This window comes from Microbispora amethystogenes (assembly GCF_016863015.1).
In the GTDB taxonomy this organism is placed as follows: domain Bacteria; phylum Actinomycetota; class Actinomycetes; order Streptosporangiales; family Streptosporangiaceae; genus Microbispora; species Microbispora amethystogenes.
The window spans coordinates 56507-114177 of record NZ_BOOB01000016.1; the positions used below are offsets into that span (position 1 = coordinate 56507).

At 72.2% G+C, this 57671-nt stretch carries 50 protein-coding genes (1 of these 50 cut by a window edge); 30 read left to right on the forward strand and 20 right to left on the reverse strand.

The window, feature by feature from the left end; all coding sequences use genetic code 11:
- Positions 1-97: 97 nt before the first annotated feature.
- From Mam01_RS11815 to rsgA, 4 genes are all read left to right on the forward strand, one after another.
- Positions 98-1066, forward strand: a complete 969-nt coding sequence (locus Mam01_RS11815; RefSeq protein WP_191909962.1) for a YihY/virulence factor BrkB family protein — start codon at positions 98-100, stop codon at positions 1064-1066.
- Between the two features lie 34 nt (positions 1067-1100).
- Complete coding sequence (locus Mam01_RS11820; protein ID WP_204285411.1) at positions 1101-2546, forward strand: serine/threonine-protein kinase; 1446 nt, start codon at positions 1101-1103, stop codon at positions 2544-2546.
- A 136-nt stretch (positions 2547-2682) separates the two neighbouring features.
- A complete protein-coding gene (gene glyA, locus Mam01_RS11825; protein WP_425563119.1) occupies positions 2683-3960 on the forward strand; it encodes a serine hydroxymethyltransferase in 1278 nt (425 codons plus the stop codon).
- Positions 3961-4182: 222 nt separating this feature from the next.
- Positions 4183-5295, forward strand: coding sequence for a ribosome small subunit-dependent GTPase A (gene rsgA / locus Mam01_RS11830; protein ID WP_204285412.1), 1113 nt, complete (start codon positions 4183-4185; stop codon positions 5293-5295).
- A 160-nt stretch (positions 5296-5455) separates the two neighbouring features.
- Here the strand turns inward: rsgA and Mam01_RS11835 are convergent, their stop codons facing one another.
- The 3 genes from Mam01_RS11835 to Mam01_RS11845 all read right to left on the reverse strand — a co-directional run bounded on the left by Mam01_RS11835 (position 5456) and on the right by Mam01_RS11845 (position 8400).
- Positions 5456-5770: a WhiB family transcriptional regulator gene (locus Mam01_RS11835; protein WP_076434697.1), complete on the reverse strand. Its 315-nt coding sequence runs from the start codon at positions 5768-5770 to the stop codon at positions 5456-5458.
- Between the two features lie 115 nt (positions 5771-5885).
- Complete coding sequence (locus Mam01_RS11840; protein ID WP_150931753.1) at positions 5886-6791, reverse strand: sucrase ferredoxin; 906 nt, start codon at positions 6789-6791, stop codon at positions 5886-5888.
- 109 nt (positions 6792-6900) lie between these two features.
- Positions 6901-8400, reverse strand: a complete 1500-nt coding sequence (locus Mam01_RS11845; protein WP_204285413.1) for a glycerol-3-phosphate dehydrogenase/oxidase — start codon at positions 8398-8400, stop codon at positions 6901-6903.
- A gap of 57 nt (positions 8401-8457) precedes the next feature.
- Between Mam01_RS11845 and Mam01_RS11850 the strand changes: the two genes are divergently transcribed.
- The 4 genes from Mam01_RS11850 to Mam01_RS11865 all read left to right on the forward strand — a co-directional run bounded on the left by Mam01_RS11850 (position 8458) and on the right by Mam01_RS11865 (position 14992).
- Complete coding sequence (locus tag Mam01_RS11850) at positions 8458-10080, forward strand: FAD-binding oxidoreductase (RefSeq protein WP_373868691.1); 1623 nt, start codon at positions 8458-8460, stop codon at positions 10078-10080.
- A 217-nt stretch (positions 10081-10297) separates the two neighbouring features.
- Positions 10298-11632 carry a lipase/acyltransferase domain-containing protein gene (locus Mam01_RS11855; protein ID WP_204285414.1) on the forward strand — a complete coding sequence of 445 codons (1335 nt, stop codon included), beginning with the start codon at positions 10298-10300 and terminating at the stop codon, positions 11630-11632.
- A 200-nt stretch (positions 11633-11832) separates the two neighbouring features.
- Positions 11833-13332 (forward strand): metallophosphoesterase family protein, encoded by a 1500-nt coding sequence (locus Mam01_RS11860; RefSeq protein ID WP_204285415.1) that lies wholly within the window; start codon positions 11833-11835, stop codon positions 13330-13332.
- Between the two features lie 34 nt (positions 13333-13366).
- Positions 13367-14992, forward strand: coding sequence for a bifunctional 3'-5' exonuclease/DNA polymerase (locus Mam01_RS11865; protein WP_204285416.1), 1626 nt, complete (start codon positions 13367-13369; stop codon positions 14990-14992).
- A 37-nt stretch (positions 14993-15029) separates the two neighbouring features.
- Here Mam01_RS11865 and Mam01_RS11870 read toward each other — a convergent pair whose 3' ends face one another.
- From Mam01_RS11870 to Mam01_RS11885, 4 genes are all read right to left on the reverse strand, one after another.
- Positions 15030-17108: a serine/threonine protein kinase gene (locus Mam01_RS11870; protein ID WP_204285417.1), complete on the reverse strand. Its 2079-nt coding sequence runs from the start codon at positions 17106-17108 to the stop codon at positions 15030-15032.
- Between the two features lie 152 nt (positions 17109-17260).
- Positions 17261-18646 carry a YlbE family protein gene (locus Mam01_RS11875; protein WP_204285418.1) on the reverse strand — a complete coding sequence of 462 codons (1386 nt, stop codon included), beginning with the start codon at positions 18644-18646 and terminating at the stop codon, positions 17261-17263.
- Positions 18647-18693: 47 nt separating this feature from the next.
- Complete coding sequence (locus tag Mam01_RS11880) at positions 18694-20076, reverse strand: AllF/FdrA family protein (protein WP_239101235.1); 1383 nt, start codon at positions 20074-20076, stop codon at positions 18694-18696.
- Positions 20073-21020 (reverse strand): oxamate carbamoyltransferase subunit AllH family protein, encoded by a 948-nt coding sequence (locus Mam01_RS11885; RefSeq protein WP_239101236.1) that lies wholly within the window; start codon positions 21018-21020, stop codon positions 20073-20075. Before Mam01_RS11885 ends, Mam01_RS11880 begins: the two co-directional genes overlap by 4 nt.
- A gap of 168 nt (positions 21021-21188) precedes the next feature.
- Here Mam01_RS11885 and Mam01_RS11890 point away from each other — a divergent pair, with 168 nt between their 5' ends.
- From Mam01_RS11890 to cutA, 6 genes are all read left to right on the forward strand, one after another.
- Positions 21189-22784, forward strand: coding sequence for a PucR family transcriptional regulator (locus Mam01_RS11890; RefSeq protein ID WP_373868692.1), 1596 nt, complete (start codon positions 21189-21191; stop codon positions 22782-22784).
- Positions 22785-22813: 29 nt separating this feature from the next.
- Positions 22814-23029: an RNA-binding S4 domain-containing protein gene (locus Mam01_RS11895; protein WP_117409520.1), complete on the forward strand. Its 216-nt coding sequence runs from the start codon at positions 22814-22816 to the stop codon at positions 23027-23029.
- A gap of 154 nt (positions 23030-23183) precedes the next feature.
- Positions 23184-24566 carry a uracil-xanthine permease family protein gene (locus tag Mam01_RS11900; protein ID WP_204285419.1) on the forward strand — a complete coding sequence of 461 codons (1383 nt, stop codon included), beginning with the start codon at positions 23184-23186 and terminating at the stop codon, positions 24564-24566.
- Between the two features lie 24 nt (positions 24567-24590).
- Positions 24591-25466 (forward strand): FAD binding domain-containing protein, encoded by an 876-nt coding sequence (locus Mam01_RS11905; RefSeq protein WP_204285420.1) that lies wholly within the window; start codon positions 24591-24593, stop codon positions 25464-25466.
- Positions 25463-25984, forward strand: a complete 522-nt coding sequence (locus tag Mam01_RS11910; RefSeq protein ID WP_239101237.1) for a (2Fe-2S)-binding protein — start codon at positions 25463-25465, stop codon at positions 25982-25984. Before Mam01_RS11905 ends, Mam01_RS11910 begins: the two co-directional genes overlap by 4 nt.
- Complete coding sequence (gene cutA / locus Mam01_RS11915) at positions 25981-28365, forward strand: aerobic carbon-monoxide dehydrogenase large subunit (RefSeq protein WP_204285421.1); 2385 nt, start codon at positions 25981-25983, stop codon at positions 28363-28365. The genes Mam01_RS11910 and cutA overlap by 4 nt, the downstream gene beginning before the upstream one ends.
- A 6-nt stretch (positions 28366-28371) precedes the next feature.
- Here cutA and Mam01_RS11920 read toward each other — a convergent pair whose 3' ends face one another.
- The 5 genes from Mam01_RS11920 to Mam01_RS11940 all read right to left on the reverse strand — a co-directional run bounded on the left by Mam01_RS11920 (position 28372) and on the right by Mam01_RS11940 (position 33008).
- Positions 28372-28764, reverse strand: a complete 393-nt coding sequence (locus Mam01_RS11920) for a type II toxin-antitoxin system VapC family toxin (RefSeq protein WP_204285422.1) — start codon at positions 28762-28764, stop codon at positions 28372-28374.
- Positions 28761-29021: a type II toxin-antitoxin system VapB family antitoxin gene (locus Mam01_RS11925; RefSeq protein ID WP_204285423.1), complete on the reverse strand. Its 261-nt coding sequence runs from the start codon at positions 29019-29021 to the stop codon at positions 28761-28763. Before Mam01_RS11925 ends, Mam01_RS11920 begins: the two co-directional genes overlap by 4 nt.
- Positions 29022-29079: 58 nt before the next feature.
- A complete protein-coding gene (gene cydB / locus Mam01_RS11930) occupies positions 29080-29991 on the reverse strand; it encodes a cytochrome d ubiquinol oxidase subunit II (protein ID WP_204285424.1) in 912 nt (303 codons plus the stop codon).
- A gap of 11 nt (positions 29992-30002) precedes the next feature.
- The gene (locus Mam01_RS11935) at positions 30003-31502 is read right to left on the reverse strand and encodes a cytochrome ubiquinol oxidase subunit I (protein ID WP_204285425.1); all 1500 of its coding nucleotides are present in this window, start codon (positions 31500-31502) and stop codon (positions 30003-30005) included.
- A gap of 444 nt (positions 31503-31946) precedes the next feature.
- Positions 31947-33008: an alkene reductase gene (locus Mam01_RS11940; RefSeq protein WP_204285426.1), complete on the reverse strand. Its 1062-nt coding sequence runs from the start codon at positions 33006-33008 to the stop codon at positions 31947-31949.
- A gap of 113 nt (positions 33009-33121) precedes the next feature.
- On the opposite strand from Mam01_RS11940, the gene Mam01_RS11945 reads away from it, so the two are divergent.
- From Mam01_RS11945 to Mam01_RS11965, 5 genes are all read left to right on the forward strand, one after another.
- Entirely contained in the window at positions 33122-33688 is a 567-nt protein-coding gene (locus tag Mam01_RS11945) for a MarR family winged helix-turn-helix transcriptional regulator (protein WP_204285427.1), read from the forward strand.
- Positions 33689-33767: 79 nt separating this feature from the next.
- Positions 33768-34493 carry an SRPBCC family protein gene (locus tag Mam01_RS11950; protein WP_239101238.1) on the forward strand — a complete coding sequence of 242 codons (726 nt, stop codon included), beginning with the start codon at positions 33768-33770 and terminating at the stop codon, positions 34491-34493.
- Between the two features lie 52 nt (positions 34494-34545).
- Entirely contained in the window at positions 34546-35205 is a 660-nt protein-coding gene (locus Mam01_RS11955; protein ID WP_204285428.1) for a DsbA family oxidoreductase, read from the forward strand.
- A 129-nt stretch (positions 35206-35334) separates the two neighbouring features.
- On the forward strand, positions 35335-37377 hold the full coding sequence (locus Mam01_RS11960; protein ID WP_204285429.1) for a hydantoinase/oxoprolinase family protein: 2043 nt from the start codon (positions 35335-35337) through the stop codon (positions 37375-37377).
- The gene (locus Mam01_RS11965) at positions 37367-39199 is read left to right on the forward strand and encodes a hydantoinase B/oxoprolinase family protein (RefSeq protein ID WP_204285430.1); all 1833 of its coding nucleotides are present in this window, start codon (positions 37367-37369) and stop codon (positions 39197-39199) included. The genes Mam01_RS11960 and Mam01_RS11965 overlap by 11 nt, the downstream gene beginning before the upstream one ends.
- 4 nt (positions 39200-39203) lie before the next feature.
- Here the strand turns inward: Mam01_RS11965 and Mam01_RS11970 are convergent, their stop codons facing one another.
- Both Mam01_RS11970 and Mam01_RS11975 read right to left on the reverse strand, forming a co-directional pair.
- Positions 39204-39485, reverse strand: a complete 282-nt coding sequence (locus Mam01_RS11970) for a hypothetical protein (protein ID WP_204285431.1) — start codon at positions 39483-39485, stop codon at positions 39204-39206.
- Between the two features lie 665 nt (positions 39486-40150).
- Entirely contained in the window at positions 40151-40486 is a 336-nt protein-coding gene (locus Mam01_RS11975) for a hypothetical protein (RefSeq protein ID WP_204285432.1), read from the reverse strand.
- A 275-nt stretch (positions 40487-40761) separates the two neighbouring features.
- Here Mam01_RS11975 and Mam01_RS11980 point away from each other — a divergent pair, with 275 nt between their 5' ends.
- The 3 genes from Mam01_RS11980 (at position 40762) to Mam01_RS11990 (ending at position 43347) form a co-directional block, all read left to right on the forward strand.
- Entirely contained in the window at positions 40762-41496 is a 735-nt protein-coding gene (locus Mam01_RS11980) for a hypothetical protein (protein ID WP_204285433.1), read from the forward strand.
- 27 nt (positions 41497-41523) lie between these two features.
- On the forward strand, positions 41524-41679 hold the full coding sequence (locus Mam01_RS11985) for a hypothetical protein (RefSeq protein WP_191909961.1): 156 nt from the start codon (positions 41524-41526) through the stop codon (positions 41677-41679).
- Positions 41680-41862: 183 nt separating this feature from the next.
- On the forward strand, positions 41863-43347 hold the full coding sequence (locus tag Mam01_RS11990; protein ID WP_204285434.1) for a carboxyl transferase domain-containing protein: 1485 nt from the start codon (positions 41863-41865) through the stop codon (positions 43345-43347).
- A gap of 24 nt (positions 43348-43371) precedes the next feature.
- Here Mam01_RS11990 and Mam01_RS11995 read toward each other — a convergent pair whose 3' ends face one another.
- From Mam01_RS11995 to Mam01_RS12015, 5 genes are all read right to left on the reverse strand, one after another.
- Positions 43372-43848 carry a hypothetical protein gene (locus Mam01_RS11995; RefSeq protein ID WP_239101239.1) on the reverse strand — a complete coding sequence of 159 codons (477 nt, stop codon included), beginning with the start codon at positions 43846-43848 and terminating at the stop codon, positions 43372-43374.
- Between the two features lie 8 nt (positions 43849-43856).
- The gene (locus Mam01_RS12000) at positions 43857-44315 is read right to left on the reverse strand and encodes a hypothetical protein (RefSeq protein ID WP_225311188.1); all 459 of its coding nucleotides are present in this window, start codon (positions 44313-44315) and stop codon (positions 43857-43859) included.
- Between the two features lie 10 nt (positions 44316-44325).
- Positions 44326-45117: a carbon-nitrogen hydrolase family protein gene (locus Mam01_RS12005; protein ID WP_204285436.1), complete on the reverse strand. Its 792-nt coding sequence runs from the start codon at positions 45115-45117 to the stop codon at positions 44326-44328.
- Positions 45047-46036 carry a DUF418 domain-containing protein gene (locus tag Mam01_RS12010; RefSeq protein WP_204285437.1) on the reverse strand — a complete coding sequence of 330 codons (990 nt, stop codon included), beginning with the start codon at positions 46034-46036 and terminating at the stop codon, positions 45047-45049. Before Mam01_RS12010 ends, Mam01_RS12005 begins: the two co-directional genes overlap by 71 nt.
- Positions 46037-46119: 83 nt before the next feature.
- Entirely contained in the window at positions 46120-48417 is a 2298-nt protein-coding gene (locus tag Mam01_RS12015; RefSeq protein ID WP_204285438.1) for a tetratricopeptide repeat protein, read from the reverse strand.
- Positions 48418-48890: 473 nt separating this feature from the next.
- Here Mam01_RS12015 and Mam01_RS12020 point away from each other — a divergent pair, with 473 nt between their 5' ends.
- From Mam01_RS12020 to Mam01_RS12040, 5 genes are all read left to right on the forward strand, one after another.
- Positions 48891-50054, forward strand: a complete 1164-nt coding sequence (locus Mam01_RS12020; protein ID WP_204285439.1) for a pyridoxal phosphate-dependent aminotransferase — start codon at positions 48891-48893, stop codon at positions 50052-50054.
- Between the two features lie 607 nt (positions 50055-50661).
- The gene (locus Mam01_RS12025) at positions 50662-52101 is read left to right on the forward strand and encodes a class I SAM-dependent methyltransferase (RefSeq protein WP_204285440.1); all 1440 of its coding nucleotides are present in this window, start codon (positions 50662-50664) and stop codon (positions 52099-52101) included.
- A gap of 170 nt (positions 52102-52271) precedes the next feature.
- A complete protein-coding gene (locus Mam01_RS12030) occupies positions 52272-53207 on the forward strand; it encodes a carbamate kinase (RefSeq protein WP_239101240.1) in 936 nt (311 codons plus the stop codon).
- The gene (bar, locus tag Mam01_RS12035) at positions 53207-54313 is read left to right on the forward strand and encodes a barbiturase (RefSeq protein ID WP_204285441.1); all 1107 of its coding nucleotides are present in this window, start codon (positions 53207-53209) and stop codon (positions 54311-54313) included. The genes Mam01_RS12030 and bar overlap by 1 nt, the downstream gene beginning before the upstream one ends.
- A 37-nt stretch (positions 54314-54350) precedes the next feature.
- Positions 54351-54932 (forward strand): SseB family protein, encoded by a 582-nt coding sequence (locus Mam01_RS12040; RefSeq protein ID WP_204285442.1) that lies wholly within the window; start codon positions 54351-54353, stop codon positions 54930-54932.
- 4 nt (positions 54933-54936) lie between these two features.
- Here the strand turns inward: Mam01_RS12040 and Mam01_RS12045 are convergent, their stop codons facing one another.
- Positions 54937-55176 (reverse strand): hypothetical protein, encoded by a 240-nt coding sequence (locus Mam01_RS12045; RefSeq protein WP_204285443.1) that lies wholly within the window; start codon positions 55174-55176, stop codon positions 54937-54939.
- 163 nt (positions 55177-55339) lie between these two features.
- Between Mam01_RS12045 and Mam01_RS12050 the strand changes: the two genes are divergently transcribed.
- The 3 genes from Mam01_RS12050 to Mam01_RS12060 form a co-directional block, all read left to right on the forward strand.
- Complete coding sequence (locus tag Mam01_RS12050) at positions 55340-56146, forward strand: prepilin peptidase (RefSeq protein WP_204285444.1); 807 nt, start codon at positions 55340-55342, stop codon at positions 56144-56146.
- Between the two features lie 139 nt (positions 56147-56285).
- Positions 56286-57464 carry a chorismate synthase gene (gene aroC, locus Mam01_RS12055; RefSeq protein ID WP_204285505.1) on the forward strand — a complete coding sequence of 393 codons (1179 nt, stop codon included), beginning with the start codon at positions 56286-56288 and terminating at the stop codon, positions 57462-57464.
- A gap of 14 nt (positions 57465-57478) precedes the next feature.
- On the forward strand, positions 57479-57671 hold the 5' end (the start) of the coding sequence (locus Mam01_RS12060) for a shikimate kinase (RefSeq protein WP_150931682.1). 320 nt of this gene lie beyond the right edge of the window; 193 of the gene's 513 nt are visible here — the first part of the coding sequence; it begins with the start codon at positions 57479-57481; its stop codon lies beyond the right edge, outside the window.

Below are 57671 nucleotides of genomic sequence, written 5' to 3' on the forward strand. Positions count from 1 at the left end.
GGGACCCCTATTCTGGGCGGCGACGATCCGCTCGCAGGTCACGTGATAAGAGCCGCGCCGGCGGGTAGAGCCCAGTTCTCATGACCGGTTGGGTGCCATGACCTCCACGGACGCGCGGACGCGCAGGCCGCGGCGCATCACGCGCAAAGGCATGGCGCTCGCCCGCGCGCGCCTGAGCTGGGTGCGCGAGACGAACATCTGGGAGCTGGTCAAGGCGACCACGATGGCGGGCGTCAACTACCGGGTGACCGGCCTGGCGGGGGAGGCGGCGTTCTTCGCCCTGCTGTCGCTGCCGCCGTTCGTGCTGGGGCTGCTCGGGGTCATGGGCCACCTGAGCGGGCTGCTGGGCGCGGCCGCCGTCGCCGAGATCAGGCGCTGGGTCGTGGACCAGTCCGAGCTGCTGTTCACGCACAACACGGTGGAGCGGGTCGTGCAGCCGCTGCTGTCCGACGTGCTGAGCGGCGGCCAGGTCTCGCTGATCTCCGTCGGGTTCCTGCTGTCGCTGTGGTCGGGCTCGCGGGCCCTGTTCGTGTACGTCGACCTCATATCCATCGCGTACGGACTGGGGGAGACCCGGGGGATCATCCGCACCCGCGTCCTGTCGTTCGGCCTCTATGTCGCCGCGCTGCTGATGGGCCTGGTCGTCATGCCGATCCTGGTGATCGGGCCCACGCTGATGTCCAACGCCCTGCCCAGGTACGCCTCGCTGGTGACGGTTCTCTACTGGCCCGTGCTCGTCGTCGGCTCGGTGCTGATGCTCACGCTGCTCTACCACGTGAGCGTGCCGCACCGCACGCGCTGGTGGCGCGAGACGCCGGGGGCCGTGCTCGCGCTGGTGATCTGGATCGTGTGCGCGGCGTTCCTGCGCGAGGTGCTGGCCGCCTGGTTCACCCCGCTGTCGATCTACGGCTCGCTCGCGGCGCCGATCGCCGTGCTGCTGTGGCTCTACATCACCGCGCTCGCCGTGCTCATCGGGGCGACCCTGAACGCGGAGATCGACCGGCTGTGGCCGCTGGGCGGCGCCTCCCGGCAGGAGCACCATCACCGCAAGTCCGGCAAGGCATGATCTGTCCGTCCAATCGGTGCCAGTATGGCCACCGATGGACGCGCAGCCTTCCCCCGACCTCACCACCCCCCACGGGCGCACGATCGGCCCCTACGTCCCCGTACGCCGCCTGGGAGAGGGCGGCATGGGCATCGTGTACCTCGCCCGGGACCCGGACGGCCGCGAGGTGGCGCTCAAGGTGATGCGGCCGGAGCTCGCCTCCCTGGAGGAGTTCCGGGCGCGGTTCCGCAAGGAGGCCGAGGCCGCCAAGCGGGTGGCCAGGTTCTGCACCGCGCCGCTCCTGGACGCCGGGCTCGACGGCGACCGGCACTATCTGGTCACCGAGTACGTCGACGGGCCGGACCTGTCGGCGGTGGTCGACGCCCGGGGGCCGCTCACCGGGTCGAACCTGGACGCCCTCGCCGTCGGCGTCGCCACCGCCCTGGCGGCCATCCACGAGGCCGAGGTGGTGCACCGCGACCTCAAGCCGTCGAACATCCTGCTGTCGCCGCTCGGCCCGCGCGTGATCGACTTCGGCGTCGCCCAGCTCGCCGACACGCTCGCCGAGCGGACCGGGACCGTGATCGGCACCCCCGCGTACATGTCCCCGGAGCAGGCGCGCGGGGACCAGGTGACCTCCGCGGCCGACGTCTTCGCCTGGGGCTGCGTGGTCGCCTACGCCGCCACCGGCAGGCCGCCGTTCGGCGGCGGCGCGGCGCCCGAGGTGCTCTACCGGGTCGCGCACCACGTGCCGAACCTCGCGGGCCTCGACGAGCGCCTGCGGCCCCTGGTCGAGCGGGCCCTGGACAAGGACCCGGCGCGGCGGCCGACGGCGCAGCGGCTCCTGGAGCGGCTGCTGGGCCGGGAGGAGGTGGCGGTCGAGGCGGCGACCCGGATCGTGAGCGACATCTGGGCGACCTCCGAGGCCCCCGCCCGGACGACCCGCCGCTCGGCCCGCCGTCCGGATCGCCGTCCGGATCGCCTCGCCGGCGCGGCGGACCCGTCCGGCACCCGGCGCTGGGCACCGGTCGCGGCGGCCGGCGGGGCGCTCGCCGTCATCGCGGCGGTCCTGCTCGTGGTGCTGCGGCCCTTCGGCGGCGGGGGGACGGAGCCCAAGGGCCCGCTCGGGGTCCGGGACGCCAAGATCAGCGGGTCCTCGCTGCGCGCGACCGTCGACGCCGTACGGCGGCGCGGGACGTCGGTGAGCGTGCAGCTGACGGTCACCCTGACCGGCAAGGGAAGCCGGTGGTGGCCGAGGGACCTGTTCGGCGACCAGATGTCGGGCGCCGCCCTCGTCGATCCACCCGGCGGCGCCAAGTTCACGCCCGCGCAGAAGGACGGTGGCTGCCTGTGCAGCACCGTTCCGGCGCAGTGGCTCGGCGAGGGGGACGTGCTTCCTCTCTACGCGACATACACGGGCCTGCCGGAGGGTCTGGAGCAGATCGGCGTCGACGTCCCGGGGTTCGGCCTGTTTTCCGACGTGCCGATCGCGACGGAGTGAGGCACCGCCGCATCCCGATAAAGTGGGGAGGGTCGCGACTGGCGCTGACGTGCCCGGCAGGGAGCGTCGCTAGGTGGGGCACCACCGGGGAGCGAATCAGCGGAGGCCGTGCGCCTGGGTCGCCGCCGCTGTCGACGTGGAGAAGGAAGGCGCCATGGCTGAGCACTCGCTGAACGTCGTCGATCCCGAGATCGCCGAACTGATCAGGGCGGAGGAGCGGCGGCAGGCCGACACCGTCAAGCTGATCGCGTCCGAGAACTACGTGTCCAGGGCCGTCCTGGAGGCGACCGGGACCGTTCTCACCAACAAGTACTCCGAGGGCTACCCGGGCAAGCGCTACTACGAGGGCCAGCAGGTCATCGACAAGATCGAGACGCTGGCCGTGGAGCGGGCGAAGTCGGTCTTCGGCGTGAACCACGCCAACGTCCAGCCGTACTCGGGCTCGCCCGCGAACCTCGCCGTCTACCTCGCGTTCCTGAACCCGGGCGACACCGTGCTCGGCATGGGCCTGCCGTTCGGCGGCCACCTCACCCACGGCTGGTCGGTGTCGGCCACCGGCAAGTGGTTCAACTCCGTGAAGTACGGCGTGCGCCGCGACACGGGCCGGATCGACATGGACGAGGTGCGCGCCCTGGCGCTGGAGCACCGGCCCAAGCTGATCTTCTGCGGCGGCACCGCGATCCCGCGCACGATCGACTTCCCGGCCTTCGCCGAGATCGCCAGGGAGGTCGGCGCCGTGCTGGCGGCCGACATCGCCCACATCGCGGGCCTCGTCGCGGGTGGCGCCCACCCCTCCCCGGTCGGGCACGCGGACGTGATCTCCACGACGACCCACAAGACCCTGCGCGGCCCGCGCGGCGCGATGCTCATGGCGAACTCCGACGAGGTCGCCACCGCGCTCAACAAGGCCGTCTTCCCCGGCCTCCAGGGCGGCCCGCACAACCACACCACCGCCGCCATCGCCGTCGCCCTGCACGAGGCCGCCCGGCCGGAGTTCAAGGCGTACGCCGCGCAGATCGTGAAGAACGCCCAGGCGCTCGCAGACGAACTCCTCAACCGCGGCTTCGACCTCGTCTCCGGCGGCACCGACAACCACCTGATCCTGATGGACCTCACGTCCAAGGGCGTCGGGGGCAAGCCGGCGGCGCAGGCGCTCGACCGGGCGGGCCTGGAGACCAACTACAACACCGTGCCGTTCGACCCGCGCAAGCCGTTCGACCCGTCGGGCATCCGGATCGGCACCCCGTCGGTCACGTCGCGCGGGATGGGCGAGGCCGAGATGCGGCAGATCGCCGCGTGGATGGACGAGGTCGTCACCGCCGTGGCCAAGGGCGACGCGGAGGACGTCATCGCGCGGGTGCACGGCGAGGTCACCGAGCTGACGGGCCGGTTCCCGGCTCCCGGCCTTTCCTGACTCCTGGGAAAAACGGGTTGCGGGAGACGGTGGCGGTGCTGCTAACGTTCCCGCATCCGACGCCGCTCGTGCGTCATGAGGGTGGCCGTCTCCGGCGGCCGCACACCTGGGAGGTGAGGACCATGCGGGTCTTTCTGACGACCATGCCGTCCGTCATCTCCCGGGCGCCCGCATAACCCTTTTCGCTGGGGCACCCGGTTTTCCCGAAGGGTGTCCACAGCAATGTCGTACGATCTTTCGCTTCTCGGCTGGCACGACGATCTCGCCGAGTCGCTTCCCGACCTGCCCGGCGGGGCCGTGCCCGGCCGGGTGGCGCGGGTCGACCGCGGCGCCGCCGAGGTCGTCGCCGCCGGCGGGACCCATCACGCGCGCCTGTCCGCCCGCCTGCGCAGGGCCGCGGCGGCCGACCCGCTCGCGCTCCCGTGCGTGGGGGACTGGGTCGCGCTCACGATCCTCGATGAGGGCCGTCACGAACTGGCGGAGGTGCTGCCCCGCCGTACGGCCTTCGTCCGGGGCGGCGTGAGCCGCGACTCGCGCGGCGGCCTGTCCGGCGACGGCCAGGGGCAGGTGCTGGCCGCGAACGTCGACGTGGTCTTCGTGGCCGAGCCGTCCATGCACGCCGACGACTTCGCCGATCTCGGCAGGATCGAGCGCCTCGTGGCGCTGGCCTGGGAGAGCGGCGCCCGGCCGGTCGTGCTCGTCACCAAGGCCGACCTGTTCGCCGATCTGCAGGACCGGGTGCTCGACGACCTGCTCGCCGACGTCGAGGCGGCGGTGCCCGGGGTGGAGGTCCACCCGGTCTGCTCGCTCACCGGCGACGGCGTGGACCTGGTGCGGTCCCATCTCGGCGCGTCCGGCACCGCGGTGATCCTCGGTCCCTCGGGCGCGGGCAAGTCCACGCTCGTCAACGCCCTCGCGGGCGCGGAGGTGATGGAGACCCAGCGGGTCAGGGCCGCCGACGGGCGGGGCCGGCACACGACCGTCCACCGGCAGCTCATCCCGCTGCCCGGCGGCGGGCTCGTCATCGACACCCCCGGCATCCGCCGGGTGGGACTGTACGAGACGAGCGAGGGCGTGGACCTGGTCTTCGCCGAGATCGACGAACTGGCCGGCGGTTGCCGGTTCTCCGACTGCGGGCACGGCCAGGAGCCGGGCTGCGCCGTGCTCGCGGCGGTGGAGTCGGGTGAGCTGCCCGAGCGGCGGCTGGAGAGCTGGCGCCGGCTTCAGCGGGAGGCGGCCTGGATGGCCCGCCGCACCGACGCGCGGCTGCGCGCGGAGGAGACCCGGAAGTGGAAGTCGATCCACCGGCAGATGCGCGGCATGGGCCGCCCGTAGCGGCCCGCGGGATCACAGACACCAGAAGGGCGTTTCACGTCTGCCGTCTGTCCGGGGGACAGGAGCGGGACGTGGAACGCCCTGTGGTGACACTCTGATGACGCTGTGGTGAAACTGCGGTGAAACCTTGGTGACGCGTGTCGGGGAAGGGGAAATTCGCTCAGGCGACGGCGCTGATGCCGGCGCTGGCCGCGCGGCGCATACGGCGGCGACGCTCGGAAGCGCGCTCGTCCTCGTTGAGACCGCCCCAGGTGCCGTACTTCTCGGGCCGCGAGAGCGCGTAGTCGAGGCACTCCGCGCGCACAGGACACTGAGCACAGATGGCCTTGGCCTTGCGCTCCCGGATGTCGCGCTCGGGCTGACGCTCGCCGTCAGGACCGAAGAACAGCACCAGGTCCTCTCCCCGGCACGCGGCATCATCCTGCCAACCCCAGCTGGGGCGCGGGCGGGCGAGCTGCCGACGTACCTGAGACATGAGAAACCACCTTTGGTGAGAGGTATTTCAGTGTTTGTGCCGCTTTGGACGCTTGTGGCGTCCCTTGTGCCAACGCCGGGATGAGCCGTGGTGTTCCCGGCTTCTCGCGAAGCCCTCAGGTCGAAACCGGCGTGAGCGGACTCAGTTCGGCCAACCTGTAGGTCGGGATTCCGTCGGCGCAGGTCATCCCGCACGGCGCCGAGAACACCGTGGGTTCGACCACGACCCGGAAACGCGACGTCCCACGCCCCGTCGTGCACCGCACGACGCAGACGGTGGAGTCGCCGACCGACCGGGAGGATTCCACGGCCACCCCGCCGACCGAGATCTCGCCCGTATGCGCCCGGACGAAGTGCTCGGCGGCCTGCAGTGGCTCAGGGATACCCGCGCGTCCCCGGAAACGGTCGAGGACGACCTCGCCGTGCCGGTACGCGTTTGCCGCCGCGATCGCAGCAGCCTGAGACATGCTGCCGTAGTAAAGCCCGTGTGGCAAGCATACGAGGTTGGCGGCGTATCGATCGCCGCCAACATGTGTGGTTTCCCACACTTCGCCGGGCAGGTTCTCGCTCAGGAACCGGGCCAGCGGCAGTCCGAGCCGAGCACAGCAGGCGTTGTGCCTGCCGTGGGTGCAGACCAGGAACATCGGCTCGTTCACCAGTATGCAGGACTCCGGAACCACTCCGTGCACGAGAGACCGCAGGTCAAGATCGTCCGGGCTCTCCGGGAACGCCTCCGCGAGCCACGGGTCGTCCACCGCTGCGGCGGCCAGGTAGACGTGCAACGGGCCGCTCCGGGCCTCCCGGCGGCCGGGGCGGCGGATAAGCTGCGGCCGGATCCCGAGTTTTCGCGCGCGGGCGACCAGCGTGCGGACGTCGTCCGGCAGCCGGGACTCCTCGATCTCCGCGGCCCAGGGCCCCGCGTGCTCGATGAGCAGCCAGAACCGGCCCTTCTTGGTCGCGCTCGCCAGGACGGGAGCCTCCCCCGTGTGGCAGGCGGCGGGGTGCTCGCACCCGTTGGCCATCAGGTCCCGTCCCTCCCGTGCGTTTCTTAGGTAAGACTAACCTTATCCAATGAGGTCAAGAGTCGGGTGACTTCCCCCGCGAATCAGGACCAAACACTCTCGCGGCGGGTCAGGCGGACCGGAGGGCGGCCTCGGCGGCGGGCAGGGCGGCCGCCCGATCCTCCGGCACGAGGCCGATCCTGGTCCGCCGGTCCAGCAGGTCGCCGGCGTCGAGCGCGCCCTCGTGGCGGACCGCCCAGACCAGGTCGGCCAGGGTGATCCCCGCCGCCACCGGCTCGGCCAGCGCCGGGTCGCGCCGCGTCAGGTCCAGCACCGCCCCGGCCTCCGCGCCGTACCGCTGGACCAGCCTCCGGGGGAGGCCGGGCGGCACCGGTCCGGCCCCGGCCAGCGGAAGCCGCGCCGTACGGCTCGCGGGCGCGTGGGGGCAGGCGGCCCCGACCGCGTCCTCGGCCATCCGGCGGTAGGTGGTGAGCTTGCCGCCGACGACCGTGACCACGCCGTCCGGCGAGCGCAGCACGGCGTGGCGGCGGGACAGGTCCGCGGTGGCCCCGCCCGCCCCGCCCGGGCCCTCGACCAGCGGCCGCAGGCCGGCGAAGGCGCCTGCCACCTGGTCGCGGCCGAGCGGCCGGTCCAGCACGCCGCCGAGGACCTCCAGCAGGAAGGCCACGTCGCTCTCGGGCGCTTCGGGGACGTCCGGCACCGGGCCGTCCAGCGGCTCGTCCGTCAGCCCCACGTAGACCCGCCCGTCGGCCTGGGGGAGCACCAGCGCGAAGCGGGCGCGCCCGCCCGGGATCGGCACGTGCAGCCCCGCGCGCAGCGCGCCCAGGGCTCCCGGCCGCAGCACGAGATGGGTGCCCCGCGACGGACGCAGCGTCACCGAGGGCACCAGCCCGCCGGCCCACACGCCGGTCGCGTTGACCACCGCCCGCGCCCGGATGTCGAACTCCGCGCCGGTCAGTTCGTCGCGCACCTGGGCGCCGTCCCCGGCGAGCGCGAGGGCCCGGCACCGGGTGAGCACCCGCGCGCCGTGGGCGGCGGCCGTACGGGCGATCGCGACCACCAGGCGGGCGTCGTCCGTCACCCGGCCGTCCCAGGACAGGAGCGCGCCGCGCAGGCCGTGCGGGCGCAGGGGCGGGGCGAGGGCGAGCGCCCGCGCGGCGGTCAGGCGGGACGGCCCGGGCAGCAGGCTCCTCGGCGTGCCCGCGGCGGCCCGCAGTGCGTCGCCCAGCCGGTAACCGGTCATCACCGTCGCGGCCTCGCCCGGGCCGACGTCGGACGTCAGCGGCAGCAGGTACGGGTGCGCGGCCACGAGGTGGGGGGCGGTGCGGCGGAGCAGGGCGCCCCGCTCCACGGCGCTCTCCCAGGCCACGCCGACCTGGCCGCTCGCGAGGTAGCGCAGCCCGCCGTGGACCAGCTTGGAACTCCACCGCGAGGTGCCGAAGGCCAGGTCGTGGGCGTCCACGGCGGCCACCGAGAGGCCCCGTGAGGCGGCGTCGAGCGCGGCCCCGGCCCCCGTCACGCCCAGGCCCACCACGAGCACGTCGACGACGGCCGTGCGCGCCTCGTCGAGTTCCCGGGCCCGCCGGGCGGCGTTCAGTGACGATCGCATGACCCTGCCTCTATGGTCGCGTTACCCTTGAGTAACCTATCTGGAGGCGCACCGGTCATGGAATCCCCTCTCCTGCCCGCCGAACCCATGCTCTGGTCGGGCTGGGGTGATCCCGCCAGGGCCGCCGAGCTGCCCGCGCCGGTGCGCGACCTGCTCACGGAGCTTCTCGGCGTCCGCGCGCCCGCCACTCCGCCCGCGACGTTCGGCGAGGTGCGGCTGCCCCCGGTGGCCCTGCCGCCACCCGTCCTCGCCGCGCTGGCCGCCGTGACCGGGGAGGAGCACGTGCGGGCCGACGACGACGCCCGCATCCGGCACACCCGGGGCAAGTCCACGCCCGACCTGCTGCTGATGCGCGCGGGGGACGCCTCCGACGCGCCCGACGCCGTCGTGCTCCCCGGCTCGCACGAGGAGGTCGCCGAGGTGCTGCGCCTGTGCGCGGAGCACCGGGTGGCCGTGGTGCCGTTCGGCGGGGGCACGTCGGTGGTCGGCGGGCTCACCGCCGCGCGGCGGGGCTACGCCGGAGTGGTCGCCCTCGACCTCGGCAGGCTCGCCCGGCTGCGGTCGGTCGACCCCGTCTCGATGACCGCCGTCCTGGAGCCGGGCCTGCGCGCGCCGCAGGCGGAGCGGCTGCTCGCCGGGCACGGGCTGACGCTCGGGCACTTCCCCCAGTCGTACGAGTACGCGACGCTCGGCGGGTTCGCGGCGGCCAGGTCCAGCGGGCAGGCCTCGGCCGGATACGGCAGGTTCGACGACATGGTCGTGGGCATGACCGTGGCGACGCCGCGCGGCACGCTGGAGATCGGCCGGGCCCCCAGGTCGGCCGCCGGGCCCGACCTGCGCCAGGTGTTCCTGGGCTCGGAGGGCGCCTTCGGGGTGATCACCTCGCTGCGGCTGCGGGTCCACCCGGCCCCGGCCGTCCGGGCGTACGAGGGCTGGCGGTTCGAGAACTTCGCCGCCGGGACGGCCGCGCTGCGCCGGCTCGCGCAGGAGGGCGCCCCGCCCGCCGCGCTGCCCACCGTGCTGCGCCTGTCCGACGAGACCGAGACGATGGTCGGGCTGGCGAAGCCCACGGATCTCGGAGCGCCCGGGAGCGACTCGGGCTGCCTGGTCGTGGCCGGCTTCGAGGGAGTCCCGGGCGAGGTGGCCCGCCGCCGGGAACTCGCCGCCGCTCTGCTCCTGGAGGCCGGCGGCGTGCATCTCGGGCCGGAGCCGGGGGAGAAGTGGGCGCAGGGCCGGTTCTCGGCCCCCTACCTGCGCGACTCCCTGCTGGCCGCCGGGGCGACCGTGGAGACGCTGGAGACCGCCTGCTTCTGGGCGGACCTGCCGCGCCTGTACGACGCCGTACGGCTGGCCCTGCACGGCGCACTCGGCTCACCGCTGGTGATGTGCCACATCTCCCACGTGTACGCCACGGGGGCGTCGCTCTACTTCACGGTGGTGACGGCGCAGACCGGCGACCCGCTGGCGCAGTGGGCGGCGGCCAAGCGCGCGGCGGGCGAGGCGATCATCGGGGCGGGCGGCACGATCTCGCACCACCACGGCGTCGGCCGCGACCACCTGGAGGCGTACGCCAGGGAGATCGGCGACCTGGGCGGCGAGATCCTGCGCGGGATCAAGGAACGGCTCGATCCCGCCGGGATCCTCAACCCGGGTGTGCTGATCGCCGGAGAACGCCGATGACCTGAACGAGTCGCCGGCGTGCCACGATCAACGGCGCCGGCGCACGGTCGCCCCGTCGCGTCTCGTCGCCCTGGTCCGCGCCGCGACGACTTCGTCAAGGGCGGGCTCGTCGAGCGGTCCGAGGAGTCATCGGTTTCGAGGACAGGTCGAGCGCAGCTTATAACTTTTTGGTTCACTGGTATCGGCGATTTCCTGGAAAGGCATCATGCTTATCGCGATGACACGCATCGAGGAGAAAGCCGTGCCCATGTCTCGTCCCCTGTTTCGGGCTCTCGTCGCATTACAGTTGTCCCTGGTGGCGGTGCTGGGGTTGACCGTCGGCGCCGCCCCTGCTGAGGCCAGTCCGGCGCGGACGCCGATCGTCCTGTTCCCCGCCTTCCACTTCACCAGACTCCTGGTGAAGTGGCGAGACCAGCAGGTCGATTCTTCCTGCCCGGTATCCGGGAGCTTCGAGGACTGGTATTCGAACCCCGTGCCGAACAAGGCCGTCAGTCAGGTCTGCCGGGACAAGCTCATGACCCTGCGTTATGGCGGTGACCCGAAACTGCCGATGCCGGACCGATTCTCCAACCAGCACGGAGTGACCGTCACCATTCGCGAATACGGCAGGACCTCCAGCGCGCCGATGTACGAACAGATGTACGCCACGCTCGAGCAGGCCGGGTGGAAGAGGGACAAGAGCATCCGCGTCGCGGGATACGACTCGCGCCTTACTCCCGACATGGGTGGTTTTCTCGCCCGGACGCAGAAGCTCATCGAGCAGACCTACGCGGCCAACGGCAACCGCCCCGTGCACCTGGTCGGCCACTCCAACGGTCCGCTGTACGCCCAGTACCTGCTCACCCACTCATCGGAGGGGTGGAAGCGGAAGTACATCCAGGGATTCACCCCGATCGCCGGAAACTTCCCTGGTCAGGGCGCGCTGTACGGGTACCTGTTCACCGGGCTCAACATCACCGCGTTCACCCTGCCCAGCACGAAGGAGAACGCGGAAAGCAGTGCGCGGATGTACATCTCCGCACCGTCGACCTACATGAGCAGCGCGACGCCCTCGACCTTCGGCGCCGGTGAAGTCGTCATCGCCGACGCCAGCACGGGGAAACAGTACACACCGGCTGACTACCACGCGATCGTGACCGCTCCCGGCATGCCGCCGGAGGCCGCCGACATCGCCGAATACTACATCGGCTTCGTACGTTTCGATGATGGGAATCCCTCGAGCATCCGCCCTTCCTCGACAAACCTCCCGAATGTCGACGTCTACGCCGAGAAAGGGTCGGGAATACCGACCGTCGTCGGCGTCACCCTGCAGGATCTGACCATCGGTCAGGTGTACGACCCCGCCCTGCCGACCTTCACCAGGGACGGTGACGTGAACCAGGAGGACATCACCAACAACGCGATCCAGGTGTGGAGCGCGATGCCCTGTCACCATTTCTCGCTCACCGACAACCCTGGGGTGGACCATTTCTCCCTGCCGTTCGACCCGGCAGTTCTGGGTCGCCTGAAGGTCAACGCCCAGAAGGCCCCCACGATCTGCCCCGTGAACTGATTTTTTTTCACGGGTCCGGTGGTGATTCAGGCCGGTCTTTTCCCCGCACGCCGCACGACGCGCCCAGGTCGCCGTGGGACGGCGACCTGGGCGGCGAGATCCTGCGCGGGATCAAGGAACGGCTCGATCCGGCCGGGATCCTCAACCCGGGTGTGCTGATCCCCATGTACTGATCCCCGGAAAACGCCAAGATTGTCCCCATGGTCGATGTGGGCACGGCGGCGGCGCGGGGAAAGCAGGTATCGTCACGGGTTTCCGAGGCGGGAGCGGGCTGGGACTGCTCGCAGATCGGCACGTTCCAGGCACTGCGCCCCAACCAGGACTCCTTCAGCTGGCTGAGCCCGGCGACGCTGTGGCGGTCGCGCAACGAGGTGATCGCCCAGCTGTTCGGCGATCCCTCGCCGCGGGTGCGCCGCCGCTGGGTGGCGGCCCAGCGCGACCGCGGCGCCGATCCCGACTTCCGGGTCAGGCTCGACCTGGGGGAGGAGTTCTCGTTCCTGCTGCTCGGCGACACCGGCGAGGGCGACGCCTCGCAGTACGCGGTGGTGCCCGGGCTGCTCAGGCTCGGCGAGGGCACGTCGTTCGCCGTCGTCGCCAGCGACGTGATCTACCCGACCGGCTCGGGCAACGAGTACTGCGACAAGTTCTTCCGGCCCTACAAGGACTATCCGGCCCCGATCTTCGCGATTCCCGGCAACCACGACTGGTACGACGGGCTCGGCGGCTTCATGCGGGTCTTCTGCGACGCCCGCCCCCTGTCCGCCGAACGGCGCGGCTTCCGCCTGTCGCCCGGCGGGCTGCGCGGGCTGCTGTGGAAGAAGCCGGAGACGATCGACGAGGACGCCCTGGCCGAGGCGAGGAAGATGCGCCCGGACCCCGGCCCGGCCCTGCCCGGGCCGTACTGGGTGATCGACACCGGCCGCCTGCTGCTGGTCGGCATCGACACCGGGATCAAGGGCACCCTCGACCGTGAGCAGGGCGAGTGGCTGCGCCGGGTCTCCGCCGACCCCCGGCCCAAGGTCCTGATCACCGGCAAGCCGATCTACGTCAACAACGCCTACCACCCGTGCCAGATCGAGGGCGGCGGCACGGTGGACGACGTCGTCCGCGACCCGGCGAACAACTACGTGGCCGCCGTCGGCGGCGACGTCCACAACTACCAGCGCTATCCCGTACGGGTGGACGGCCGGCTCATCCAGTACGTGGTCTCCGGGGGCGGCGGGGCGTTCATGCACGCCACGCACACCATCCCCCGGGTGGACGTGGCCGGGGTCCACGAGGACGACTTCAAGTGCTATCCGCTGCGCGGCGACTCGCTGTCTTTCTACAGCCTCCTCTACAGCAGGCGGCTGCGGCTGCGCGGGCTCTACGTCACCCCGGAGGAGGGCCTCGCCCTGATGTCCCGTCAGATCGGGAACCTCCCGCCCCGGCCCACGCCCGGGGCGCCGATCGGCGCGCGGGTGAAGTGGGCGGCCCGGCTCCTCGGCGGCTGGCCGATGCCGTTCCGCCTGCCGGTCGGGCGGGTCTTCCACCGGTACATCTCGGAGCTGTCCGACTGGGACACCCCGCCCTTCTTCAAGAGCTTCCTGCACATGTCGGTGACCGGCGACACGCTGCGGCTGCGCTGCTTCGCCGCCACCGGCTGCCTCCCCCAGGAGCAGGAGCCCCCACTGGAGGACGAGGTCGAGATTCCCCTCTGACGGGATTGTCGGTGCGGGCTGGCACGCTGGGGGGATGCACGTCGTGGTCGCGGCCGGCGCCGAGGGGGGCGGGACGATCCGGCCGCTCGGCGGGACGGCGGACCGGGTGCCCGACCTCGCCGCGGCCGTCCGGTCGCTGGAGGCCGCCGAGCGGCCCCGCTGGGTCTTGGCCGACGCGCGCCGCGTCTACCCGGCCCTCCTGGCGGCCGGCGTACGGCTGTCGCGGTGTCACGACGTCGCGCTGACGGAGGGGCTGCTGCTGGGGGCCGACGCCCGCTATGGGGAGCCCCGGCAGGCACGGGCGGCCCACGCGCGCCTGCACGGCCTTCCGGTGCCCGAGGACCCGCACGAGGCCGCGGAGGGCCACCAGCCGGGCGGCACGCAGGCGAGCCTGTTCGAGCCCGCGCCGGCCGAGGACCCCGCGTCGGAGGCCGCCATGGTCGCCGAGGTGTTCGAGGATCAACTGCGACGTGTCGCCCGCACGCCCGATCCCGGGCGGTTCCGCCTGCTCGTCGCCGCCGAGTCGGCCGGGGCGCTGGTCGCGGCCGAGATGCGGCACGACGGCATGCCGTGGCGCGAGGACGTCCACGACGAGCTGCTGACCGGCCTGCTCGGGCCGCGCCCCGCCCACGGCATGCGGCCCGCGAAGCTCCAGGCGCTGGCCGACGAGGTGGCGGCCGCCTTCGGGCAGCCGGTGAACCCCGACTCCCCGCAGCAGATCGTCCGGGCGTTCAAGGCGGCGGGGATCGAGGTCCCGTCAACTCGTTCGCACGTGCTCAAGGCGGTCGATCATCCGGCCGTCGCGCCGCTGCTCGCGTACAAGGAGCTGGCCCGCCTGCACAGTGCCCACGGCTGGGCCTGGGCCGCGCAGTGGGTCGGCGGCGGCCGCCTGCGCCCCGAATACGTCGTGGGCGGGGTGGTGAGCGGCCGGTGGGCCACCAGCGGCGGGGGCGCGCTGCAGATCCCCAAGGTGATGCGCCGGGTCGTGGTGGCCGACGACGGCTGGACGCTCGTGGTCGCCGACGCCGCGCAACTCGAACCCCGGGTGCTGGCGGCGCTGTCCGGCGACCGGGGGCTCGCGCGGGCGGCCGGGGAGATCGACCTGTACGCCGCGCTGGCCGGGGCCTTCGGCGGCGCCCGCGACTCGGCCAAGGTCGCCATGCTGTCCGCGATGTACGGCGGGACCAGCGGCGACGCCTCCAAACTGCTGCCCGTGATGCGGCGGCGCTTCCCGAAGGCGTACGCGTTCGTGGAGGACGCCGCCCGCGCGGGGGAGGAGGGGCGGATCGTCCGGTCGTGGCTCGGCCGCACCTGCCCGCCGCCCTCGGAGCGGTGGCGCCGCCTGGTGGCCGGGCCGGAGGGCGCGCGGGCGGCCCGGGACCGGGGGAGGTTCACCCGCAACTTCGTCGTGCAGGCGACGGCGGCCGAGTGGGCGCTGACGCTCCTCGCGGTGCTGCGCGGGCAGCTTCCGGACCCGGCGCGGCTGGTGTTCTTCCAGCACGACGAGGTGATGGTGCACTGCCCGCTCGGCCTGGCCACCGAGGTCCGCGCGGCCGTCGGCCGGGCGGCGGACGAGGCCACCCGCCTGCTGTTCGGCGACACCCCGGTCCGCTTCCCGATGGAGGCGGCGGCGGTCGCCTGCTACGCCGACGCCAAGTGACGGAGCCGGTCACACGGGCCGGATCACACGGGCCGGATCACGCGGGGCGGAAGGTGTTCCACAGGGCCTGCCGCACCGGCGCGGCGGCCTCGGTCCAGTCGAAGTCGGGAGAGGCGAACATGACCGCGAAGGCCCGCCCGTCCGCCTCCAGGTAGCGGATGACCGCGTGGACGGTGACCTGGCTGGAGTTGGTGTAGGTGTACTCCCAGTCGGCGGCGGGATAGTAGTAGTCCGCCGCCCCGAGCTGGATCTGCGTGTAGTCCGGGTAGTCCTTGATGTTCAGGTTCTGCTCCGCGGCCCGCAGCGCCTCCAGGCCGCCGTCGGGGATCTTCTTGACGGTGATGCTCTGCCCGGTGTCCTTGGGGCCGGAGAACCGGACGGTCCCGCCGTCGTCGGTCGTCGAGGTCCACGCCTGGGGCACCGCTATCGAGACTCCGCCCTCGGTCATGAGCCGGTAACCCTCGGGCACGCGTACGGCGGGCAGCGTGGCGGGCAGGGAGCGCCCGGCCGCTTTGGAGCCCGAAGCAGCGCCGGAGGCCGCCAGGCCGCGCGCCCCGGCCGTCTCTCCCGGATCCTCGGAACCACCCGGCAGCAGGACGAGCGCGATCGTGACGATCACCACGAGCACGGCGACGCCGGCCACGACGAGCAGCAGCCGGGCGCGGGGGTCGCGGTCCGCCCCGCGCTGGGTCTGCTCCTTGCGCCTGCGCCCCACCCGTGGACGCTGCGGGCCCGTGGCGACGGCGCCGGCGGCGCGGCCGGACCTCCGGCCGTTCCGCGTGCTCGTCTCGGGCGGTCCCGAGTCCTGGCCGGAAGCCGGTCCGGCGCCGTGACCGGAGCCGGGGTCGCCGCCGAGGTCGCCGGGCATGTCGCCCGGCGCGGGGGCCGGCCACATGCCCTCCTTCCGCCGCTCCGGCGCGTACGACGACCCGGACGGAGACGACAGCGGGTCGAACGCCGGAGCCTGGCCGAAGGGCGTGGCGGGCCCGAAGGCGGCGAAAGGCTCGAAGGCGGGCTCGGCGGCCGGACCCGGCGCCGAGGCGCCCGGTGTCCCGTTCACCGTGCCGTTCTGGACGCCGCCGGAGAGGCCGTTCTGGGTGAGCGGCACGCGGACCGGGCCCGAGGGCGTCTCGACGATGCGCGAGGGCAGCGGCCCGGAAGGGATGTCCAGCGGCGGCAGCAGCCCCGCCGGCATGGAGTTCTGCGGGGTCGGCATCGACGAGGGCGTGCCCGCCCGTCCGGGCAGCACGGCGCCGTGGCTGTGCAGGATCCGCTCCAGCATCTCCGCGACCTGCGCCGCCGGGAGGCGGTCGGCCGGGTTCTTGCGGAGCAGGCCCTCGATGACCGGCAGCAGCGCGCCCGCCCGGCGGGGCCGGCTGGGCTCCTGCGTCAGCACCGCGCCGAGGACGGCGACCGCGTCGGGTCCCTCGTACGGCGGGCGGCCCTCCACGGCGGCGTACAGAGTGGCCCCGAAGGACCACAGGTCGGCGGCGTGGGTGATCGTGCGGCCCTGCAGGCGCTCCGGCGGGATGTAGGCGGGCGAGCCCATCAGCAGGCCGGTCTGGGTGATCGTGACGTCGCCCTCGATGGCGGCGATGCCGAAGTCGGTGAGCACCACCCGGTCGGCGGTGAGCAGCACGTTGCCGGGCTTCACGTCCCGGTGCAGGATGCCGGCGGCGTGGGCGTGGCGCAGGGCGTCGAGCACCCGGACGCCGATCTCGGCGGCCTGCACGACGGGCAGCGGCCCGCCCTGCCGCACGGCCTGTTCGAGGGACCAGGCGCGGACCAGCTCCATGACGATCCACGGCCGCCCGTCCTCCTCGACCACGTCGTGGACGGTGACGATGCCGGGGTGGCTGAGGCGGGCCGCCGACCGCGCCTCGCGCAGCATGCGCCGGTGCGCCGACTGGGCGCCCGCCTGGTCGAGCCCGAACGGCATGAGCAGCTCCTTGACCGCGACGTCGCGGTCGAGCAGCACGTCGTGGGCGTGCCACACCATCCCCATGCCGCCGCGGCCCACGGGGGACAGCAGCCGGTAACGCCTCCCGACGAGACGGCCCTGCCCGTCGGGAACGCCGGCCGGGGGGCGCCCCGCGGGTCCCTGACCCTCTGGCATAGGGGGGACCATACCGAGCAGGCGATCGGTCGTCATAGAAAAGGTCCCCAATTCACGCTCGATCCGCAGGATCCCCCGTCCGGACCGTGCGAATTGCTCCGGATATCTGAGACTGACGACGATATTACGGTCTGATGACGGTCAAAGGGAATTCATGCGGCGGCCAGCGCGTCGAGGGCGGCCGTGAAGACCCCGGCCGGTGGGCTGACCAGCCCCGCCCCCACCTGCCCCGTCCCGGCGACGCGGCCCGCGATGCCGGTGTTCACGACCGGCAGCACACCGGTCCTCGCCACGAGGGCGACGTCGATGCCGGCGGGCGTGCCCCGGAAGCCCAGCCCCGGGATCTGGTACGCCGGGTGCTCGGCCAGCGTGATCTCGTACATCGAGGTCGTGGCCGCGACGGCGTCGGCCACCTCGCCGCCGACGAACCGGACGATCGCCGGGGCCGCCGCCATCGCGAAGCCGCCGAGCCCGACGGTCTCGGTGATCGTGGAGTCGCCGATGTCGGGGTTGGCGTCGTCCGGCCCGTATCCGCCGAGGTAGAGCCCGTCGGGCACCCCGGCCGGCCCGGTGAACCACCGGTCGCCGAGCCCCGACACCTGTATTCCGAAATCCGTTCCGTTGCGGGCCATCGCCACGACCAGGCTCGATCCCGGCACGCCGCGCGCCGCGTCGGCCGCGGCTTTCGCCGCCGCCATTCCCGCGTTCAGGAAGAAATGATCGTTTCCATTGACGAAACGCAGCACCTCCGCCGCGCGGCCCGGGGCGGCCTCCACGACCGCGGGGGCGATCTCCCGTACCAGCAGGGAGGTCGCCGCCCGGTTCCGGTTGTGCAGCTCGTCGCCCATCTGCAGGGCCTGCGCGACCAGCGTGCGCAGGTCGAGGGGCCCGCACCGCTCCAGGGCCGCCGCGAGCGCCGGCCCGAGCACCTCGCCCATCCAGCGCAGCCGCTCGATCACCTCGGGTCCGTACGCGCCGTACCGGAGGACCTTGCCCAGGCCCTCGTTGAGGGAGCAGTAGGCCGTGGCGCCGTGCTCGGCGTCGGCGACCTCCAGCATCCACATGGACGGGCTGACCACCCCCGCCATCGGGCCGACCGTGCGGTGGTGGTGGCAGGAGTCCAGGGTGATCCCCGCGCCGGAGGCGAGGCGCTCCGCCGCCTCCTCCGGGGTGGCGGCGAGGCCCTCGAAGAGCATCGCGCCGATGAGCGCCCCCCGCATCGGCCCGGAGGCCCGTTCCCAGGTGATCGGCGGACCGGCGTGGAAGAACGTCCCGGCCTCCAGGCCCAGCGCCTCGCGGGCCGGCCGTACGCCGGTGAGCATGGGCCGCGCGGACAGCATCCTCCCCACGGCCGTCGCGTTGGCCTGTACGCGCCGGGGGTCGGCGAGCACCCGGGCGAGTGACGCGGCGACACCCGGGGCCGGCGGGCGCCAGTCGACCCGCCGCTGCGGCACGGCCTGCCGGTCCAGCGCCTCGGCGAGCACCTCGGCGCCCACGGTGATGACGCGCGGCTCGCCGTACAGCATGGAGAGGGTCATCGGCTACCTCCGGTGAACCGGGTGGGACTGCTGGGCGGCACGGCCCGTCAGCCGTCCGCCAGGCGGCGGGCGTGCCGCGCCGCCGCCGCGTTGGAGGTGAAGACGGCCGCGCCGGCCTCGTTCAGGCGCGCGGCCTGGGCGCGCAGCCCCTGCGGGTCGCCGTCCGCGCCGACCAGCGCGACCACCACGTCCACCCCCCGGGCGACGGCGTCGCGGACCTCGGGCGCGAGCCAGGAGGACGGATCGGGGTCGGCGCCGTGCCCGAGCACCACGTCGAGCAGCACGACGCCCGAGGCGACGCCGCGCAGCGCCTCCCGGCGCAGCGACGGGTCGATCATGGGATGGGCCCGACCCCGCGTGTACGCGTCGTCCCCGAAGTCGACGAAACCCGCCTCCGTGGCCGTGTCCGCACCGGCGATGAGGGCGGCCTCGGCACACAGCGTGCCGCCGGAGTAGAGCCCCCGCAGCGGGCGCCGCCCCTCGCGGGCGGGCGCCTCGCCGGCGGGCCAGCACGGCCACTCGGGCACGTCCCGGCCGAGGGCGCGCAGCGCCTTCTCCGCGACGGCGGTCAGGTCGTCCTCCCCCGGCCCGAGCAGCGCGGCGACGACCGGGGTGGCCAGGCCGAGGTCCCGTACGGCGCGGGCCGCCTCGGGGGCGGGCGGCTTGGAGACCAGCACGATCAGCTCGGTCGCCGGGTCCTCGTCCAGCGCGCGCAGGGCCTGCACGGCCGAGCGCCCGCCCACCTCGGCGGACAGGTCCCGGCCGCCCACGCCGAGCACGTGCGACACGCCGACGCCGGCGATGTCGAGCAGGCAGGTCACCTGCTGGGCGCCGGTGCCCGAGGCCGCCACGACCCCCACCGGGCCGGGCCGCAGCACGTTGGCGAAGCCCAGACCGGCCCCGCCCACGACGGCGGTGCCGCAGTCGGGGCCCATGACGAGCACGCCCCTGGCCCGCGCCCGGTCCTTGAGCAGGATCTCCTGCTCGACGGGCACGTTGTCACTGAAGATCATGACCGAGAGCCCGGCCTCCACGGCGTCGAGCGCCTCGGCGAAGGCGTGCTCGCCGGGCACGCTCACCAGCGCCACGGTCGCCTCCCACGACCGCGCCGCCGACCGGACGGTGCGGGGCGGCGCCTCGTCACGGGCCTTCCCGCCCCCACTCCCGGTCGTGGCGAGCTGCCGCTCCAGCTCGGCGGCGGCCTCGCCGAGATCGGCGGACGTGGCCGCCCTGATCGCCACCAGCAGGTCGCCGGGGGTCGTGGGCGGGACCTCGAAGCCGAGGTCGCGGGCGAGACCGGCGTTGAGATCCGTGCCCATCGCGACGACGGCGACGGCCACCTCCGGCCGGGCGGTGAGCGCCTGGCTCACCCGCATCAGCGTCACCGAGTCGTGGTAGACGCCGGGGCGGACCTCGACGAGATCGGTCACGGCCGCTCCCGGCGGGCCGGGCCGGTCGGGCCGCCGGCGGCACCGGTGCCGAGAAGCGACAGGACGGCCGACACGCCGATCTGGACGCCCCACGCCAGGTCGGCGCCGGAGGTGTGGCCGAGGCGGAGCAGGCGGTTGACGGCGGGTTCCGGCGGTTGGTGCCCGGCCGCCGCCCGCAGCACGCCGAGGACTTCCGGGCTCGCCTCGCCCCTGGCCGCGCAGTGCAGCAGGGTCGCCGAGATGGAGGTGGTCCTGGTGCGGGCGTCGAAGGTGACCGCGGCGGCGAGCCAGTCCGCCAGCCACACCGCGCGCGGGGCCCCGGCGGCCCGGCCGAGGTGGCGCAGCGCGACCAGCAGCCCCGCGAGCATGTCGTCGCCGCTCGGCGTGAGCCCGGGGCCGAGGCCGATGAGCTGCTCGGCCGCCGTGATGCTCTCCACCAGCGAGCCGCGCAGGCAGCCCCGCTCCAGCAGCGCCGGGGCCCCGGCCGGGTCCAGCCCCGGCCGCCTCGGCGAGGCCGCGCGGATCCCGGCCAGCACCGCGGGGGCGGCCGCCAGCCGTGCGGGGTCGGCGGGAGCGAGCGCGGGAGCGGGGTCCCACCAGCGGCGGACGCCGACGGACAGGCCGCCGATCTCGATGGAGCCGTCGCCGACCCAGCCGTCGTCGCCGGCCGACACCCCGTCGAGGGACTCGCCGAGCAGCACCGCGTTGGGCAGGCGGACGCCCTCACCCGTGACCACGGCGATCACGTGCGGCTCGCACTCGCTCCTGACCTCCAGGTAGAGCGCGAGCGGGAAGGCCGCGAGCACCCGTGCCGGGCGGCGGGGGGACTCCAGGGCGGGCCGTACGGCGACGCTCGCCGCGCCGCTCACATAGGACGGGGCCGCCGGGGGACGGGGAGCGGGCGCCGCCGTCCGCCGCCCCTTCTGGCGCGTGCCAACACTCACCGGGACCTCCCTCGCCAGTCGTTGCCGACGCTAAGGCCCGCTTTCCCCCCTCCGTACGGAGAAAGGTGCCAACAGTCGGCCGAATGCTTGGCTCTTCCTGACAGGACCGGCGTCGGGCAGAATCACCGTGAGACGTCCCGAGCACGTCGACACTCCCCGGAGACGCCCTTGCGCAACGACCCCGCTCCGCCCGCGATGCGGCTGGCCAGCACCGGCACGATCCTGCACGGGGTGTCGGTGGGCGAGGTGCTCGGTGTGTCCACGCTCGCGGACGCCCGCCTGATCGCCGGCGGGGACGGGCTCGGCCGCATCGTGCAGCGCCTCAACGTGATGGAGGTGCCCGACATCCTCGCCTGGGTGAAGCCGCACGAACTGCTGCTCACCACGGGCTACCCGCTGCGCAACACCCCGCAGTCGCTCGACCGGCTCGTGACCGACCTGGACGAGCGGGGTCTCGCGGCCCTGGCGATCAAACTCGGGCGCTACCTGGACGAACTGCCGGGGGAGATGGTCGAGCAGGCCGACCGGCTGGGCTTCCCGCTGATCCTGCTCCCCAATGACGTGGGGTTCGACGACATCCTCAACCAGGTGCTCACCGACATCCTCAACCGGCAGGCCGCGATCCTCGCCAGGACCGAGGAGGCCCACCGGGCGCTCGTGCAGATCGTGCTGGCCGGGGGCGGGATGCGGGAGGTCACCGCCGAGGTGGCCGGGCTGCTCCGGGTGGCGGTGGGCGCGATCGACGCCTCCGGGCACTTCCTCGCGGCGGCCGGGGAGGCGCCCCAGGTGGCGCGGCTGCGGGAGATCAACGCCCCGGGACGGACGCCCGCGCAGCCCTCCGGGAACGGCCACCACGCGAGCGTGCCGATCGTCGCGGGCGGCCACCACCACGGGAGGATCGCGGCCTACAGCGTCCACGGCACGCTCACCCCGAGCGACGTGGGCATCCTGGAGAGGGCCGCGACCGTGGCCGCGCTGGTGATCACCAAGCAGGAGGCGGTCACCGCCGTCGAGAGCAAGTACCGCGCCGACTTCCTGCGGGACGTGCTGACCGGCCGGGGCGGGCTGCGGGTGGCCGAGCGCGCCCAGGCGTTCGGCTGGGACCTGGAGCGCCCAGTGAGCGTGATGGTGGCGGAGATCGACCCGGACGCCGAGGAGCGGCCCCTCCAGGACCGCATGTGCGCGGCCTGGCAGGCGTCGGTGCGCAAGCACGACCCGCGCGGCGCGGTGGCGGGCTTCTCCCACGAGGTCGTGGCGATCGTCGGGGCGTCCGCCGACCCCGCGCGGGTGGCGCGTGACGCGCTCGCGGGGATCTCCGACGGCACGTTCTCCACCGGGCTCAGCCGGGTCGCCTCCGGGGTGGACTCGCTGCCCGGCGCGTACAACCAGGCGCTGAAGGCCGCCCGGGTGGGCCGCCAGCTGCACGGGGCGGGCGCGGTCGCCCACTTCGACGAGCTGGGGGTCTACCGGCTGCTGTCGCTCGTCAGCGACACCGACGAGCTGCACTCCTTCGTACGGGAGACCCTGGGCCCGCTCGCGTCGGACGACGACGCCGAGAACGCCGACCTGCGCCGCACCCTGCAGGCGCTGCTGGAGACCAACCTCAACGTCGCCGAGACCGCCAGGCGGCTGCACTTCCACTACAACACCCTGCGTTACCGCATCGGGAAGCTGGAGCGCCTGCTCGGCAACTTCACCGAGGACGCGCACCTGCGGCTCAACCTCACCCTCGCCCTGCACGTGCTGCGCATGCGCGGCATCTGAGTCCCTAAGCCGGCCCCTAAGCTGGCGCCGTGAACGAGGCCATAACCTTCGAGCTCGACGGCGACCACATCCCGCTCTGCGATCTCCTCAAGTTCTGCCAGATCGCCGACAGCGGCGGCGCGGCCAAACACCTCGTCGCCGAGGGCCTGGTCCGCGTCGACGGACAGGTGGAACTACGCAAGGCCTGCAAAATCAGGGCGGGCCAGGTCGTCACCGGCGACGACTACACGATCCGCGTGGTGTAGGTCCGCGCGGTGTAGACGCTCCGGTGGCCGCCGTTTTGGCAGATCATGCCCATGTCTGTCGAGCACGCCGGTCCTAAAGTGCCCCAAACGGTCAAGGAAGTACGCGGGACGCCTGCGGGGTGGCCGAGCCCACGGCCCAGCTGGAGGGACGTACATGGCTTTCAGATGGACGGTGCACGGAGACGGCAGAGGGCTGGCCCCCGGCGAGGTCGTCAAACCCGGCGAGAGGCTGAGCTGGCCGCGGATGGCCGGGATCGGCGCGCAGCACGTGATCGCGATGTTCGGCGCGACCTTCGTGTTCCCCCTCGTGATGGGGCTCGACCCGAACACCGCGGTGATGATGTCGGGCGTCGCGACGATCCTGTTCCTGCTGATCACCCGGGGCCGGATCCCCAGCTATCTCGGCACCTCGGCGTCGTTCGTCGGCGGCGTGGTGGCGGTGCGCGCGGCGTTCGGCGGCGACACCCCGGGGGCCGACCAGGTCGTCACCGGGGCGATCCTCGTCGCGGGTCTCGTGCTCGCGGTGTGCGGCGTGGTCATCCACGTCCTCGGCGTGCAGGTCATCCACCGGATCTTCCCGCCGGTCGTGACCGGTGCGGTGGTCATGCTGATCGGGTTCGGCCTGGCGTACGTCGTGGCCGACGTGTACTGGCCGCAGGACCCGTGGATCGCGCTGGTCACGATGGTCGCGACGTTCGTGTTCATCGTGCTGTTCCGCGGCTTCCTCGGCCGGATCGGCGTGCTGCTCGGGCTGGTCTTCGGGTTCGTCCTGTCGTGGCTCGCCGACCGGGTGTTCGGGAACATCACCGCCTACAACGCGGGCACCGGCGCGGTCGACACCCATCCCCGGGTGAGCTTCCAGGCCGTCGCCGACGCCGGCTGGATCGGGCTGCCGCACTTCCACGCGCCGTCGTTCCAGGCGTCGGCCGTGCTGGTCGTGCTGCCCGCCGTGATCGCCCTGATCGCGGAGAACGTCGGCCACGTCAAGGCGGTCGGCCAGATGACCGGCGCCGACGTCGACCCCATGATGGGCCGGGCGATCGTCGCCGACGGCGTCGGCACCGCGGTCGCGACCGCCGTCGGCGGCTCGCCGACGACGACGTACGCCGAGAACATCGGCGTCATGGCGGCCACGCGGGTCTACTCGACGGCCGCCTACTACATCGCCGCGGTCATCGCGATCCTGTTCGGCCTGTGCCCGAAGTTCGGCGCGCTGGTCGCCGCCACGCCCGGCGGCGTGCTCGGCGGCGTCACGGTCATCCTGTACGGCATGATCGGGCTGCTCGGCGCGAAGATCTGGGTGGAGAACCGGGTGGACTTCGCCGACCCGGTCAACATGGTCCCGGTCGGCGCGGGGATCATCCTCGCGATCGGGCCGGTCACGCACCAGATCACCGGGGACTTCTCGCTCGCCGGGATCGCGCTGGGCACGATCGTGGTTCTCGCCGGCTATCACCTGCTCCGCGCCATCGCGGGCAGGCCCGCGAAGGAGGTCACAGGTGGGGAGATCGGGCTCGAACGCGACCCGGCCGTCTGATCGGCGCGCGTCCCGGACGACGCGGTGAAGCCGCCGCCGTTCGACTACCACCGCCCGGCCACCCTCGGTGAGGCGCTCGACGTCCTCGCCGAGGCGGGCCCGGGCGGGAAGGTCCTCGCGGGCGGCCAGAGCCTGATCCCGCTGCTCAACATGCGCCTCGCCGCGCCCGCGCGCGTCGTCGACGTCAACCGCGTGCCCGGCCTGGACGGCATCGAGGCCGGGCCGTCCGGCGTACGCGTCGGGGCGCTCGCCCGCCACGCCGCCGTCGAGCGCTCGCCCGGGGCCGCGGCGGCCCAGCCGCTGCTGCGGCAGGCGCTGCGCCTGGTCGCCCACCCCGTGATCCGCAACCGGGGCACCGTGGTGGGCAGCCTCGTCCACGCCGACCCCGCCGCCGAGATGCCCGCCGTCCTCGCCCTGCTCGGCGGGGCCGTACGGCTGGCGAGCCTGGACGGGGAGCGGGAGGTGCCGGCCGCGGAGTTCTTCACCGGCCCGATGGAGTCGGCGGCGCGGCCCGGCGAACTGGCCGTGTCGGCGTTCTTCCCGGCGCTGCCGGCGCGGTCGGGCACGGCCTTCCACGAGGTGGCCCGGCGGCACGGCGACTACGCGGTGGCCGGGGTCGCCGCCGCCGTCACCCTGGACGACGACCTCCGGATCTCCGCCGCCCGCGTCGCCTGCGTGAGCGTGGGACCGGTCCCGGTGGTCGCGGACGTGACGGCGGTCTGCGGCCCACGCCCGGCGGCGTCGGTGGCCTGGGACGCGGTGGCGGCCGCCGTACGGGACCTGGTCGAGCCGGAGGGCGACATCCACGCGACGGCGGACTACCGCCGCCATCTCACGGGCGTGCTCGCCGTACGGGCGCTGCGGGACGCCGCCTCCGCGGCCCACGGGGAGGAATCGTGAACGAGACACACCATCGCGTGACGCTGACGGTCAACGGGGTCGTGCGGGAGGCGACGGTGCCCGGGCGGCGGCTGCTGTCCGACTGCCTGCGCCACGACCTCGGCCTCACCGGCACCCACGTGGGCTGCGAGCACGGCGTCTGCGGCGCGTGCACGGTGCTGCTGGACGGCGAGCCGGTGCGGTCGTGCCTGACGTTCGCCGTCACGGTGGACGGCCAGGAGATCACGACGGTCGAGGGGCTGGCCCAGGGCGGCGCGCTGTCGCCGGTCCAGCGGGCCTTCACCGAGTGCCACGCCCTGCAGTGCGGGTTCTGCACGCCGGGGTTCCTGTGCACGGTCACCGCGTTCCTGCGGGACAACCCCGCGCCGTCGGAGGAGGAGGCGCTGGAGGCCGTGGCGGGCAACCTGTGCCGGTGCACCGGCTACCAGAACATCCTCAAGGCGGTCCACCGCGCCGCCGAGATCCAGGCCGCCGAGATCCAGGCCGCCGAGCTTCAGGCCGAGGAGGGCGGGGCATGACCACGAGGCTGTTCGGCGAGCCGGTCCAGCGGCGCGAGGACCCCCGGCTGATCACCGGGCGGGGGCGTTACCTCGACGACCTGGGCGCGGGCGCGCTGGCCGCCGCCTTCGTCAGGTCGCCGCACGCCCACGCGCGGATCCTCGACGTCGACGTGTCGGACGCCCTCGACGTGGACGGCCTGGTCGCGATCTACACCTGGGAGGACCTGCCGGGCGCGCTGGCCGAGCCGCTGCCGCTGCTGATCCCGCACCCGGCGCTCACCCACGGCCGCACGGCGTACCCGCTGGCCCGGGAGATCGTGCGGCACGTCGGGGAGCCGGTCGTCATGGTCGTCGCCCGCGACCGCTACCTCGCCGAGGACGCCTGCGCGCTGATCCGGGTCGGCTACGAGGTGCTCAAGCCGGTCGTGGGCCTGGAGGAGGCCGCCGGGGGCGCGCACCTGGTGCACGACGACGTGCCGGGGAACATCGGCGCGCACCTCGTGCAGGAGGTGCCCGGCCCCGGGGGCGAGACGGCGCGGGAGGCGGTCGACGCGGCCCCGCACCGGCTGGAGTTCCGCCTCGACGTGGAACGCAGCGCGTGCACGCCCCTGGAGGGGAAGGGGGTGTACGCCCGGTGGGACGCCGACGACGCGTCGCTGCGCGTCTACTCCTCCACGCAGACCTCCACCAGCGTGCGAATGGCCATCGCGGCCAAGCTGGGGCTGCCGCTGCCCAAGGTGGAGGTCGTCGCGCCCGACGTCGGCGGCGGCTTCGGCGTCAAGATCGTTCATCCCTGGCCCGAGGAGATCCTCGTCCCGTGGGCGGCCCGGCTGTTGAACCGGGAGCTCAAGTGGACCGAGGACCGGCGCGAGCACTTCGTCTCCTCCTCCCACGAGCGCGGGCAGGTGCAGCACGTGCGAGTGGGCTTCGACGACGACGGCCGCCTCCTCGGCCTGGAGGTGGAGATCCTGCACGACCACGGCGCCTACACGCCGTACGGGATCATCGTGCCGATCATCACCTCGACCCAGCTGCTCGGGCCGTACAAGGTGGGCGCCTACCGGGTCGAGTTCTCCTCGGTCTACACCAACACCGTGCAGGTCACGCCGTACCGCGGCGCGGGCCGCCCGCAGGGCGTCTTCTGCATGGAGCGCACGATGGACAAGATCGCCGCCTACCTCGGCCGGGACCGTACGGAGGTCAGGGCGGCCAACTTCGTCCAGCCGGACGAGTTCCCCTACGACCAGGGCCTGACGTTCCAGGACGGGCGCCCGCTGATCTACGACAGCGGCGACTACCCAGAAGCGCTGCGCATGCTCAAGGAGCTGATCGGCTGGGACTCCTTCCCGGAGGAGAAGGCGCGGGCGGCGGCCGAGGGCCGCAGGATCGGCATCGGCGTCGGCTGCTACGTCGAGGGCACCGGCGTCGGGCCGTACGAGGGCGGCCACGTGCAGATCACCTCCGACGGCCGGGTGCACGTGTCGACCGGCCTCACCTCCCAGGGTCAGGGCCACGAGACGGTGTTCGCGCAGATCGCGGCGACCGAGCTCGGCGTGCCGATCGAGAGGGTGTCGGTCGTCACCGGCGACACCCGGCGCTTCGGCTACGCGGTGGGCACCTTCGCCTCCCGCGCGGCCGTGATGAGCGGCAACGCGATCGCGCTCGCCTGCCGGAAGGTCAGGGAGAAGGCGCTGCGGATCGCGGCCGAGGCGCTGGAGGCCGACCCGCGCGACCTGGAGATCACCGACGGGATGGTCCACGTGGCCGGCGCGCCGTCGGCGTCGATCCCGCTGGCGACCGTCGCCGTGCTGTCCAACCCGCTGCGGTACGCCTTCGACGAGGAGGCCAAGCGGGCCACCCAGTTCGCCGGGCCCGCCTCCGACGACCGGCCGCCGGTGGCGGAGGGGGAGGAGCCCGGCCTGGAGGGCCGCGACTACTACTCGCCGGTCAGGTCGACCTTCGCGGCCGGCATGCACGCCGCGATCGTGGAGACCGACCCGGACACCGCCGAGATCAGGATCCTGCGGTACGCCGTCGTGCACGACTGCGGCAGGCTGATCAACCCGATGATCGTCGAGGGGCAGATCCACGGCGGGGTCGCCCAGGGCGTCGGCGGCGCGCTGTACGAGAAGATGGTCTACGACGAGCACGGCCAGTTGCTGAACGCCTCGTTCATGGACTTCCTGATGCCGTACGCCACGGAGATCCCGCGCATCGAGACGGCCCACCTGGAGACGCCCTCGCCGCTCAACCCCCTGGGGATCAAGGGAGCCGGGGAGGCCGGGGTCATCCCGGTCTCCGCCGTCCTCGCCGCCGCGATCGAGGACGCCGAGGGCATCCCAATCGACCGGATGCCCATCTCCCCCTCCGACCTCCACACCCTGCGGCGCTCTCGGTGAGTGCCGTCAGAGCGCCGGTGTCACGTCCGTGTGGACGAAGTCGTCGCCCGTGAACAGCAGCGGTTCCTGACACTCTCTCGCGAGCGCGTAGGAGAAGCAGTCACCGAAGTTCAGTCCCGCCTTGTGCCCGCTGCCCTTGCCGAAGTCCCAGTAGGCCCGGCGCGCAGTCCGGGCCTGATCGGCTGTCACCGGCATGATCTGCACTCTTATACGGGTGAGGAGGTCGTCCAGCAGCCGCGAGGCGGCGGGATCGCGGGCGCGCTCGACCACCGCCGCCAACTCCAGGTAGGTCCCCGCCGACATCCGTCGCGCCGGTGCGTCCCTGATCGCTCTGGCGAGGTCGACGGCATCCGGCTCCCCTCTGAGGATCGCGACGATCGCGCTGGTGTCGATGATCACGCTGGAAGTCCGGTCTCAGGGTCGTAGAGAAAGTCGCTGGACAGCTCAAGCCCGCCCACCCGAGAGCGGATCTTCGCGGCAAGCGTGAGAATGTCGTCTGCCATCGTGGCGTCCTCAAGCTGCTGACGCTTCGTGAGCAGCCGCTCGTGCCGTTCCCGCAGGGCGGAGATGACGGCGGCGGTCTTGCTCTCACCGGTGAGGGCTCCGATCTCGGCTGCCAGGCGTTCGGCCTCGGGATTCTTGATGTTCAAGCTCATGACCAACCCCTTTCTGCCCTGTCTGCCTTCGGAGTCTACCTTTTCTGCCGCGCCTGAGTCAGGACACCTGGGCGGTGAGGCGCTTGCGGAACACCCAGTAGGTCCAGGCCTGGTAGGCGAGGACGCCCGGCAGGGCGATCAGGCCGATCCAGGTGAGGAGCGTCAGCGTGTACGGCGCGGAGGCCGCCTCGGCCAGGGTCAGGCCGGGCAGGGGCGCCGCCGACAGCACGCCGAAGACGGTGGCGGTGGTGGCGGTGATCGCCGTGGCGGTCGCGGTGAAGGCCCAGCCCTCTCGTCGGCCCCACACCAGCGTCACCCCGGCCGCGAGCGCGGCGGCGGCGAGCAGGGCCGTCCCGAGTGTCCACAGGGGCCCTCTGCCGGGCACGGACGGCAGCGTGCTGAGCGCGACCGGCACCGCGCCGACCGCCGCCAGCAGGGCGGCGCGGCGGGCGCGGGCCCGCACCGCGCCGGTCGTCTTGAGCGCCACGAACACCGCGCCGTGCAGCACGGCCACCGACAGCGACAGGGCCCCGCCGAGCACGGTCGCGAGGGCCGTGCCGAACAGCAGGTTGCCGAAGATCGCGCCCCACAGGAACGCGGGCAGCACGCTGCCGGCGACGATCCCGGCGTCGCACAGGGCGACCTCGCGCCGGGAGTGGACCTTGCCGCGCCACTCCAGGCCGACGCCGCGCACGATCAGGCCCGTGACCACCAGGAAGACCGGCAGGTAGAAGCCGCTCAGCAGGCCGGAGTACCACGCGGGGAAGGCGGCGAACATCGCCCCGATCGCGGTGATCAGCCAGACCTCGTTGCCGTCCCACACCGGGCCGATGGTGCCGAGCACCTGCCTGCGGTCCGCCTCCGAGCGCGACAGCAGCGGCAGCAGGGCGCCCACGCCGAAGTCGAACCCCTCCAGGACGAAGTAGCCCGTCCAGAGGAAGGCGATCACGATGAACCAGAAGGTCGTCATCTCGTGGCTCCTCAGTACATGAGGGTCGGGGTGAGCCGGGTCTCCTCCGCGCGCGCCGGCGGGACCGCGCCGGGGGGCACGGTGGCCGGGGCGGGCAGTTCGGGGCCGGCCTTGACGTGCCGCAGCAGCAGCGCGCCCTCGGCGAGCGCGAGCACGCCGTACAGGACCGTGAAGACGGCCAGGGTGATCGCGACCTCGCCGAGCGAGACGCCGGGCGACACGCTGGCGGCCGTCATGAGCTCGCCCTGCACGGTCCACGGCTGGCGGCCGATCTCGCTGAGCAGCCAGCCGGCGATGATCGCGGCGGTCGGCAGCGGGAGCGCCAGCACGCACAGGCGGGCGAACCAGGCGGGCAGGGGCTCGCCCGATCCGCCATACTGTCCGGCGCGCTGCCCGCCGCGCCGCCCGCGGCGCTTCCTGGTCAGCCAGAGGCCGAGGACGGACAGGCCCACCGTGGCCATGCCAAAGTTGATCATCACACGGAACGACCAGAAGACGACCGGCAGGTTCGGGGTGTAGTCGGCCGGGCCGAAGGCCTTCTCGTACCTCGCCTGGATGTCGTCCACGCCCTGGACCGTCGCGGCGGGGTCGTGCGCGGCGAGCAGGCTGAGCAGGCCGGGCACCTCGACGCCGGGCGCGATCGAGAACGGCGCGCCGGCCGTGTCGTGCCGCAGGCCCTCCGCCGCGGCGAGCTTCATCGGCTGCTGCTCACGCAGGAGCTGACCGGACAGGTCGCCGGTGCCCGCGACCACGGCTCCCGCGATCGCGGTCATCACGAGCGCGGCGCGCAGGGCGGTCCGCCACATGTCCGGGAGGCGGCGCATCGGGGTGGTGGCGTCCTCGGCGGTGATCGTGCGGGCCGGGCGGCCGGGCAGCACGCCGAGGCCGCGCTCGCGCAGGACGCGGTAGCCGATGACGGCGATGACGAACCCGCCGGCCACGACGAACGAGGCGGCCACGACGTGCGGCACCTGGGCGAGCGCGGTCGAGTTGGTCAGCACGGCCCACAGGTCGGTCATCCGGGCCCGGCCGTCCACGACCTCGTAGCCGACCGGGTGCTTCATCCAGGCGTTGGCCGCGAGGATGAAGTAGGCCGACAGGTTGGAGCCGATCACCGCCGCCCACAGGCAGGCGAGGTGGACCCGCTTGGGCAGCCGGTCCCAGCCGAAGATCCACAGGCCGAGGAACGTCGACTCCAGGAAGAAGGCGAGCAGCGCCTCCAGCGCCAGCGGCGCGCCGAACACGTCGCCGACGAAGGTCGAGTAGTCGCTCCAGTTCATCCCGAACTGGAACTCCTGCACGATGCCGGTGACCACGCCCATGGCGAAGTTGATCAGGAAGAGCTTGCCGAAGAACTTCGTGAGCCGCAGGTAGTGCTCCCGGCCCGTACGGAGCCAGGCGGTCTGCAGACCGGCCACGTAGACGCCGAGCCCGATCGTCAGGGGCACGAAGAGAAAGTGGTAGACGGTGGTCACCCCGAACTGCCACCGTGCCAGGTCAAGCGCGTCCATGTCTTCCTCACGCCGAGCTCTACGACTTGTAGTTCTATATTCAGTAGTACTACAAGCTGTAGAGCATTAGGGCCCCGCGAGGTGCGATCTTCGTCACAGCCTCAGGCACGCCGAAGCGGCCCGGTTCGCGGTGCCGGATCCCCGTTCCTTGCAGTACGGACGATGCCTGCCGGGTGGTCCCGGTGACCAGGGACAGATGTCCCGTCCCGCCGGGGCGTGCCCGGCCGGGGCACACGACCAAGAGTGGCCGGACGGCGGCGCGCGCGGCGTCCGCCGCGCGGCTGATTCCGCCGTACGCCGCGCGGTTGACCCTGGAGGCGCCCCTGTCGCGGCCGCCCTGCGATTGCGCATGGAAACGGCGAGGACCTCCGGTTCCGTGTACCGGAGGTCCTCGCCCGATCTTCTGTGGTCCTTTCCGTGCTCCTGCGCGCCTTGCCCCGGGGGTCAGGCGCCGGCCGGGTGGAGGGCCAGCGTGGGGTAGTCGGTGTAGCCGCGGTGGTCGCCGCCGAAGGCCGTGCTCAGGTCCGGCTCGTTCAGCGGAGCGCCGACGCGCAGGCGCAGCGGCAGGTCGGGGTTGGCCAGGAAGGACTTGCCCAGCGCGACGAGATCGGCGCCCCAGCGCAGCCGTTCCGCGGCGGCGGCCCCCGGGTCGGTCGCGGCGGGGTCGTTGACGATCAGGGTGTTCGGCCACAGGTCCCGGATGCGAGCGTCCAGCTCGGTGCCGGTGGCCAGCAGGTGCAGGTAGACCAGGTCGAGGCCGGCGAGCGCGGACACCAGCGCGGGATAGACCTCGTGCGCGTCCTCCTCCACCAGCCCCTGGGCGCCGTTCAGGGGGGAGAGCCGGATGCCCACCCGGGACGGGCCGATCTCGTCCGTGACGGCCTTGGCGGTCTCCACGGCGAACCGGATCCGGCCCTCCACCGACCCGCCGTACCGGTCGTCGCGCAGGTTGGCGTTCTGCGACAGGAACTGGTGGATCAGGTAGCCGTTGGCGCCGTGCAGTTCGACGCCGTCGAACCCGGCGTCCACGGCGCGGCGGGCGGCGGCGGCGAAGTCGCCGACCGTGGCCTCCACCTCATCCGTGGACAGCTCCACGGCCACCGGCGTGTCCTGCGGGCCGGTGGGCGTGAAGATCTGCTCGCCGAGCCGTACGGCGGAGGGGGCGACCGGCAGGCGTCCGCTGTTGTCGGGGTGGCCCACCCCGCCCGCGTGCATGATCTGGGCCACGATCCGGCCGCCCGCCGCGTGGACGGCGTCGGTCACCTCCCGCCACCCCGCGACCTGCTCGTCGGTGTGCAGCCCCGGGGTGTTCATGTAGCCCTGTCCCGCCGCGCTGGGCTGGACGCCCTCCGTCACGATCAGACCGGCCGAGGCGCGCTGGGCGTAGTAGAGCGCGGTCAACGGTGAGGGGATCCCCTCCACGTACGCCCGTGACCGCGTCATGGGCGCCATGACGAGACGGTTCGGCAGGCGGAGGGAACCGAGGTCGTGGGGTGTGAACAGCATGGTCAAGTCCTCCCGAAGTTACTTGGTCGGCCAACTTGGTCGGCCAATAGATACTCATACAACTTGGCCGACCAATTTGCAAGCGGTAGGCTGATCGGCGAGGAGGCGGCGTGATGACGGAGACACGGACCGGCGGCGCGGGGGCGTGCGGAACGACTGCCGGGGCGGGCTCGGGGTCGGGGTGCGGAGCGGCGCCCGGAGAGGACCCGGACAGCCTGAGCTGCCTGATGGCCCAGGCGGCCCTCGGGCACCGTGTCCTGCTCGCCGCGCTGCTCGCCGAGATCGGCCTTTATCCCGGTCAGGACCGGGTGCTCAACGCGTTGTGGGCCAACGGGCCCATGTCCCAGAACCGGCTCGCCGCGGCGGTGGGCATCGACATGTCCACGATGACCAAGAGCCTGCAACGGCTGGAGCGCGGTGGGTTGGTGAGCCGCGCTCCGTCCCCCGGAAACCGGCGGATCAGTGTGGTGAGCACGACGCCGGAGGGCGACGCCCTGCGGCCCGAGGTCCGCCGGGTCGAGGAGGAGCTCCACCGGCGGCTGTCCGACGGTCTGACGCCGGAACAGGTCGAGACCCTCCGCTCCCTGCTGGGGGTGGTCCGCCGCAACATCTGCCGCGAGACCGCGTCGTCCCCGCTCTCCGGGACGGAGCTTCCCGTCACGGTCACGGCCTCCCGGTAACCGGCCGGGTGAGGTCCGCGTCACCGCCACGCCGAGGCCGGGCACATCTTGCCGTTCTCGCCGTACGGGTGATTTTCTGGTGTGCTTCGCATCGGAGGTGGCCATGAAGGTCTCGGGCAGCGCGCTGGTCGCGGCGGAGCGCAAGCGGGTCTGGGACGCCCTCCAGGACCCCGGCGTCCTGGTGCGGACGATCCCCGGCTGCGAGCGCCTGGAGACGGTCGGGGAGAACGTGTACGCGATGACGGTCACGGCGGGGGTCGCCTCGGTCAGGGGCGTCTACCAGGGTGAGGTCGCCCTGCGCGACCAGGAGGAGCCGGACCGGTTCACGCTCGGCGCGCGCGGCCAGGGCGCCCCCGGCACCGTCGAGGCCACCGTGGCCGTACGGCTGAGCGACGCCGAGGGCGGCACCCGGGTCGACTTCGACGCCGAGGCCGTCGTCGGCGGCATGATCGGCGGCGTGGGGCAGCGGATGCTCGCCTCGGTGGCCAAGAAGACCGCCGGGGAGTTCTTCTCCGCCGTCGAGCGGCACCTGCTGTCCGCCTCCGCCGTTCCCGCCACGGTGACCGCCGCGGTGTCCGCCGCTGTGTCCGGAGCCGTGCCGGAAGCCGTGTCCGGAGCAGTTCCGGCGGCGACGGCCGCGGCCGGTGACACGACGCCCCGGGTGTTCACCCGAGAGGCCCCCGCCGCGCCCCGCCAGGGCGTGCCGGCCTGGACGATGCTCGCGGCCTTCGGCACGGGCGCCGGGGTGGCCCTCGGCAGCGCCGTCATCGGCTGGCTCCTCGGCCGCGACTCCCGCCGCCGTTAGCTCGTGTCTGAGCGGGGGAATCGCCTGGAGGGCGCACCGGTTGGGACATGTCGTGAAAGTCGAGATCTTCTCTGATGTCGTGTGTCCCTGGTGCTACATCGGGCACCACCGGCTCCAGCAGGCCGTACGCCTCTTCGAGGGGGACGTCGAAGTGGAGCACCGCCCCTTCCAGCTCGACCCGGACGGCGTCTCCACCGGTGAGCCGCTGCTGCGCGCGCTGGAGCGCAAGTTCGGCGGCGCCGCACAGGTGGCCCAGATGACCGCTCGCGTCGCGGGCGTGGCGGCCGAGGACGGGCTGGACCTCCGCTTCGACCGGGCGCTGCAGGCCGGCACGTTCGAGGCGCATCGGCTGATCTGGCTGGCCGAACGGGCCGGACGCGGAGCGGCGATGGCCGAGCGGCTCTTCCGGGCCCACTTCACCGACGGCCTGAACGTGGGGGACTCCGGCACGCTGGCCGGGCTCGCCGCCGAGACCGGCGTCGAGGACACCGGGGAGGGTGCCGAGCAGGTGCGCGCGGAGCTGGCCCGCGCCCGCGCGCTGGGCGTGCGCTCCGTCCCGCTGTTCCTGTTCGAGGAGAAGTTCGCCGTCTCGGGCGCGCAGCCCGTCGAGACGCTCGTGGCCGCGCTGCGGGAGGTCGAGGCCCGTACGGCCCAGGAGACGGCGGCAGAGAAGGCGGGCGCGGGGTGTGACGACGGCGCCTGCGCGGTCTGAGTCCCGCAGGCGGCCCGGGCGGGCGGCTCGGGTAGGCAGGTCGGGTAGGCAGGGTCTGACGACGGTGTCCGGATTCTTCGGCAGAGTGCGCCGGTTCTTCCCGGTGGCGGCGCTCGGTAGACACTGAGCATGTCCATCCGCATCGGGGTAGACACCGGCGGCACCTTCACCGACGTCGTTCTCGTCGACGAGGAGTCCGGCCGCGTCGTCACGACCAAGACTCCCTCCACTCCTGCCAACCCGGCCGATGGTTTCATGGCAGGCGTGCACAAGGTGCTGGAGGCCCACGGGGGGTCCCGCGACCTCGATGCCGTCGCCGCCCTCGTCCACGGCACGACCGTCGCCACGAACCAGTTGCTGGAGGACCGCCCGGACGGCACCGCCCACCTGGGGTTCGTCACCACCGAGGGGTTCGAGTCCGTCCTGGAGATCGCCCGGCAGAGCGTGCCGGACGGCTACGGCAACTCCTACTTCTGGGTGAAACCGCCGCGGATCGTGCCCGCCCACCGGGTGCGTACCGTGGGAGGACGGCTCGACCACCTCGGTGGGGAGATCCGGCCGTTCGACGAGAAGCAGGCCGCGGACGCCGCGCGGTGGTTCAGGGAGCGGGGCGTCACCGCGATCGGCGTGTGCCTCCTGCACTCCTACGCCAACCCCGCCCACGAGCGGCGGATGCGGGAGGTGCTGGAGCGCGAGCACCCGGAGGCCGTCGTGTCGCTGTCGAGCGACGTGCTGCGGGAGTACCGGGAGTACGAGCGGTCGGTCACCACGCTGGTGGACGCGGCGGTCAAGCCGATCATGCGGCGCTACATCGGGAACCTGTCCGAGCGGCTCGGCCGGCCCTTCTCGGTCATGAAGAGCAACGGCGGCGTGCTCTCGGCGGCCGAGGTGGTGCACCAGCCGATCACGACCGTCCTGTCCGGCCCGGCCGCGGGCGCGCTCGGCGCCGCCCTGGTGGCCGGGGCCGCCGGGCATCCGAGCGCGATCACCCTCGACGGCGGCGGCACCTCGACCGACGTGGCCGTGGTGGTCGACGGAGAGCCCTCGCTGACGACCGAGGGCAGGATCGGCCGTTATCCCTGCAAGATCCCGATGATCGACATCGTCACGGTCGGGGCGGGCGGCGGGTCGATCGCGTGGGTCTCCCCGGAGGGCACGCTGAAGGTGGGCCCCCGCTCCGCGGGCGCGGACCCCGGGCCGATCTGCTACGGCGGAGGCGGCGCCGAGGTGACGGTGACCGACGCGCACGTCTTCCTCGGCCGGGTGCCGCCGCACCTGCTCGGCGGGGAGATCCGCCTCGACGTCTCCGCCGCGCGGGCGGGCGTCGAGGCGCTCGCCGCCCGGCTCGGGCTGACCCCCGAGCGCTGCGCCACCGGGATCCTGGAGATCAGCGCCTTCAACCAGTCGAACGCGATCCGGCAGATCACCGTGCAGCGCGGGCTCGACGTGCGGGACTTCCCGCTGGTCGCGTTCGGCGGGTCCGGCCCGCTGCTGGCCTGCCGCCTGATCGACGTCCTCGGGCTGCCCGCCGCGATCATCCCGCCCGACCCGGGGAACGTGTCCGCGTTCGGCCTGCTCACCGTGGACGTGAAGAACGACTACGTCCGCACGCACGTCACCCGTGAGCCGTCGCCGCGGGTGCTCGGCGAGATCCTCGCCGACCTGGAGGCCGAGGCGGCGGACGCGCTCGGCCGCGAGGGCTTCGCCGAGCACGTGTACGCGCGCAGCGCCGACCTGCGCTACTACGGCCAGGCGTACGAGGTGCGGGTGGCCGCGCCGGACGGTCCCGTGGACGACGCGTGGCTCGCCGTGGTCGCCGGCCGGTTCCACGCCGAGCACGAGAGGCTCTACGGGTACGGCTACCGCGACGATCCCCGGCACGCCGTCGAATGGGTCAACCTCCGGGTGTCCGGCATCGGCCCGATCACCCGGCCGAAGCTCGCGCGCAAGCCGTACCAGCCGGACGAGCCGAGCCCGGTCGGCACCCGCGACGTGTACTACGAGCGGTGGGGCAGGACCGTCGTCTACCGCCGCGACGACCTCGGCGCGGGCGCCGTCGTCCGCGGCCCCGCCGTCGTCGAGGAGTACGGCTCGACCCTGCCGGTGCATCCCGGCTTCACGGCGACCATGGACGACTACGGCAACCTCGTGGTGGTGAGCGATGACCGGTAGGACCGCCGACCCCGTGCTCGTGGAGATCGTGGAGGGCACGCTCGCCTCAGTCGAGACGGAGGTGGAGACCGCGATCGCGCGGACCGCCCGGTCGCCGATGATCCGCGACGCGCACGACTTCCGGGCCGGCATCCACGACGCGCGGCTGCGCAAGCTGACCGGCCGTTCCTATTCGGCGCTGGTGCAGCCGGTCGTGCGCGACTTCCCGATCGGGACGATGCGGCCCGGCGACGTGTTCTTCCACAACGACGTCTATCTCTCCGAGGGGGGCATCGGCCACCTGCCCGACCTGTGCGTGACGGTGCCCGTCTTCCACGATGGCGAGGTCGTCGCGTTCGTCCAGGCGTTCGGCCACCACGACGACATCGGCGGCGCGGTGCCGGGATCGATGCCGTCGCACGCGCGCAGCGCGTTCGAGGAGGGCCTGATGGTCCCGCCGATCAGGCTCTGGGATCAGGGGGTGCCCAACCGCGCCGCTCTCACGATCATGACGCGCAACTCCCGCATGCCCGACGCGCTGGCCGGGGACCTCGACGCCGAGTGCTCTGCCTGCCTCATGGGGGCCCGGCGGCTCGGCGAGCTGTTCGGCCGGTACGGCCGGGAGGCGGTCGAGGCCTGCTTCGACGCGATCATCTCCAAGACGACCGAGACCTTCCGGCGGGAGCTGCTGGCGAAGATCCCCGAGGGCGTCCACGTCTGGGAGGACTACGCCGAGCACGACGGCGTGGACGAGCCGCGCCTGCACACCCAGCGGATCACGCTGACCGTCGACCACTCCTCGGACACCCCGCTGACCATCGATTTCACCGGCACCTCGGCACAGGCCAAGGGGCCGATCAACCACGCCGGCGACTACGCCGGCGGCGTCTTCCTGAAGAAGTGGCTGGCGCCGATCCTGCGCAACCTCGCCGACACCCCCGAGCGGATGGCCGAGCTCGACGTCAACGAGGGCGTCGTGCCGCTGATCAGGATGGTCTTCCCGGAGAAGGGCACCCTGCTCACGCCGATCTTCCCCGCGCCCACCAACGCCCGTACGTTCGTGATCCTCCGCCTGCTCGGCGTGCTGGCGGGCGTGCTGGCCAAGGCGACCGGCGGCCGGATGCCGGCCGACCAGGAGACGATCCGCTACACCGGCGTGTACGGCGAGTCGGACGACGGGCCGTACCTCATGCGCGAGGTGCTGGGCGGCGGGTCGGGCGGGCGCTGGTACGCCGACGGGGAGGACACCATTCACGTCGTGCCCGACAGCCGCAACATCCCCGCGGAGTTCGCCGAGGCGCGCTGGCCGTTCCGGGTCGAGCGGCTGGGCCTGGCGGTGGACAGCGGCGGGCCGGGGGAGTTCCGCGGCGGTCTCGGCTACGACAAGCACATCCGGATGCTGCGGGACGCCTCGTTCATGTCGATCGCCGACCGCTCGATCCTGTCGTGCTGGGGCGTCAACGGCGGCCGGGCCGGCCGGCCCTTCCAGGTCACGGTCGACGGCGTGGAGATGGAAGGCCTGGTTGACGACTTCCCCGTACGCGCCGGGCAGGTCATCCGCATCCGCACGACCGGGGGAGGCGGCTGGGGCTCGCCGTACGACCGGCCGGCCGAACGCGTCGCCGCCGACGTCCGCGACGGGAAGGTCTCCTTCGAGGGCGCGCGTGAGGACTACGGCGTCGTCCTCACCGGCACCCGCGACGACGTCGTCGTGGACGCCGAGGCGACCGCGCGCCTGCGGGAGCGGCTGCGGGAGACGACGCCTGCGGCCTTCTTCGACCGCGGCCCCGGTTATCCCCGGCTCTCCGGCGGCCTCCCCCACGCCGAGGTCGACACCGTGTGAGCGATCACCGCACCTGGGGGCGGCCCGACGGAATGGCCCGGGAAATTCTTGCCGGCGTCGCCCGGAGCTCCGCTTCCAGCTCGGCGACCAGGTGCTGAATCGTCGCCTTCATCCGGAGGCGGCGTCCGTTCAGTTCCTCGCCGAAGGCGCGGGCCGTCGACCCCACCCACACCGGGTGCCCTCCGAACAGCGCACAGACCTGGTCGAGTGACGTCTCCAGGACCCCGGCGTGCTCACGTACCAACGCGAGCACGGTCTGGAGATCGCGGTATTCGGGATTTGCCACCAGATCATCATCTGTGGGCACGTTTCGGGCTCCCATATCGAATGGCCGAAAGTCAGGTGGCCGCACGGTGCTGACACCTGAGATTATGTGGTCGCATAAGGTTCCGGCCAGACACGGAGGCGGATTCGATGCCCGGCGCGCCCCTTTCCGCACGGATATGCCCTATCGCCGGCGCGCTCCTTCTGACGCTTCTTGCTCCGGTGGCCTGCTCCTCGGAAGAAACTCCTACGGCAGCGGAAGCGGGTCAAACGCTCAGAACGCATATTCTGCAACTATTGAAGGAACGCAACGCGCAGGACGTGACCATCACCGACCCCGGCGGCAAAGACATCCCCTGCGGCGACGGCAGAGCCAAACAAACCTTCGCCGCCACAGGAGAAGATCTACCGACGCGCGGTTCGGATGCGCTGACAGATGCCCTTCTGGGGGCCCTGAAGCGAGTCGCTCCATATGGGCTCGTCACCTCCGGGAGGCCGGGCGAGCCGATGCGGGTACGGAACTCTGCGTCTCATACCTCTCTGACGCTCGCTTCTTCTGAGAGCGGTCAGTACGTCGTTCGCGGCGAGACCGAGTGCCTCACGAGTCACTAGAGCGATGCGCGAACAGACGTGCACGGCTCAACGCCGCCGTCTTCCGGCCATCGAAACGATCTCCCAGGAACCTGCTCACGTCTCCCAGCGATTTCTTGTCACCGCCCATGCCGTTGGTGATGAACCATTGGTCGAGGGCACGCAGGCATCGACGTCGTCCAGACGTGAGGGGTCCCCGGCCTTCAGCATCGGCGGCACGTTCACCCCGACGAGCCGCCTGGCGAGGTCGCCCATGCCCCGGTCGAAGGGCCTGCGGTCCCGCGCGTCTCCGGCGAAGGCGAGCAGGAACCGGAAGGTGTCCTCCGGGCTGAGCCGGAACGCCGGTGACAGGCCAGGCACCCGTGACTCGACCGGGCCGAAGGCGCTGGGCAGCAACTGGTTGGAGTCGCCGAGGTTCGCGCCCTCGGCCATCTCCGTGGCGTACGCGCCCGCTGTCTCGGCGAGATGGACACGCGTGGGTGGGGCGAAGCGGAAGCCCGAGGTGCCGGTGACGACGGCGTACGCGAACCGCGCCGCGACGTCGCTGTGCGCCCCGTCCCTCTCGTCGTACGCGCCGGACGGCGAGGAGGCGTCCGAACGCGTCCGCGGGCTCAGCGTCCCCGGACGTACGGCGGTTCAGGTCCCGCAGGAACGCCACCAGGCCGGGCCGCCGGTCGCGCGTCCCGCCCGCGTGGGCGAGCAGCGACATGGCGTCCCGGGGAAGCGGGCTGTCCCCGGTCGCCGGCGCGATCGCGAGCCGTGCCGCCGCCGGGTTCTCGCTCAGCGCCTTGAGGTACGGCGTCAGCGTGGCGCCGTTCGACTCGTCGCCGGGCAGGAACATCTGGGTGACCACCACCTCGGCCAGCCACTCGGTGGGCAGGTGCGCGGCGGACAGCAGGTCGCCGATGCTCATGCGGTCCTCGTCCCGGTCCGCTCTGGCGCGCACGGCGGCGGCGACGGCCGCGAACCCGGGGACCACCGGCCCGCCGCTCACCGCCGAGCCGAACGCCCGGCTCACGGTCCGTACGGCGTCGTCCACGTTCTCCTGCAGGATGTGGCGCAGGCGCCGGGGGGAGCTCCACCGTGCGGCGCGCACCGATGCCGGCGAAGGAGGCGGCGGTGAACTCGGCGTCGTCGGCGTGGGCGGCCAGCCTCTCGACGATCTCGCGGTACTCGTCCACGAGATGGACGTCGAACGGCGCGTCCAGATCGACGTCCCGGTACGCCGCGGCGAGCGCGCCGCCCAGCCGGCGGGCCTCGGCCGCGCCGAGGAGGCTCGTCTCGTCGTACGGGACGAGCGCCGACGAGGCCGTGAGCCGAGCGGGCGACCAGCCGGTCGTGTTGGCGAGGCTCACCGCCAGGCGGTGGCGGCGGCGCAATACCTCCCATCGTGCCGGGCCGTCCGGGATTGGCGGCGGTGCCGTTGGGTAGCCGTCCAGTAACGGCACAAACAGGATGGTGAGTTCGAAATGGCGAATATCGTCCAGCGCATCCGGGACTACCTGCAGACCCCCAAGGGCCGCGAGAACATGGAGAAGGCCAAGACGATGGCCCGTGATCCCGAGAACCAGCAGCGGCTGCGCCGCCTGATGGACCAGGTGCGCGGGCACCGTACGCCGCGCTGAGCCTTCCGGTCGTACGGCGGAGCGGCGGGGCCGATGGGGGACCACGGCTGGACATCGGCCCCGAAGTACCGAAAATATGCGTCACAAGGATAGGTTCGCGTATCGGGAAGAGCTGATCGCCGAGATGGAGAAGGCGCCTGCGGCGTACGGGCACCGGCGCGTGGCGCCGGGGCGGTGACCGCCGTGACCAGGCCGGACGCGCGCACCCTGATCGCGCGGGTGCTCGACCCGCACTCGTGGAAATCGTGGGACGGGCCGCCGCTCGACCGGGCCACGCCGGGGTCGGAGTACGCGGCCGAGCTCGCCCGGGTGCGGGCGAGGACGGGATACGACGAGTCGGTCGTCACCGGGGAGGGAACTCTCGACGGCCGCCGCGTCGCCGTGATGGCCTGCGAGTTCTCCTTCCTGGCCGGTTCGATCGGGGTGGCGGCGGCCGAACGGCTCGTGCGGGCGGTCGAGCGGGCAACCTCCGAACGGCTGCCGCTGCTCGCCGCCCCGGCCAGCGGCGGCACCCGGATGCAGGAGGGCGCCCTGGCCTTCACCCAGATGGTGAAGATCACCGCCGCGGTCGGCGCGCACCGCGCCGCGGGGCTGCCGTACGTCGTCTACCTGCGCCATCCGACCACGGGCGGGGTGTTCGCGTCGTGGGGCTCGCTCGGGCACGTGACCGCCGCGGAGCCGGGCGCGCTGATCGGCTTCCTCGGGCCACGGGTGTTCGAGTCGCTGCACGGCTACCCGTTCCCGGAAGGCGTCCAGGTCGCGGAGAACCTCCACGCCCACGGGCTGGTCGACGCCGTGGTCTCGGCCGAGGACGCCCGGGAGATCGCCGTCAGGGCGCTGGCCGTGCTCTGCGCGCCCCGCTCGGGGCTGTCGCCCGGCCCGGAGCCCGAGGAGGCGGCCGAGCCGGTCCCGGCGTGGGAGGCGGTGACGCGTTCCCGGCGCGACGACCGGCCCGGCATCCGCGAACTGCTGAAGCACGGGGCGCGCGACGTCACCCCGCTGCACGGCACCGGCACCGGCGAGCGCGACCCCGGGCTGCTGCTCGCGCTGGCCAGGTTCGGCACGGCGCCCGCCGTCGTCCTCGGCCAGGACCGGCGGCGGCGCGGCGGCAGCGGACTCGGCCCCGCCGGTCTGCGGGTGGCCCGGCGCGGCATGCGCCTGGCCAGCGAACTGGGCCTTCCCCTGGTCACGGTCATCGACACGGCCGGAGCGGCGCTGTCGAGGGCGGCCGAGGAGGGCGGCCTCGCCGCCGAGATCGCCCGCTGCCTGGCCGACCTCGTCATGCTCGACGCGCCGACCGTGTGCCTGCTCCTTGGGGAGGGCGCCGGCGGCGCGGCGCTGGCCCTGCTCCCGGCCGACCGGGTCGTCTGCGCGCAGCACGCCTGGCTGTCCCCGCTTCCGCCCGAAGGCGCGTCGGCGCTGCTGTACCGGACCGTCGACTTCGCCCCCGAGATCGCCGCGGCCCAGGGCGTCCGCGCCACCGACCTGCGGCGGAACGGGATCGTCGACCGGGTGGTCCCGGAGCGTCCCGACGCGGCGTACGAGCCGGAGGCGTTCTGCGGCCGGGTCGCCGCGACGCTGGAGCACGAGATCGCCGGCCTGCTCGCCCGCCCGGCGGACGAGCGGACGGCCGCCCGATCCGCCCGCTACCGCGCCCTCGGCCTCTGACCGGCTGCTACCCGGAAGGCGGCGTCACCGGTCGCCCGGCTCCTGGCCGTCCGGCCGGTCGGGACCGAGCGGCACGGGCACCCGTTCCACCCGGACGGCGTGCACCTCGTCGCGGGGCACCACCACCTCGTACGCGCCGTGGTCCACCAGCCAGTAGCCGAGCGTCTCGGCCTTGAGGCCGTTGTGGCCGGTGTAGGCGATGTGGAGGCCGCCCTCCCCGCCGTCGCCTCCGTCGTCCTCGTCCAGCACCAGGCAGGGCTCCCCGCCGAACGCCCCGACCGTGCGCAGCAGGGTGAGCCGGTCCAGCGCGGACCGGTCCACCCGCAGCCGCCAGTAGCCGCCGGCGGCGGTGAAGCCCTCCTGCGGCGCCTCGCTGAACAGCACCACGTCGTCGCTGCCCGGCCCGAGCGCCGCCGCGTACTCCCGGTCGCGGTAGAGGGCGACGAACCCCAGGCCGACCGGTTCGCCGCCGTTCGCCGGGCCGGTCACAGGGCCGGTCACAGGGCCGCTCATCGGGCCGGCCGCCAGGTCAGGCCGTCGTACGCGGCGAAGGGACGCGCGCCGGCCGGCGTGAGGTGCACGATCTCCGCGCCCGCGGGGATCGGCATCGGCATCGTGTGGAACTGCGGCACCACCTGCTCGCGCGAGGCGGTGAACCCGTTCCCCGTGAAGGGCGGTGCATCGCTCCAATCTCCGCCCATGTGCTGGCCGTACGGGACGACATAGGTGTCGATGTCCCGGGCGTCCCACCGCATGACGTACAACTCGGGCACGTCCGGCGTGAGCTCCGACCCGTCGAAGCCCAGATCGAGGGCTTCGACGAGCGCGGCGGGCGAGGTGAGGCGGTCGCAGTCCTGCACCCGGTAAACGTACCCGGAGATGATCGTGCGCCGGCCCGACAGGTACGGCACGAGCAGCCGCGGCGGAATCACCTTCTGCATCCGCGTCCTGTGTCCCGGCTCGTTCATGGGGGGTAGTTTACGATCTGTTGACACCCAGCCGTCGGTGTTCCAGCGAGGGGACGGTGGCGCGTGCGGTCGCCGTCCAGGCGGGGTCGATCTCCGCGACCAGCACGCCGGGGCCGGGGCCCAGGTCGTGGCGGGCCACGCCCATCGGATCGACGAGCATGCTGCGGCCGACACCGAACCCGTCCGGTATGGCGGGGTTGGGAGCCTGGCCGACGGCGATCGTGCAGGTGGTGTTCTCGATGGCCCTGGCCCTGACGAGGGTCGTCCAGTGGTCCTCCTTGAGCGGCCCCGAGCCCCAGGCGGCGATCACCGCGAACGTGTCCGCGCCCTGGTCCACCAGTGCTCGCGCGAGCTCGGGGAACCGGACGTCGTAGCAGGTGACCAGGCCGATCCTGAGCCCGGCGAGCTCCACGACCACCGGTTCGTCCCCCGGCGCGACCAGGCTCGACTCCTTCGCGCCGAAGGAGTCGAATAGGTGGATCTTGCGGTAGGCCGCGGCGAGCGAGCCGTCCGCCCGCAGGGCGACGGCGGTGTTCCACACCCGGCCGTCCTCGGCGGGTTCGAAGACGCCGGCGATGACGGCGACGCCGTGCTCACGCGCCGCCTCGGCGAGGCCGGTGACGAACGGTCCGTCGAGCGGTTCGGCCGTGTGCGTCACGCCGCGCCCGAACCGGGTGAGCGTGGCCTCGGGGAACACGGCGAGGTCCGCTCCCGGCACCCGGGCGAGGGCGTCACGCACGGTCTCGAGGTTGGTCTTCGGGTCGTGGTCGACGGGGATCTGGCACAGCGCTATGCGGGTCACGGCTCCCAGTCTGCCCGGCGGGCGGCTCTCCCCACCAGGTGAGCGTCCGCCAGACCTGCTCCAGCGGGCCGTACCGGTGACGGGCCAGCCACCACCGGCTGAAGGCGGCCTGCGCGGCCAGGGTCACGAGGGTGAGCCCCACGACGACGACGGCGCCGGAGCCGCCGCCGGCCGGTGGCGGGAGCACCGCCGCGATCACCAGCGTGCCCGTGACGTAGTTGGTCAGCGCCATCCGTCCCAGGGCCTCGAACAGGGCCGTCCGGCGGGCGAGCAGCAGGAACGCCGCCGCGTAGGCGGCCGCGCCGCTCACCGCCGCCGCCTGGTAGACGCCGCCCTCGGGCGGCGCGTGGTTCCACCACCAGGTCAGCCCGGCCGTGAGCGCTCCCGCCGCCGCGCAGACGGCCGCGAGGACCCACGTCCGGCCCGCGCCTCCCGTGCCGTCCGCCACGTTCGGGGCGGCGGCCAGACCGAGCAGGAACAGCGCCGTGATCAGCACGTACGGCTCGGAGTCGAGCAGGGAGGCGGCCAGCGTGCCGCAGCCGAGCAGCAGCACCGTCCAGCGGGGCAGCAGGCTCGCCGGGAGCAGGACCGCCACCCCCAGCAGCGCGTACGGCAGCAGCACCCCGCCGGGATGCACCAGGGTGTGCGCCGCGCCCAGCACGGCCAGCACCGCGAGGCGCCGGAGCAGGACGACCCGGGGGCGGGCAGCGCGCTTCCGCGCCGAGCGGAGGAACAGCGCGAAGGACAGGCCGAACAGGAACGCGAAGATCGGGTAGAAGCGGCTCTGGACCAGGTTCTCCATCACCCAGCCGAAAGGGGACGGGTCGCGCCGCTCCGCCGTCCACTGCCAGGTGTTCACGAGCATGATCCCGCAGACGGCGAACCCGCGCAGCGCGTCGACCCGCCGGATCCTGCCCACCGTCACGCTCCCTGTCACACCCCGTACGTCGGCGGCTCCGGCCGTTCGAACGGCATCAGGTGCACCTGCCGCGCGACCGTGAACTACTGCCCATCGTCCAGCCGGTGCTGGTCCGCCAGGCATTCACGCACCCCGTTCTCGGCCGCGGCGAAGGACGGATGGCTTTCACCCACGACCTGCCGAGCCAGTCTCAGCGACTCTTCGTACAGTTGGAGGGCAGGGGTCGTGTCGCCGAGCAGCCGCATGACCCGGGCGAGGTTGTTCATGGAGACGATGTTCGCCGGATGGGTCTCGCCCAGAACCTTGCGCCGCAGCGCGAGAACCTTCTGATGGAGCTCACGTGCCTCTTCCAGATCCCCTCGCGCGCGCAACACCTCCGCAAGGTTGTTCATCCATACGAGATTGTCGGGATGCTCCTCTCCCAGCAGCTCGCTCCCAACCCTTACTACCTCGGTAGCGAGACTATGGGCTGTGGAAAGGTCGCCGAGACGGCGGCACACCTTGCCGAGATTGTTCATGGCGATCAGAGTGTGATTGTCGCGTTTACCAGATGTGCGTAACCGCGTCGAAACAATCTGCTCGTACAGGTGTCTCGCTTGGGGCAGATGCTCCTCCTGTTCCATGAGGACACCGCCCAGATCATTCATCGTCTGGATGGTGTTCGGATGGTCCTCTCCGAAACCCCGGCGGTAGACAGGGAGAATCTGCTCATAAAGGTTCTTCGCTTCGTCCAAATTCCCGAGCCCGTGAGCAACCAGGGCAAGACAGTTCGTCAGGCGCAGCAGGCGTGGGTCCGTGTCGGAGAGTTTCTCCTGACCGATGCGCCAGGCTCGGCGGCACAACTCTTCGGCCACCGCGTAGTCGCCGCTCCGGAAGAGCCGAATGCCAAGCTCGCCGAATAGTTGTGCGGCGAGAACCAACTCTTTCTCGCGAGACGTCGCCACTCCGTTCGTGAGTTGGGTCCAGACCTTCTCCGCATGGGGAAGCAGGGTGGAAGCGCGTCTCCAGCCATCCGGGTGCCGTTCATCTACCTGGACTCCTGCCCACAGAAGAGCCAAAGCTGCGTTCAGCCAGCGTGCGACGCTCCAGGATGAGGACGGGTCTCTCCTCGGTACGGCTTTCGCCTGTAAGACGCGTAGCCATCGCGAACTGCGGTTGCCATCGGCTGTGATCCTGTCCCGGAGCACATCGGAGATCAACTGGTGAACGCGAATGTGCTCGGCGGTGGCCGAGGTGAGAAGGGACGCCTGGAGGAGTGTCGCGATGGTCTGATCGAGCCCCACGACATCGGTACAAGCGCGCGCGAGCGCGCGAGGAAGCGCGGACGGGCTCATCGCGGGCAGTCCTCGGGGAACCTCCGTCGGCGCCATTACCGAGAGAACGCGAAGGAGTTGCATGGCCGCGGTGTCGCGTCGCGAGACCCAGTCGAAGGAAAGCTCGAGAGTCGCCTCCACGCTGACGCGATTGAGGCCTGAGCCATGCCGAAGCAGGCGTGCCCGACTGGAGTCGTAGCGCTGCAGGTAGTCGCGGAGACCGATGCCGGAGTCACGGCAATACGCGCCCGCCTGTTCCAGCGCGAGAGGCAGGCCGCCAAGTCTCGCCGCCAGTTTCGCGGAGGAGTCCTGGTCGGTGTCGCCGGCGCGGTTGCGCAGGAAGCGAGAGGCCTCTTCCTGTGGGAAAACCTGTAGGAGCAGCGTCTCCGCGAGGCGATCGAACTGAGGGTTCCTGGACGTTATGAGGACCTGGCCGCCTGACGTGACGGGTACCAGATCCAGCAGGTCCTCGACGATCCTGGCGTCGTCGAATATGAGTAGCCATCCTGCTCGCTCGCTGAGCAGTCCCACGACTTTCTTCGCTGTGGACTCGGCGGTTGTGGAGGACAGGTTCAGTTGGCGGCCGAGCTCTGCCAGGGAAGAGATTACCGACGTTCGGCTCCCCGCCGGGATCCACCATCCCAAAGTGACCGACGGGCGTTGGCGATGCGCGTAAGCGAGAGCGAGCTGTGTTTTCCCGACGCCTCCCATGCCGCACAGCAGTAGCGCCCGGCCGCTTCCGCGCATCAATATCGTGCCGATCCTGCGAAACTCCGCTCTCCGGTTGCTGAATTCCTTCGCAGGAGCTGGGATGTTCCAGAGCTGGGCATCGCCGTTCGGGACGACCGTAACCGGGGAAGTTGAATGTCCGGCTGGCATGCCGTGCCGTGTGCGTAACTCCATCACCAGTACGGGAATCGCGAGCAGTATGCAGATGGGCCATGCAAGCCACAGACTCGATCGCCAGGAGTCGGGAAGGGCGTTCGACGCGACATTGGTCGTCGCCGGCAGCAGGACGATGGCGATGACCGAAGTGGTCAGAAGCCAGGAGGTCCGACGAGGTGGCAAGATCGACTCCTTCGAACGCCCTTCGGGGACGGCCTCCGCTGCCCCTCACAGATTACTTGGGGAGAGCGTCCGTGACGACATTGCCGGGCAGGTGAAGAGTCACAAATCGGGCAGTGCTGGCGGACGAGTCGGGAGGTGGTCTCTGAGCCGAAGGTAGCGAGTCTTTCGGCCGATCTGCACGAGAGCGAACTCTTAATCGTGGTAACGGCCGGCCGCACCTCCGGTGCTACGTTGGTCCGGTCGGCAGCTGAATGCGTAATATGGGACGTCTTTCACAGAATGCCTTCTAGGCCTTACCAAGGGAGTCTGCGGGCGTGCGGCGGAGGAGTACGCCGGCTGGATTATGTGTACCGCGCTAATGTCCTGAGAGCTCGGCGCACGTCGGGTGATTAATTTTCTTATCGTTTTCATTGCGCTATCAAGGTTTCTTACCTCATTGCCTGCATCTTGAAGGCTTCAGGTAGGCTCACGGCGTGAGGGAGCCTCTGGTGCGGCGGATGCGGGAGTTTGGCACGACCGTGTTCGCCACGATGACGAAGCTGGCCGTGGAGACGGGCTCGATCAACCTGGGTCAGGGTTTCCCGGACACCGACGGGCCGGAGCGCATGCTGGAGCGGGCGGCGGAGGCCGTCCGGGGCGGCCTCAACCAGTACCCGCCCGGTCCCGGCCTGCCCGAGTTGTGCCAGGCGGTGGCCGAGCACCGCAAGCAGTGGTACGGCCTCTCCTACGACCCCGACGGCGAGATCCTCGTGACCGTCGGCGCCACCGAGGCGATCGCCGCGGCGGTCCTCGCGCTCTGCGAACCCGGTGACGAGGTCATCGTCTTCGAACCGTACTACGACTCCTACGCCGCGGCCGTCGCACTGGCGGGAGCCGTACGCAGGGCGGTGACGCTGCGCGTGGACGCGGGGCGGTTCACCTTCGACCCGGCGGAGCTGAAGGCGGCGGTCACTCCCCGCACCCGCGCGATCCTGGTCAACTCGCCGCACAACCCCACCGGGACCGTGTTCACCCGGGGGGAGCTGGAGTGCGTCGCCCGCGTGTGCCGCGAGCACGACCTGGTCGCCGTCACCGACGAGGTCTACGAGCACCTCGCCTTCGACGGCGTCGAGCACGTGCCGCTGGCCACCCTGCCCGGCATGCGCGAGCGCACGATCATGATCTCGTCGGCGGGCAAGACGTTCAGCGTCACCGGCTGGAAGACCGGATGGGTGTGCGCCCCGGCGCCCCTCACCGGCGCGGTGCGGACGGTCAAGCAGTTCCTCACCTACACGGCGAGCGCCCCCTGGCAGGCCGCGACCGCGTACGCGCTGCGCGAGGAGATGGACTGGGTCGAGGCCCAGCGAGTGTCCCTGCAGGCCAAGCGTGACCGGCTGATCGCCGGGCTGGAGGAGGCGGGGTTCGGGGTGCTGCGCCCCGCCGGCACCTACTTCGTGCAGACCGACATCCGGCCGCTCGGCTTCACCGACGGGCTCGACCTCGCCCGGCGGCTGCCCGAGCTGGCGGGAGTCGTCGCCATCCCCACCCAGGTCTTCTACGACCACCCGGACCGTGGCCGCCACTTCCTGCGGTTCGCCTTCTGCAAGCGGGACGAGGTCATCGACGAGGCCGTCACCCGCCTCCGCCGCCTCTCCTGAAGGCGCCGCGTCAGTTCAGCACCTGAACCTGCGTCAGGCGCACTCCCTTGTCGCTGACGAAGTAGACGCTGGACGCAGACTCACCCGGTCCCCTTGTGAAATACCTGGCGCTTGTCCACCTCAGCATCCGGCGGGTCGAACTCGCCCGCGTAAGGGCGTGGCTGTCCGAAAACCCAATGCCGCCGGACCTTTTTTCATGGCAAATCTTGTCGTAGACGGACCGGGCCTCAGGCACGCATCTTGTCACTGACAAGTTCGGTCGGGCGACGCGGGAGCGCCGGACCACCCCCGAACGGAGACGCACATGACCGAAGCCCAGGCCCTGCCCGGCGTGGCCTCTACGTCCCGGCTCGTGTGCAGCGTGGAGATGGTGCATCGGATGGGCCCGCGTGACAGCGATGCGGGATCTCGAACGCCGGCGACTCGATCACCGACGGCCGGTGCTTCCCGCCGGTCTCCGTCCGCTCGCGGCGGGCACATCACCTCGCCGGTAGTGAGAGAGCGATCGAGGGCCGTGAGCGCACCGGCCGCAGGACACCGCCTCCGCTGACAGGGCAGCGGCCGGGGCCGAGTCTGCCCGAATCAGCCGAATGTGGAGGAGACCTGAGTGGACGTCAGAAACGGCCTTGAAGTGCGGTGGCTGTCCTGGGCAGACGCCGGGGAGGAGATCCTCGACCTGCGCAGGCGCGTCTTCACCGACGAACTGGGCTGGCAGGAGGACAGAGTGCGTCACGGCAGGGATGCGGACGGCCTCCATCTCTGCGCCCTGTCGAACGGGAAAATCGTGGCTGCCCTGTCCGCCTATGTCTACGAGCCGGGCGCCCCCGAGCTGGCCGCCATGCGGCTTCCGGAGATACAGGGAGTCACCGTCGAGATCGGTAAGCGCGTAGGTCTCGCGACTCATCGGGGCAACCTCATCAGCGCCCAGATCGCCAGTTGGATGGTGCGTCAGATCTGCGAGGCGCTGCGGCCGTCCCGTTTCTTTCTCATCGTGCGGGTGAGCGAGCATCGGCATCTGATCGACACGTACGCGAGACACGGTTTCACGTATCACACCGAGGTCGGCTCCGGCGATGACGCGATCGGGGTGATGACGACAACGGGGAAGAAAGCCCTGGAGGAGTTCTACCTCATTCACCGGGAGTCCACCCGGGAAGGCGCAGCCGGCCCCAGCCCTCTGTCGGTTCCCTCGCTTGTCCGGTTCCTGGCCGATGGCGGGCGCGGAAGTCTCCTGGCGGTGGACCGCCTCGCGACCGAGAACCACTACACGGAGTCGTTCACCCTCCAGGCGGAGGTGCCCCGTCTGACGGCTCAGGGGAAGCTCATACTGGCCGAGCAGAGACCGCGCCTGGCCGCGACGCCGTTCCCACCCGCGCCCGCGTCGCTGCTGGACATCGGTACGGGGCCCGGAGACTATCTCGCGGCGGTCTCCGAGGAGGGGCCACTGAAGGGTTACCGTGTGCGAGGGGTCGAGCCCGCTCCTCAACTGCTCGCCAGGGCTCGTTCGGCCTTCCCCGAGCACGACTTCAGCGACGGCAGTGCCTATGCCACGGGGGAGGCGGAGTCGTCGCACGACGTGGTCACGGCGAACTTCGTGTTCATTCATCTTCGCAGCCCGGATCTGGCGCTTCTGGAGATGCGCCGAATACTGCGTCCTGGCGGGCTGCTGTACGTCGTCGACGTCAACGACGCCACCTTCTCCGGACCCGAGGTGGTCCGGCGAGTCCTGCGTGCCTACGACCGCGACTACCCCGGCGATCGGCAACTCCTCGGCGACCTTCCCCGGCGCGCGCGTGAGTTCGGCTTCGAGCTCGTCCGGCGTTTCTCGACGACACTCCGCGGCGCGGGAGTCCCTGAGCCGGTCTTCGGTCCGGACGAAATCCGGATCGGGAAGGCCCACGCATGGAGCCTGCTGTCCTTCATCGGCTCTCAGCGCGGGCTCGAAGAGGCGTTCGAAGAGGCCGAGAACCACTACTTCGCCACTGAGTGCGAGATCGGGCTGGATCTCGAAACCCAGGTCTACCGGCTCTCGACTGACCGTCGCTGAACGGGCGTTGCCGGCGCCTGCCGGCGCGCTCCGGACGCCCCTGAACTCGACGTGCTGCTGCATCGCTGACGGCTGAGCAGCTCGGTGATGGGATCGGTTGCCGAAGAATGGGCGATCGATGGGCGATATTCGCCAATGAAGGCCTGTGTAGGGCTGGATAGTTTCCGGATGTGGGCGGACGCGTACTGATCGCACTCGGCGGCAACGCCATGACGGCTCCGGACGGGAGCGCGTCACCGGCGGACCAGCACCGGGCGGTCGGCGAGGCGATGACCCACGTGGCGGCGCTCATCCGGGCCGGGCACGAGGTGGTGCTGACGCACGGCAACGGCCCGCAGGTCGGCAACATCCTGCTGAAGAACCAGCTCAGCGCGGGCGTCGTGCCGCCCGTGCCCCTCGACTGGTGCGTGGCGCAGACGCAGGGCACGATCGGCACGCTCGTGATGAACGCCCTCCAGCGGGAACTGGGCCACGCGCGGGTCGCCGCCGTCGTCACGCGCACGCTGGTGGACGCGGACGACCCCGCCTTCCGGGACCCGGTCAAGCCGATCGGGCGCTACTTCGGCGAGGATGAGGCGCACCGGTTCGAGGGGGAGGGCCAGGTCTGGCGGCGCTTCGACCGCGGCTGGCGGAGAGTGGTCGCCTCGCCCCAGCCGGTGGAGATCCTCGACGCCGCCGCGGCCGTCACGCTGATCGAGGCCGGGTTCACGGTCGTCGCCGCCGGAGGCGGGGGAGTGCCGGTCGTACGCCGGCCGGACGGCGTGCTGACCGGGGTCGAGGCGGTGGTCGACAAGGACCTCGCCGCCGCCGCGCTCGCCGTCGCCGTCGGCGCCACCGACCTCGTGATCGCGACCGACGTGCCGTACGCCTCGCTGGACTTCGGCACGCCCCGGGCCCGCCCGATCGGGGACGTCGACGTCGCCGCGCTGCGCGCGCTGCAGGCGGCGGGTCACTTCGCCGGAGGCAGCATGGGCCCCAAGGTCGAGGCCGCGCTGCGCTTCGCCGAGGCGGGCGGCAACCAGGCGGTGATCACCTCGCTGCACCACATCGGGGCGGCGTTGTCGGGAAATATCGGGACCAGGGTGTCCAGAGGGGTGGAGGGATAGTGCCGGATCCGATCGAGGTACGGAAGATTCCCATCGAGAGCGTCACCGACGCGTCGGGGCTCGCGAAGCTGATCGACGACGGGGTGATCGAGGCCGACCGGGTGCTGGCGGTCGTCGGCAAGACCGAGGGCAACGGCGGGGTCAACGACTACACGCGGATCCTCGCCGACCGCGCGTTCCGCGAGGTGCTGGCCGCGAAGGGCACCCGTACGCCGGAGGAGATCGCGCAGGTACCGCTCGTGTGGTCCGGCGGGACCGACGGCGTGCTCAGCCCGCACGCGACCGTCTTCGCGACGATCGACCCCGCGACGGCCGTACGCACCGACGAGCCGAGGGTGAGCGTCGGCGTGGCGATGAGCGAGGTGATCCTGCCCGAGGACATCGGCCGTCCCGCGATGGTCGAGAAGGTCGCCGCCGGGGTGCGGGAGGCAATGAAGCTCGCGGGGATCGACGACCCGGCCGACGTCCACTACGTGCAGACCAAGACCCCGCTGCTCACGCTGTCGACGATCACCGACGCGAAGGAACGCGGGCAGACGGTCGTCACCGAGGACACGCTCAAGTCGATGGACATCTCCAACTCGACCACCGCGCTCGGCATCGCGGTCGCGCTCGGCGAGATCGGGATGCCGTCGGCCGAGCAGATCCACAAGGACCTGTCGCTCTACTCGTCGGTGGCCTCGTGCTCCAGCGGCGTGGAGCTCGATCGGGCCCAGATCGTCGTGGTGGGCAACGTCCGCGGGATCGGCGGGCGCTACCGCGCCGGTCATTCGGTCATGCGGGACGCCCTGGACAGCGACGGCATCTGGGAGGCCGTCGCGAACGCCGGGATCGACCTGCCCGAGCGTCCCCGTACGGACGACCTCGGCGGACGGCTGGTCAACCTGTTCATCAAGTGCGAGGCCGACCCGTCGGGCCGCGTACGCGGGCGGCGCAACATCATGCTCGACGACTCCGACGTGCACTGGCACCGCCAGATCAAGGCGACGGTGGGCGGGGTGGCCGCGAGCGTGACCGGAGACCCGGCCGTCTTCGTCTCCGTGGCGGCCGTCCACCAGGGACCGTCCGGCGGAGGCCCGGTCATCGCCATCGCGGACCTGGGCTGACATCCGGCGCCCGGCCCGAAAGGTAGGGTCGGGAGACGTGCCATCGATTCCGCAGCCCCTGCGCCCCGACGACGAGGGCGGCGCCGACCCGGCCGTGGCGGCGGCGCTGTCGGCGTTCGAGGCCGGTACGGCGACCGCCGCCGACGTCCTGGCGGCGCTCGCCGGGAGCCGGCTGCTGGTGCCCGTGGTCGCGCTGCTCACCGAGTCGGAGGTCGGCGAGCACGGCCTGCGCCAGGAGAAGGAGAGCGAGATGGCCCTCCCCAAACTGGTGGGTAAGGACGGCCGCGAGGCGGTGCTCGCCTTCACGGGCGCCGAGCCGATGCGCCGGTGGCGGGCGGACGCCCGGCCGGTGCAGGCGACCGCCCCCCAGGTGTGCCAGGCCGCGCGCCACGAGAACGCCGCCGCGGTGGTCGTGGACGTGGCCGGGCCGGTCCCGTTCGTGATCGAGGGCGGCATGTTGCAGGCCCTCGCGACGGTGGAGGAGGCGAGGCGCGACGCCGGTGCCGTCGACCGCCTCACCCGGGAGGTGCCGGACGCGACGGTCGCCCGGTTCGGCGCCACGGAGGAGGTCGCGGAGGACGCACCCCGCCGCCGCTGGTGGAGCCGCCGCCGCGCCTGACTCCTCAGCGGAAGGGATTGCGCCCGGTGACGGTCAGGTAGAGCGGGAAGAAGACGACCCACAAGATGAGGCATCCCGCGAACCATGCCTCGGGCGTCGCTATGCGTACCGACCCGAGGGCGAAGACGGCCGGTTCACCCCGCCTGAGGTGCTTCCTGGCATCGGCATAAACCCAGCTGTCAACCGCCAGCGCCACCAGCAGCACGAGAAGCGGTACCGCCACGGTGAGGGATGGACCGGTCATTTCGCCATCCTTCCGGATAGGCCGGTCGGAACCTGTCGCGATCACCGTACCCATCCCGGCCGCCGCAGGCCGGGCCGCGTCCGTTCTCCACAGGAGAGCGGTCGTCCACAGGGACGTACGCGGATCGGGCGGCGGCCGGCGTGCGGGCGTTAGGGTCGGCCGCGTGTCCCTCCCCGTCATCGTCGTCGCCGCCGTCCTCGGCCTGATCGCGGGCGCGTACGCCCGGGCCTTCGCCACCGGCTTCGACGTGGCATCCGATGAGGGATCAGACGCACCACCTGAGGCGCGGCCGCAGGCTGACGCAGGCCCCGAGGCGGAGCCGGCCCCGTGCCCTCAGGTGCCTGGCGACACCCGAGCCGACGCTGATCCCCAGGGGCGGGGCGGGGTGGAGCCGGGCGATCGCTGGGGCGAGATGGTCCGCGCGTTCGCGGCGGCGGTGCGCGCGGCGCCTCTGCCCCGACCGCCGTACCTGCTCGAAGGCGTGACCGCGCTCGCGGCCGCCCTGGCCGCCTGGCGGATCGGCGACGGCTGGGTCCTGGCGGCGTGGGCGTACGCCGTGCCGGTCGGCGCCGCGCTCGCGGAGATCGACCGGAGGACCTGGCGGCTGCCCGACGCGATCACGCTGCCGTCGTACCCGATCCTGCTGGTCCTGCTCGCGCCGTCGGGCCGCCTGCTGCCGGCCCTGGCGTCGGGGTGCGCGCTCGGGGCCGTCTACGCCGTGCTGTGGTTCATTCGCCCGGCCGGTCTCGGGCTCGGCGACGTCAAGCTGGCCGGGCTGATCGGCCTGCTGACCGGCGCGCTCGGCGCGCAGTCCGTGATCGTCGCCGGGATGGCCGGGCAGGTGCTCGGCGCGCTGTACGCCGTGGGGCTGCTCCTGGCGCGCAGGGCCACCCGGACGACCGAGTTCCCGTTCGGCCCGTTCATGCTCGCGGGCGCGCTGGTCGCGCTGTGTCTCACCAACTGGGCCTGACGAATCGGGCCCGACGAGCTGTGCCCGATCAACTGTGTCCGACGTACTGGGCCGGGCGGACCTGGCCTGATGTGCGGGGAACGCGCACATGGGTGTCGGGGTGACGCCGCAGTCGGGCGCACATGGAAGACTGGTCGTCATGCTGCGCTGGTTGACCGCCGGGGAGTCACACGGCCCCGAGCTTCTCGCGATCCTGGAAGGCCTCCCCGCCGGGGTGTCCGTGACCACCGCCGACCTCGCCGAGGCGCTGCGCCGCCGCCGCCTCGGATACGGCCGCGGGGCACGGATGAAGTTCGAGCAGGACGTGGTGACGATCTCCGGAGGCGTACGGCACGGCCGCACCCTGGGGTCGCCCGTCGCCATCCGCGTCGGCAACACCGAATGGCCGAAGTGGGAGACCGTGATGGCCGCCGACCCGGTGGACCCGGCCGTTCTGGAGGGCCAGGCGCGCAACGCGCCGCGGTCCCGTCCCCGTCCCGGTCACGCCGACCTCGCGGGCATGCAGAAGTACGGCTTCGACGACGCGCGGCCGGTGCTCGACCGGGCCAGCGCGCGTGAGACGGCCGCCCGGGTGGCGCTGGGCCAGGTCGCCCGTTCCTTCCTCAAGCAGGCACTCGGCGTCGACATCGTCAGCCACGTGGTCTCGATCGGCGAGGCCGTCGCGCCCCGCGACGTGATCCCCGGCCCGGCCGACCTGGAGGCGGTGGACGCCGACCCGGTGCGCTGCTTCGACCCGGACGGGAGCGCCGCCATGATCGCCGAGATCGACAAGGCGCACAAGGACGGCGACACCCTCGGCGGTGTCGTCGAGGTCGTCGCCTACGGCCTGCCGCCGGGCCTCGGCAGCTACACGCACTGGGACCGGCGCCTCGACGCCCGTCTCGCCGCCGCGCTGATGGGCATCCAGGCGATCAAGGGCGTCGCGGTCGGCGACGGCTTCGAGACCGCCCGCCGCCCCGGGTCGCGGGCCCACGACGAGATCGAGAACACGGCCGAGGGCGTCCGCCGGATCACCAACCGGGCCGGCGGCGTCGAGGGCGGCATGACCAACGGCGAGCCGCTCCGGGTCAGCGCCGCGATGAAGCCGATCTCCACGGTGCCCCGGGCGCTCGCCACGGTCGACGTGCTGACCGGCGAGGCGGCCAAGGCCCACCACGAGCGCTCGGACGTGTGCGCCGTACCGGCCGCCGGGATCGTCGCCGAGGCCATGGTCGCGCTGGTGCTCGCGGACGCGGCGGTCGAGAAGTTCGGCGGCGACTCCGTCGAAGAGGTGGCGCGCAACCTGGCGGGCTACCTGTCCTCCCTGGTGATCAAGTAATAAGGTCAGTGATCATGCAATCGGCGTCCAACGGCCCGGCCGCGGTCCTCATCGGCCCGCCAGGCTCGGGCAAGTCAACGGTCGGTCTGCTCCTCGCGGACCGTCTCGGCCTGCCGTTCCGCGACACCGACGCCGACGTCGAGGCCGCCGCGGGCAAGACCGTCAGCGACGTCTTCGTGGAGGACGGCGAGGAGCGGTTCCGCGAGC

Coding starts and splice junctions, on each gene's coding strand:
- Mam01_RS11940 (WP_204285426.1), bottom strand. CDS start 33,008: ATGCTGTTCACACCCCACGACCTCGGTTCCCTCCGCCTGCCGAACCGT.
- Mam01_RS11925 (WP_204285423.1), bottom strand. CDS start 29,021: ATGAGCTTGAACATCAAGAATCCCGAGGCCGAACGCCTGGCAGCCGAG.
- Mam01_RS11815 (WP_191909962.1), top strand. CDS start 98: ATGACCTCCACGGACGCGCGGACGCGCAGGCCGCGGCGCATCACGCGC.
- Mam01_RS11855 (WP_204285414.1), top strand. CDS start 10,298: ATGACACGCATCGAGGAGAAAGCCGTGCCCATGTCTCGTCCCCTGTTT.
- Mam01_RS11975 (WP_204285432.1), bottom strand. CDS start 40,486: ATGGCCGAGGGCGCGAACCTCGGCGACTCCAACCAGTTGCTGCCCAGC.
- Mam01_RS11985 (WP_191909961.1), top strand. CDS start 41,524: ATGGCGAATATCGTCCAGCGCATCCGGGACTACCTGCAGACCCCCAAG.
- Mam01_RS12045 (WP_204285443.1), bottom strand. CDS start 55,176: ATGACCGGTCCATCCCTCACCGTGGCGGTACCGCTTCTCGTGCTGCTG.
- Mam01_RS11900 (WP_204285419.1), top strand. CDS start 23,184: ATGGCTTTCAGATGGACGGTGCACGGAGACGGCAGAGGGCTGGCCCCC.
- Mam01_RS11870 (WP_204285417.1), bottom strand. CDS start 17,108: ATGCCAGAGGGTCAGGGACCCGCGGGGCGCCCCCCGGCCGGCGTTCCC.
- aroC (WP_204285505.1), top strand. CDS start 56,286: ATGCTGCGCTGGTTGACCGCCGGGGAGTCACACGGCCCCGAGCTTCTC.
- Mam01_RS11945 (WP_204285427.1), top strand. CDS start 33,122: ATGACGGAGACACGGACCGGCGGCGCGGGGGCGTGCGGAACGACTGCC.
- Mam01_RS11935 (WP_204285425.1), bottom strand. CDS start 31,502: ATGGACGCGCTTGACCTGGCACGGTGGCAGTTCGGGGTGACCACCGTC.
- cydB (WP_204285424.1), bottom strand. CDS start 29,991: ATGACGACCTTCTGGTTCATCGTGATCGCCTTCCTCTGGACGGGCTAC.
- Mam01_RS11850 (WP_373868691.1), top strand. CDS start 8,458: ATGGAATCCCCTCTCCTGCCCGCCGAACCCATGCTCTGGTCGGGCTGG.
- Mam01_RS11980 (WP_204285433.1), top strand. CDS start 40,762: ATGGCGTCCCGGGGAAGCGGGCTGTCCCCGGTCGCCGGCGCGATCGCG.
- Mam01_RS11840 (WP_150931753.1), bottom strand. CDS start 6,791: ATGGCCAACGGGTGCGAGCACCCCGCCGCCTGCCACACGGGGGAGGCT.
- Mam01_RS11845 (WP_204285413.1), bottom strand. CDS start 8,400: ATGCGATCGTCACTGAACGCCGCCCGGCGGGCCCGGGAACTCGACGAG.
- Mam01_RS11960 (WP_204285429.1), top strand. CDS start 35,335: ATGTCCATCCGCATCGGGGTAGACACCGGCGGCACCTTCACCGACGTC.
- Mam01_RS11860 (WP_204285415.1), top strand. CDS start 11,833: ATGGTCGATGTGGGCACGGCGGCGGCGCGGGGAAAGCAGGTATCGTCA.
- Mam01_RS11865 (WP_204285416.1), top strand. CDS start 13,367: ATGCACGTCGTGGTCGCGGCCGGCGCCGAGGGGGGCGGGACGATCCGG.
- Mam01_RS11835 (WP_076434697.1), bottom strand. CDS start 5,770: ATGTCTCAGGTACGTCGGCAGCTCGCCCGCCCGCGCCCCAGCTGGGGT.
- rsgA (WP_204285412.1), top strand. CDS start 4,183: ATGTCGTACGATCTTTCGCTTCTCGGCTGGCACGACGATCTCGCCGAG.
- Mam01_RS11875 (WP_204285418.1), bottom strand. CDS start 18,646: ATGACCCTCTCCATGCTGTACGGCGAGCCGCGCGTCATCACCGTGGGC.
- cutA (WP_204285421.1), top strand. CDS start 25,981: ATGACCACGAGGCTGTTCGGCGAGCCGGTCCAGCGGCGCGAGGACCCC.
- Mam01_RS11820 (WP_204285411.1), top strand. CDS start 1,101: ATGGACGCGCAGCCTTCCCCCGACCTCACCACCCCCCACGGGCGCACG.
- Mam01_RS12000 (WP_225311188.1), bottom strand. CDS start 44,315: ATGAACGAGCCGGGACACAGGACGCGGATGCAGAAGGTGATTCCGCCG.
- Mam01_RS11965 (WP_204285430.1), top strand. CDS start 37,367: ATGACCGGTAGGACCGCCGACCCCGTGCTCGTGGAGATCGTGGAGGGC.